At 73.6% G+C, this 43,129-nt stretch carries 33 protein-coding genes and 1 pseudogene (1 of these 34 running past the window's edge); 15 read left to right on the forward strand and 19 right to left on the reverse strand.

The window, feature by feature from the left end; all coding sequences use genetic code 11:
• Nucleotides 1–935, forward strand: partial view of a HAMP domain-containing sensor histidine kinase gene (locus tag RM779_RS02845; protein WP_311615480.1) — the 3' portion only. 112 nt of this gene lie to the left of the window's left edge; 935 of the gene's 1,047 nt are visible here — the last part of the coding sequence; its start codon lies beyond the left edge, outside the window; its stop codon occupies nt 933–935.
• A gap of 320 nt (nt 936–1,255) precedes the next feature.
• Nucleotides 1,256–5,083 (forward strand): multifunctional oxoglutarate decarboxylase/oxoglutarate dehydrogenase thiamine pyrophosphate-binding subunit/dihydrolipoyllysine-residue succinyltransferase subunit, encoded by a 3,828-nt coding sequence (locus RM779_RS02850; protein ID WP_311615396.1) that lies wholly within the window; start codon nt 1,256–1,258, stop codon nt 5,081–5,083.
• 56 nt (nt 5,084–5,139) lie between these two features.
• Here the strand turns inward: RM779_RS02850 and fxsT are convergent, their stop codons facing one another.
• The 8 genes and pseudogenes from fxsT to RM779_RS02890 all read right to left on the reverse strand — a co-directional run bounded on the left by fxsT (nt 5,140) and on the right by RM779_RS02890 (nt 18,441).
• Nucleotides 5,140–8,130: an FxSxx-COOH system tetratricopeptide repeat protein gene (fxsT, locus tag RM779_RS02855; protein ID WP_311615398.1), complete on the reverse strand. Its 2,991-nt coding sequence runs from the start codon at nt 8,128–8,130 to the stop codon at nt 5,140–5,142.
• Nucleotides 8,131–8,253: 123 nt separating this feature from the next.
• A complete protein-coding gene (locus tag RM779_RS02860) occupies nt 8,254–9,612 on the reverse strand; it encodes an aKG-HExxH-type peptide beta-hydroxylase (RefSeq protein WP_311615400.1) in 1,359 nt (452 codons plus the stop codon).
• Nucleotides 9,609–10,778 carry an FxsB family cyclophane-forming radical SAM/SPASM peptide maturase gene (locus tag RM779_RS02865; protein WP_311615402.1) on the reverse strand — a complete coding sequence of 390 codons (1,170 nt, stop codon included), beginning with the start codon at nt 10,776–10,778 and terminating at the stop codon, nt 9,609–9,611. Before RM779_RS02865 ends, RM779_RS02860 begins: the two co-directional genes overlap by 4 nt.
• 149 nt (nt 10,779–10,927) lie before the next feature.
• Entirely contained in the window at nt 10,928–11,101 is a 174-nt protein-coding gene (gene fxsA / locus RM779_RS02870; RefSeq protein WP_253194632.1) for an FxSxx-COOH cyclophane-containing RiPP peptide, read from the reverse strand.
• A 193-nt stretch (nt 11,102–11,294) separates the two neighbouring features.
• A complete protein-coding gene (locus RM779_RS02875; RefSeq protein WP_311615403.1) occupies nt 11,295–14,588 on the reverse strand; it encodes an SAV_2336 N-terminal domain-related protein in 3,294 nt (1,097 codons plus the stop codon).
• Nucleotides 14,589–14,698: 110 nt separating this feature from the next.
• Nucleotides 14,699–15,700, reverse strand: a complete 1,002-nt coding sequence (locus RM779_RS02880; RefSeq protein ID WP_311615482.1) for an AAA family ATPase — start codon at nt 15,698–15,700, stop codon at nt 14,699–14,701.
• Nucleotides 15,701–15,898: 198 nt separating this feature from the next.
• Nucleotides 15,899–18,001, reverse strand: coding sequence for a VMAP-C domain-containing protein (locus RM779_RS02885; RefSeq protein WP_394813201.1), 2,103 nt, complete (start codon nt 17,999–18,001; stop codon nt 15,899–15,901).
• A pseudogene (locus tag RM779_RS02890) lies at nt 17,919–18,441 on the reverse strand (CU044_2847 family protein). The gene RM779_RS02885 and the pseudogene RM779_RS02890 overlap by 83 nt, the downstream one beginning before the upstream one ends.
• Nucleotides 18,442–18,543: 102 nt before the next feature.
• Here RM779_RS02890 and RM779_RS02895 point away from each other — a divergent pair.
• From RM779_RS02895 to RM779_RS02905, 3 genes are all read left to right on the forward strand, one after another.
• Nucleotides 18,544–18,726, forward strand: coding sequence for a DUF6104 family protein (locus tag RM779_RS02895; protein WP_311615405.1), 183 nt, complete (start codon nt 18,544–18,546; stop codon nt 18,724–18,726).
• A 436-nt stretch (nt 18,727–19,162) separates the two neighbouring features.
• The gene (locus RM779_RS02900; RefSeq protein ID WP_311615406.1) at nt 19,163–20,026 is read left to right on the forward strand and encodes a DUF4097 family beta strand repeat-containing protein; all 864 of its coding nucleotides are present in this window, start codon (nt 19,163–19,165) and stop codon (nt 20,024–20,026) included.
• 1 nt (nt 20,027) lies between these two features.
• Nucleotides 20,028–20,924: a PadR family transcriptional regulator gene (locus RM779_RS02905; protein WP_311615484.1), complete on the forward strand. Its 897-nt coding sequence runs from the start codon at nt 20,028–20,030 to the stop codon at nt 20,922–20,924.
• Between the two features lie 285 nt (nt 20,925–21,209).
• On the opposite strand, the gene RM779_RS02910 is transcribed toward RM779_RS02905, so the two are convergent.
• Nucleotides 21,210–21,920 carry a permease prefix domain 1-containing protein gene (locus tag RM779_RS02910; RefSeq protein ID WP_311615407.1) on the reverse strand — a complete coding sequence of 237 codons (711 nt, stop codon included), beginning with the start codon at nt 21,918–21,920 and terminating at the stop codon, nt 21,210–21,212.
• On the reverse strand, nt 21,917–22,258 hold the full coding sequence (locus tag RM779_RS02915; RefSeq protein WP_311615408.1) for a PadR family transcriptional regulator: 342 nt from the start codon (nt 22,256–22,258) through the stop codon (nt 21,917–21,919). The genes RM779_RS02910 and RM779_RS02915 overlap by 4 nt, the downstream gene beginning before the upstream one ends.
• A gap of 96 nt (nt 22,259–22,354) precedes the next feature.
• Between RM779_RS02915 and RM779_RS02920 the strand changes: the two genes are divergently transcribed.
• The 3 genes from RM779_RS02920 to RM779_RS02930 are packed head-to-tail and all read left to right on the forward strand — an operon-like array spanning nt 22,355 to nt 23,756.
• A complete protein-coding gene (locus tag RM779_RS02920; RefSeq protein ID WP_077058994.1) occupies nt 22,355–22,792 on the forward strand; it encodes a DUF2269 family protein in 438 nt (145 codons plus the stop codon).
• Entirely contained in the window at nt 22,789–23,070 is a 282-nt protein-coding gene (locus RM779_RS02925; protein ID WP_394813202.1) for a DUF3817 domain-containing protein, read from the forward strand. Before RM779_RS02920 ends, RM779_RS02925 begins: the two co-directional genes overlap by 4 nt.
• A complete protein-coding gene (locus tag RM779_RS02930) occupies nt 23,067–23,756 on the forward strand; it encodes an HD domain-containing protein (RefSeq protein WP_311615409.1) in 690 nt (229 codons plus the stop codon). Before RM779_RS02925 ends, RM779_RS02930 begins: the two co-directional genes overlap by 4 nt.
• On the opposite strand, the gene RM779_RS02935 is transcribed toward RM779_RS02930, so the two are convergent.
• Complete coding sequence (locus tag RM779_RS02935) at nt 23,746–24,708, reverse strand: zinc-binding dehydrogenase (RefSeq protein WP_311615410.1); 963 nt, start codon at nt 24,706–24,708, stop codon at nt 23,746–23,748. The two genes, RM779_RS02930 and RM779_RS02935, sit on opposite strands and share 11 nt — an antisense overlap.
• Nucleotides 24,709–24,790: 82 nt before the next feature.
• On the opposite strand from RM779_RS02935, the gene RM779_RS02940 reads away from it, so the two are divergent.
• A complete protein-coding gene (locus RM779_RS02940) occupies nt 24,791–25,324 on the forward strand; it encodes a hypothetical protein (protein ID WP_311615411.1) in 534 nt (177 codons plus the stop codon).
• A gap of 135 nt (nt 25,325–25,459) precedes the next feature.
• Here the strand turns inward: RM779_RS02940 and RM779_RS02945 are convergent, their stop codons facing one another.
• The 3 genes from RM779_RS02945 to RM779_RS02955 are packed head-to-tail and all read right to left on the reverse strand — an operon-like array spanning nt 25,460 to nt 28,157.
• The gene (locus RM779_RS02945; RefSeq protein ID WP_311615413.1) at nt 25,460–26,236 is read right to left on the reverse strand and encodes an amino acid ABC transporter ATP-binding protein; all 777 of its coding nucleotides are present in this window, start codon (nt 26,234–26,236) and stop codon (nt 25,460–25,462) included.
• The gene (locus RM779_RS02950; protein WP_311615487.1) at nt 26,233–27,129 is read right to left on the reverse strand and encodes an amino acid ABC transporter permease; all 897 of its coding nucleotides are present in this window, start codon (nt 27,127–27,129) and stop codon (nt 26,233–26,235) included. The genes RM779_RS02945 and RM779_RS02950 overlap by 4 nt, the downstream gene beginning before the upstream one ends.
• Nucleotides 27,130–27,182: 53 nt before the next feature.
• Nucleotides 27,183–28,157, reverse strand: a complete 975-nt coding sequence (locus RM779_RS02955) for an ABC transporter substrate-binding protein (protein ID WP_311615415.1) — start codon at nt 28,155–28,157, stop codon at nt 27,183–27,185.
• Between the two features lie 412 nt (nt 28,158–28,569).
• On the opposite strand from RM779_RS02955, the gene RM779_RS02960 reads away from it, so the two are divergent.
• On the forward strand, nt 28,570–29,766 hold the full coding sequence (locus tag RM779_RS02960) for an NAD(P)-dependent malic enzyme (RefSeq protein ID WP_311615417.1): 1,197 nt from the start codon (nt 28,570–28,572) through the stop codon (nt 29,764–29,766).
• Between the two features lie 72 nt (nt 29,767–29,838).
• Here the strand turns inward: RM779_RS02960 and RM779_RS02965 are convergent, their stop codons facing one another.
• Entirely contained in the window at nt 29,839–30,597 is a 759-nt protein-coding gene (locus RM779_RS02965) for a class I SAM-dependent methyltransferase (protein ID WP_311615419.1), read from the reverse strand.
• Between the two features lie 98 nt (nt 30,598–30,695).
• Between RM779_RS02965 and RM779_RS02970 the strand changes: the two genes are divergently transcribed.
• Nucleotides 30,696–31,316, forward strand: a complete 621-nt coding sequence (locus RM779_RS02970) for a CGNR zinc finger domain-containing protein (RefSeq protein ID WP_311615421.1) — start codon at nt 30,696–30,698, stop codon at nt 31,314–31,316.
• On the opposite strand, the gene sodX is transcribed toward RM779_RS02970, so the two are convergent.
• Nucleotides 31,229–31,615, reverse strand: coding sequence for a nickel-type superoxide dismutase maturation protease (gene sodX / locus RM779_RS02975; protein WP_311615423.1), 387 nt, complete (start codon nt 31,613–31,615; stop codon nt 31,229–31,231). The two genes, RM779_RS02970 and sodX, sit on opposite strands and share 88 nt — an antisense overlap.
• Before the next feature lie 162 nt (nt 31,616–31,777).
• Here sodX and sodN point away from each other — a divergent pair, with 162 nt between their 5' ends.
• The 3 genes from sodN to RM779_RS02990 all read left to right on the forward strand — a co-directional run bounded on the left by sodN (nt 31,778) and on the right by RM779_RS02990 (nt 37,212).
• Nucleotides 31,778–32,173: a superoxide dismutase, Ni gene (gene sodN / locus RM779_RS02980; RefSeq protein WP_311615425.1), complete on the forward strand. Its 396-nt coding sequence runs from the start codon at nt 31,778–31,780 to the stop codon at nt 32,171–32,173.
• Nucleotides 32,174–32,328: 155 nt separating this feature from the next.
• Nucleotides 32,329–32,661, forward strand: a complete 333-nt coding sequence (locus tag RM779_RS02985) for a hypothetical protein (RefSeq protein WP_311615427.1) — start codon at nt 32,329–32,331, stop codon at nt 32,659–32,661.
• 18 nt (nt 32,662–32,679) lie between these two features.
• Entirely contained in the window at nt 32,680–37,212 is a 4,533-nt protein-coding gene (locus RM779_RS02990; RefSeq protein ID WP_311615429.1) for a wHTH domain-containing protein, read from the forward strand.
• A gap of 3 nt (nt 37,213–37,215) precedes the next feature.
• Here RM779_RS02990 and RM779_RS02995 read toward each other — a convergent pair whose 3' ends face one another.
• Nucleotides 37,216–38,583 (reverse strand): cation:proton antiporter, encoded by a 1,368-nt coding sequence (locus tag RM779_RS02995; protein ID WP_311615431.1) that lies wholly within the window; start codon nt 38,581–38,583, stop codon nt 37,216–37,218.
• Between the two features lie 193 nt (nt 38,584–38,776).
• Nucleotides 38,777–40,141, reverse strand: a complete 1,365-nt coding sequence (locus tag RM779_RS03000; RefSeq protein WP_311615433.1) for a cation:proton antiporter domain-containing protein — start codon at nt 40,139–40,141, stop codon at nt 38,777–38,779.
• A 152-nt stretch (nt 40,142–40,293) separates the two neighbouring features.
• Here RM779_RS03000 and RM779_RS03005 point away from each other — a divergent pair, with 152 nt between their 5' ends.
• Entirely contained in the window at nt 40,294–40,560 is a 267-nt protein-coding gene (locus RM779_RS03005) for a hypothetical protein (protein ID WP_311615435.1), read from the forward strand.
• A gap of 6 nt (nt 40,561–40,566) precedes the next feature.
• Here RM779_RS03005 and RM779_RS03010 read toward each other — a convergent pair whose 3' ends face one another.
• Complete coding sequence (locus RM779_RS03010) at nt 40,567–42,855, reverse strand: HelD family protein (RefSeq protein ID WP_311615437.1); 2,289 nt, start codon at nt 42,853–42,855, stop codon at nt 40,567–40,569.
• Nucleotides 42,856–43,129: the final 274 nt, after the last annotated feature.

The raw sequence follows: 43,129 nt of genomic DNA on the forward strand, positions 1-43,129 counted from the left end.
GCTCGGACATCGGACTCCAGGTGATCGCGATCATCGCGATCATCGCCTCGCTGCTGGTCACCCAGTTCGTCGCGCACAGCCTCGCGGCGCCGGTCCTGGAGATGACCTCCGCGGCCCGCGCCATGGCACGCGGCGACTACGGGCGCCGGGTCCGCGTGGCCCGGCGCGACGAGCTGGGCGACCTGGCGCTCGCGTTCAACCGCATGGCCGCCGACCTCCAGGCGGCGGACCGGCACCGCAAGGAGCTGGTCGCCAACGTCTCCCACGAGCTGCGCACCCCGATCGCCGGCCTGCGGGCCGTCCTGGAGAACGTGGTGGACGGCGTCTCCGAGGCCGATCCGAAGACGATGACGACCGCGCTGCGCCAGACCGAGCGGCTCGGACGGCTGGTCGAACAGCTGCTCGACCTCTCCCGCCTTGAGGACGGCGTGGTGCCCCTCCAGCCGCGCGGCTTCCAGGTCGAGCCCTACCTGTCGGCCGTGCTGAACGACGCCACCGTCGCGCTGCGCCGCGGCCACGCCCGCACCGACGTGCGCTTCCGTCTCGACGTGCTGCCCGGGTCGCTGCGCGCGCACGCCGATCCGGAGCGGCTCGACCAGGTCGTCACCAACCTCGTCGACAACGCGGTCAAGCACAGCCCGCGCGGCGGCCAGGTCACCGTGAAGGCGCGGCAGGGGCACTGCCCGGGGGCGCTGGTCCTCGAGGTCCTCGACGAGGGCCCCGGCATCCCGCGGTCGCAGCGGGAGCTGGTCTTCGAGCGCTTCGGCCGGGGCACGACGAACGGTGTCACGCCGCGTGACGGCGGCACCGGTCTCGGGCTCGCCATCGCCCGCTGGGCGGTGGATCTGCACGGCGGAACGATCGGGGTGGCCGAATCCCGGCGGGGCTGCCGTATCCAGCTCACCCTTCCAGGTAACGCACAGGCAAACATTTGACGTAGGGTCGCTCCCGAGACCCCGCGCCGCCGCGGCGCGGGCGGGCCCGAGCGGCCCTGCTCCGTGCTGCCCGCCCGGCCGTCCGTGCCGTCCGCGCAGATGAACGGATGCCCGTGGCCCTTGCGGTCCGTCATTACCATTTCGTTGCGGTTTTGCGCCGAACTTGATCCGTTTCCCGCGGGTTCCCGCCCTGAAACCCCCTTCTGAATGTGGTGTAGGCCACGACTGGCGGGTGAGGACTGCGCCGGACCCCCCGAGGGGCGTAGCCTTGATTTCCGCTGTCCATGACCCTTGCGAAGCGGAAGAGGGCGGTTGCCGCCGTGTCGCCACAGTCCCCGAACACATCGAGTGTCGAAACCGATCAAGGCTCAGGGAAGAACCCTGCTGCCGGTTTCGGTGCCAACGAATGGCTCGTCGACGAGATCTATCAGCAGTACCTCCAGGACCCGAACTCCGTGGACCGTGCCTGGTGGGACTTCTTCGCCGACTACAAGCCGGGCGGCGACGCCTCGGCCGGGACGAAGCCGGGGGCGAACGGCGCGGACGCCGCCCCGGCCGGGACCGCCCAGGCTCCGCCGCAGCCGGCCGCAAAGCCCGCCGCCGCACAGTCGGCCGCGAAGCCCACCGCCGCAAAGCCGGCGGAGACCAGGTCCCAGGCTCCGGACGGGGCCCCGTCCGGAGCCGCTCCCGCGGCCGCGAAGCCGGCCCCGGCCAAGCCGGAGACCAAGCCCGCGGCCAAGCCTGCCGCGAAGCCCGCCGGGAAGCCGGCCGCCAAGCCGGCCGACGGCGGGGCCGGGGCTCCGGAGGGCCCCGAGCTGGTCACGCTGCGCGGCCCGGCCGCGGCCGTCGCCAAGAATATGAACGCCTCCCGTGACCTGCCCACGGCCACCTCGGTCCGCGCGGTCCCGGTGAAGCTGCTGTTCGACAACCGCATCGTCATCAACAACCACCTCAAGCGCGCCCGCGGCGGCAAGGTGTCCTTCACGCACCTCATCGGCTACGCCATGGTGCAGGCGCTGAAGGCGATGCCGGGGATGAACCACTCGTTCGCCGAGAAGGACGGCAAGCCGACGCTGGTCAAGCCGGCCCACGTCAACCTCGGTCTGGCCATCGACCTGGTCAAGGAGAACGGGGACAGGCAGCTGGTCGTCGCCGGCATCAAGAAGGCCGAGACGCTGACCTTCTTCGAGTTCTGGCAGGCCTACGAGGACATCGTCCGCCGCGCCCGCACCGGCAAGCTGACGATGGAGGACTTCTCGGGGGTCACCGCCTCGCTGACCAACCCGGGCGGCATCGGCACGGTGCACTCCGTGCCGCGCCTGATGCCCGGCCAGGGCCTGATCCTGGGCGTCGGCGCCATGGAGTACCCGGCCGAGTTCCAGGGCACCTCGCAGGAGACGCTGAACCGGTTGGGCATCTCCAAGGTCATGACCCTGACCAGCACCTACGACCACCGGGTGATCCAGGGCGCGGCCTCGGGCGAGTTCCTGCGGCTGATGAGCCAGCTCCTGCTCGGGGAGAACGGCTTCTACGACGCCATCTTCGAGGCGCTGCGCATCCCCTACGAGCCGGTGCGCTGGCACCGCGACATCGACGTCAATCACGACGACGAGGTCACCAAGGCCGCCCGCGTCTTCGACCTGATCCACTCCTACCGCGTGCGCGGCCACCTGATGGCCGACACCGACCCGCTGGAGTACCGCCAGCGCAAGCACCCCGACCTGGACATCAAGGAGCACGGGCTCACCCTGTGGGACCTGGAGCGGGAGTTCGCGGTCGGCGGCTTCGCGGGCAAGTCCATGCTGAAGCTCCGGGACATCCTGGGCGTCCTGCGCGACTCGTACTGCCGCACCACCGGCATCGAGTACATGCACATCCAGGACCCGAAGGAGCGGAAGTGGATTCAGGACCGGGTGGAGCGCGCGCACACCCCGCCCGAGCGTGAGGAGCAGCTGCGGATTCTCCGCCGGCTGAACGCGTCGGAGGCGTTCGAGACGTTCCTCCAGACGAAGTACGTGGGGCAGAAGCGCTTCTCGCTCGAAGGCGGCGAAACGGTCATTCCGCTGCTCGACTCGGTGCTGGACGAGGCCGCGGCCGACAAGCTGGACGAGGTCGTCATCGGCATGGCGCACCGCGGCCGGCTCAACGTGCTGGCCAACGTCGTGGGCAAGTCCTACGCCCAGATCTTCCGGGAGTTCGAGGGCAACCTGGACCCGAAGTCGATGCACGGCTCGGGCGACGTGAAGTACCACCTGGGCACCGAGGGCACGTTCACCGGCCTGTCCGGCGAGCAGATCAAGGTGTCCCTCACGGCCAACCCCTCGCACCTGGAGGCCGTCGACCCGATCGTCGAGGGCGTCTCCCGCGCCAAGCAGGACATCATCGGCCGCGGCGGCAAGGACTTCACCGTGCTGCCGATCCTGATCCACGGCGACGCCGCGTTCGCCGGGCAGGGCGTGGTCGCCGAGACGCTCAACATGTCGCAGCTGCGCGGCTACCGCACCGGCGGCACGGTCCACGTCGTCATCAACAACCAGGTGGGGTACACCGCGACGGCCGCGGCGGCCCGTTCCTCCACGTACTGCACCGACGTGGCGCGCATGATCGAGGCGCCGATCTTCCACGTCAACGGCGACGACCCGGAGGCCGTGTGCCGGGTGGCGCGGCTGGCGTTCGAGTACCGGCAGGCGTTCAACAAGGACGTCGTGATCGACCTCGTCTGCTACCGGCGCCGCGGGCACAACGAGACGGACAACCCGTCGTTCACGCAGCCCCTGATGTACGACCTGATCGACAAGAAGCGCTCGGTGCGCAAGCTGTACACCGAGTCGCTGATCGGGCGCGGCGACATCACGCTTGAGGAGGCGGAGCAGGCGCTCCAGGACTTCCAGGGGCAGTTGGAGAAGGTGTTCAAGGAGGTCCGCGAGGCCACCGTGACCCCGGCTCCCGCCGAAGTGACCGCGCCCAAGCCGGAGTTCCCGGTGACGGTGGAGACGGGCGTGAGCGCCGAGGTCGTGAAGCGGATCGCCGAGTCCCAGGTCAACACCCCCGAGCGGATCACCGTGCACCCGCGGCTGCTGCCGCAGCTCCAGCGGCGGGCCGCGATGGTCGAGGAAGGCGCGATCGACTGGGCGATGGGCGAGCTGCTGGCGATCGGTTCCCTGCTGATGGAGGGCACGCCGGTGCGGCTGGCCGGGCAGGACTCCCGGCGCGGCACGTTCGGGCAGCGCCACTCGGTGCTGATCGACCGGAAGACCGGCGAGGACTACACCCCGCTGCTGTACCTGTCGGACGACCAGGCCCGGTTCAACGTGTACGACTCGCTGCTGAGCGAGTTCGCCGCCATGGGCTTCGAGTACGGGTACTCGCTGGCCAGGCCCGAGGCGCTGGTGATGTGGGAGGCGCAGTTCGGCGACTTCGCGAACGGCGCGGCCACCGTCATCGACGAGTTCATCTCCTCGGCCGAGCAGAAGTGGGGCCAGACCTCGGGCGTCACGCTGCTGCTGCCGCACGGTTACGAGGGGCAGGGCCCGGACCACTCCTCGGGCCGCATCGAGCGGTTCCTCCAGCTGTGCGCGCAGAACAACATGACGGTGTCGATGCCGACGACCCCGGCGAACTACTTCCACCTGCTGCGCTGGCAGGTGCACAACCCGCACCACAAGCCGCTGGTGGTCTTCACGCCGAAGTGGATGCTGCGGCTGAAGGCGGCCACGTCCGCGGCGGAGGACTTCACCACCGGCGGCTTCCGCCCGGTCATCGGTGACACCACCGTCGACCCGGGTGGCGTCCGCAGGGTCGCGCTGTGCTCCGGCAAGGTCTACTACGAGCTGGCGGCGGAGCGGGAGAAGCTCGGCAGGAAGGACGTGGCGCTGGTCCGCCTGGAGCGGCTGTACCCGCTGCCCGCCGACGAGATCCAGGCCGAGCTGGCCCGTTACGGGAACGCGGAGTCCTACGTCTGGGCGCAGGAGGAGCCGGCGAACCAGGGCGCGTGGCCCTTCATCGCGCTCAACCTGGCGGAGCAGCTCGGCAGGACAGACCAGCTGCGGCGGGTGTCGCGTTCGGCGTCGTCCTCGCCCGCGGTCGGCTCGGCGAAGCGTCACCAGGCCGAGCAGCAGGCGCTGATGGACGAGGTGTTCGACATCTGAGCCGCCGCGGCCTCAAGGCCGCACCGGCCCGTTCGTGCGTCTCTCGAAGACGACTTCTAGGTGAGCAGCGGCTCGAAGTCCCAGTGGGGCCTGACCCTTGAGCGGGCGCTGACGGTGTGCGCGTGCTGGGAGCCGAGGCCGGAGATGAGGCCGGACAGCGCCTCCTCCTCCACCTTGGCCGCCTCCTCGCGCAGCCGCAGCCCGCGCAGATCGGTGGCCAGCCCCACCTGGGAGGACAGCACGAGCGGGTGCTTGCGGCCGAGGCGCTCCACGCCGCGGCGCACCGTCTCGCGGCTCAGCTCCACGGCGCCCTCCACGTCGCCCTCCAGATTGCGCCCCGCCGCCGTGTTGAGCGCGATGCCGAGGGTCCAGGGGTGGTCGTCGCCGAGCGCGCCGCTCATGTCGGCCAGGCACTCCTCGATCAGCAGCAGCGACTGCTGCCGCTCGCCGGCGGCGCGCAGCACCAGCGCGTGGTTGGTACGGGAGCCGATGGTGAACGGGTGCAGCTCGCCGAGGCCCGTGCGGTACCGCTCCATGGTGCGCTCGCCGAGCGCCCTGGCCAGGTCGAGGTGCCCGTGGGCCCGCTGCACGAAGGAGCAGCAGGTGGCGACGGCCTGGGTGAGCGGCGAGGTGTCGCCGAGGACGCGCTCGGCGCGCTCCAGGAGCGCGGAGAGCTGGGCGTGGGCCGCGGCCCTGTCGCCGGAACGCAGGACGCACATCGCCAGATTCAGCTCGGCGGTGATGGTCTGCGGATTGTCCCGGCCCATGACGAGGCGGTGCGTCTGCACGCTGTTCTCCATGACGGACAGGGCCTCGCCGTAGCGGCCGAGCAGGCGCAGGTCGAGGGCGTAGTCGTGCTCGGAGTTGAGCGAGAGGGTGTGCCGGGGCCGGTGCAGCTCGCGGCGGGCCCTGAGATTGTGCCGGTCGGCGGCCAGGGCCTCGTCGTAGTGCCCGAGCAGGCGCAGGGAGGCCGCGAGATTGTGCCGGGCGTTGAGCGTCCTGGGGTCGTGCTCACCGACCAGCTCCAGATAGGTGTCGTAGACCCGCTGGTTGACGCGCAAGGACTCGTCGTAGCGGCCCTGGCCGCTGAGGTCGGCGCCCAGGCCCTCCTCGGCCCGCAGCACGGTCAGGTCGCGCGGGCTGCGGTGGACGCCGAGGCGCTCGATGACCTGCCGGTCGATGCGCTCCGTCTGCCGGTAGGCGCCGGTGGCGCGCAGCAGCGTGGCCTTCTGGGAGGCGAGGTCCCACACCAGGGGGTCGTCCGGGCCGAAGACCTGCCGCCAGGCGCGCTCCGTGCGCTCCGCGAGCTGGATGCCGGTGCTGTACTCGCCGGCCAGGTAGAGGTAGCTGAGGCAGTGGAAGATCAGCTGGTGCATGTCCGCGTCGCGGCTGGTGAGGGCGCCCGAGGCGTCCAGATGCGGCACGACCTTGGCGAAGCGGGACCAGCGGCGGGTGTCGGAGGGCCGCCCCGGGTTGGCGGCGGACAGGGCGCGGCGCACGGCGCGCGAGAACAGCTCCTGGTCGTCCTTCGACATGCCGTCGCGCACGGTCTGGTGGACCATGCGGTGCACGTGGATGGTGCCGGTGTTCTCCGGGTCGCTCTCCTCGTCCGGCGTGTCCCAGCGGATCACCGAGTACTGGACGAGCTTGCTGATCGCCGCGTTCCACCGGAGGGAGTCGTCCATGAGCCCGGACAGCTGCTCGGGCAGGCTGGCGGCGGGGACGCCGCGGACGAGCTGGACCGGGATGGCGCCGGGCGCGAAGTAGGCGCAGAGCCGCAGCAGCTCGACCGCCTCGGGAACCGTCTCGCGCAGCCGGTTCAGCAGTATGGAGAAGGCGGTGTAGTACGTCATCGGGAAGTCGGCCGCCACCCGCAGCCCCACATCGAGGTCGGAACCGCTGCTCAGCAGCTCGATGTACTCGGCCACGGACATCTGCGAATCGCTGAGCCAGCCCGCCGTCTGGTCCAGGGCGAGCGGCAGGTCGCCAAGCGCGGCGGCGAGGGCGTCGGCGTCGTCGGAGGGGATGCGGGGGGCGCGGCGGCGGATGAACGCGACGGACTCGTCGCGGTCGTAGACCGCGACCTCGTGCAGCGCCGTGTTGTGCTCGGCCCACTCGCGGTTCTGCGAGGTGATGATGACGTGGCCCGGGCCGCTGGGCACCAGGTCGGCGATGGGCCCGGGATCGTCGGCGCCGTCCAGGACGATCAGCCAGCGGCGGTACGGATCGCCGCGGCGCAGGGCGTCGCCCACGGCGCGCAGCCGCTCGCCGTACTCGGGCCCCGTGGTGAGGCCGAGGGCGGGCGCCAGCTCGGCCAGGCGCTGCCGCAGGGTGCCGCGCTGATCGGCCGGGACCCACCAGACCATGTCGTACTCGGAGCCGAAGCGGTAGACGTACTCGGCGGCGATCTGGGTCTTGCCGACGCCGGACATGCCGAGGAGGGTGGCGACGCCGGCGCCCGGCTCGGCGCGCTGGAAGAGGTCGTAGACGTGCTGGAGGGTCTCCTCGCGGCCGGTGAACCTGATATTGCGCCGGGGGACGCCGCCCCACACGTGGGGCTGGTCGTGCGGGTAACGGGGGGAGCCCCGGCCGCCCAGGGTGGCGGTGGAGACGGCGCCGGGGGCGGGCCCCAGCACGTTCATCAGGCGGCGCTCGGCCTCCCTGGCACCGATCCCCCACAGCTCGGTGGTGCCGCCGAAGGCGGCGGCGGCCGTGGGCATGGGCTCGGCGGCCACGGACACGGCGGCGAAGCGGTGGGCGTTGGGGGCGACGACGGAGCGGAGCGCCACATTCCACTCGGCGTCGGTGCGCGGGCCGAGCTTGAAGTACCAGTCGCTGAGCACGACCAGGATGCGGCCCTCGACGAGCAGCAGGTCGCGCAGCGCGACGTCGAGCGGGACCTCGACCGGCGGGTTCCACCGCTGGAAGATGACCTGCCAGCCGAACCGCTCCAGGCGGTCCCCGATCCAGGCGGCCCAGGCCCGGTTGAACCCCGCGAAGCTGACCGTCACCCGCGGGCTGTGCACGCGACTCTCCTCTGCGGCCATCCGACCGTCTCCCTCGTCCTTGCGGACGGACCCCCGTGCTACGGACGGTCCGTCAGATGTCCATGCTGGGAACATACACCTCGGGTACGACAGGTAATCACGCTCGCCTAATCACGCTCGCCCCTACCGCCGGTGCTGGCGCAGCCACACGGTGCGCGCGGTCTCCACGTAGGCCGCGGCGCGCACCAGGTGCCCGGCGGGCGGCGCGGGCGCGCGCAGCCGTTCGTGCCGCTCGGCCATGGCGTCGACGAACACGCGCCCGGCGTCGGTGAGTCTGCGGGTGCCGCGCAGCATCGGCAGGACGGCGCCGACCTGCGTGCGGCAGCGGGCGTGGGCGGCCCACGCCTGGTCGCGGATCTCCGCGTCGTCCAGGGCAACGGCGAGCCGCTGCCAGAAGCCGGCGAGCGCGAGGTGGGCGTACGTGCCGTGCAGGAGGCTGTGGAACGGCCGCGGCTCCGGGCGCCAGGGGGCCCAGTGGCGCGGCTCGTCGTCCACGGTGTGCAGGGGCACCAGCTCGCTGAGCGCGGTGAGTTTGGCGTGCTGGAGTTCGTGGGCGAGCCCGGCCGCGAGATGCGCGGGCCCCGGCGGCGGGCTGGCCATGACGGCGCCGAACGCGGTGGAGCTCGTGCCGCTGGTGTGGGCGCCGTCGTGGGCGTCGGCCGCGGGGCCGAGGGTGGGCACGATGCAGTCGAGCAGGGCCAGTTCGGCGGAGCGCGCGGCGCCGCCGAGGCCGAGCAGCGGCAGCGCGTCGTGCCACAGCTCGCTCCACCGGGCGCGCTCCTCGGGGCGCAGCGCGGCTCGCGCGCCGATGCCGAACGGGCCGGGGTCGAGGTCGTCGAGCAGCACGGGCCGCGGACCGCCGTCGAGGGTGTGCAGCGGCAGCCAGCCGGGGTCCGCGGAGCGCCAGGTGCCGGTGGCGTCGCGGTGGACCTCGGCCGGGGGGCGGCCGGCGGGGTGCAGCACGAGCCGGTCGGACTCGCCACGGAGCTCCGCGGGCGTGCCGTCCGGGGCGGCGCAGTGGAGCGCGCCGAGGGTGGGCAGGGTGATGCGCCCGCCGTGGACGGGCACGCGGGTGGCGAAGCCGATGCCGGAACGGGCCGCCGCCGCGGCGGCGAGCGCGCCCAGGCGCGCGAGGTCGCGGGCCGCGCCCGGGTGCGCGCCGGGGTGGCTGCCGGTTTCGAGCCACTGCACGCACCGTTCCGCCCAGGGGCCGGTGAGGGAGTAGAACAGCACCTGGCGGGCGGCGGCGGGGGCGGCGCGTTCGACGGTTTCGAGCAGCCCGGCGTGGTCACGGGCCGCGCCCGCCGCGCCCGCCACACTCGCCACACCCGTCGCGTCCGTCGCGTCCACGGCGTCGAGGAGGACGCGCAGCAGCAGGAGGCGGCGGGTGTGCTGGCCGGCGGCGAGGCGGGCGATGGTGGCGCTGCCGCCCTCGGTGTGGCCGAGGTCGCGCACTTCGTCCGGCGTCAGTGTGGCGGTCACGGGGTGCCCGCCTCGCGCAGGGCGGCGGCGATGTGCCGGATGAGGCGGCGCAGGTCGGCGCAGTAGACGGAGGGGTTGCGGAAGCCGTGGCCCTCGCGGTAGCGGTGCGCGTAGTGCCCGCCGCCGCAGACGTCGACCACCGGGCAGCGCAGGCAGGTGACGGGGAGCGCGGCGCGCCCGGCCTGGCGGGCGGCGACGCCGGGGTGGGCCAGCGCCTCGTCGAAGGCGTGGCGGTGGACGTCGAGGCCGGTGGCGGCGGCCCCCTCGTAGGCGGTCTTGAGGGAGTCGACCTGCTCGATGCTGCCGTCGGTCTCGATCACGACGGCGGTGAACGGCTGGAGGCCGAGCGCTTCGGTGGCGGCGGGCAGGCCGAGGAGAAGGGCGATGCACTCCTGGAACAGGCGCACGCGCACGGTGCGCCGTTCGGCCTGCCACCAGCGGTCGAAGACGGCGCACAGCCAGTCGCCGTAGGGCGCGGGCGCGGCCGCCGGGGCGGGCAGACCGGCGGGCGGGCGGGTCCAGTTGCCGTGCGGGAGGAGGAAGTCGACGGCGGGCGGGCCGAGCCGGACGAGGGAGTCGTACACCTCGACGGGGTCGGTGTCCAGGTCGATGACGCACAGCACCCCGGACCAGGCGTCGCGGTGCCGCCGCTGCGCGAGCAGCCGGGCGGCGCGGCGCGCGGCGGGCCAGGCGGGGCGCCCGGCGTGGTCGACGCGCTGCCGGTTGTGGTGGTCGTTGCCGCCGTCGAGACTGAGGCCGATGCGGATGCCGTGGGCGGCGAGCGCGGTCAGCCGGTCCTCGGTGAGGAGCACGCCGTTCGTCTGCACGGCGGCGTGCACGGTGCAGCCGGCGGGCACCTGACGGCGCACCTCGCGGACGAACGCGCCGAGGTCGGCCGGGTCGGTGAGGAGCGGTTCGCCGCCGTGCAGGACGAGGGAGAGCGCGCGCAGCCGGTGGGCGGTCGCGTGCTCGCCGATCCGGCGGGCGGTGCGGTGCAGCATGCCCGGTGCGGCGGTCACCGGCTGGCGGCGCCAGCCGGTGTCGGCGGCGAAGTACATGTAGCAGTAGCGGCAGGCCAGGTTGCAGCGGCTGTTGACCTTCACGATGAACTGCTGGAAGGGCGCCGTCGGCGGTCCTTCACCGGCCGTCTGCGCTGTCGCGTGCACGTCCCGCGGGTGTCCCCCTGTTCTGGTCTCGTTCCGCCCCGCGGGGAAGTCTTCCGAAACCGACGCACCATAAACGATATCGGTCAACTTCTGTCCGTTTCACGACGCGTCAGGTCTGAAAGCGACTACTCGCGCCGTCGCAGCACGCCTCACAGATCGACATTGTTGTCGAACTGCGTGAACCCCCACAGGCCCTCGCCCTGCCTGACCACCCGCTCGCGCAGCTCGTCCAGCACCTGACTGAGCACCGGGTGATTCAGGTCGCGCAGCTCCGCCAGGCTCAGACCGAGCAGATCCGGCAGCGGCTCGCGCCCATCGTTCACGGCTCCTCCCCTCCCCAACTCCTCGCCAGCTCTTCTCGCCAGCTCTTCTCGCCAACGCCTCTCGTCGGCACTGCTCGTCGGCACTGCTCGTCGGCACTGCTCGCCAACAAGGGCCGAAGGGAGATTCCCGCCCGCGCCACCGCGAAAACCCCCGGGCCGCCGACGGGCGCGGGGCGGCGGGGGCCGCGGGCGCTCAGTGCTCGCGCCGCAGCGCGTCCAGACGCGCGGTCGTGTCCGCCGCGCCGGACGCCTCCTCATCCGGCAGCCGGCTCCACAGGCTCAGCGCCGAACGGTACGCCTGCCCCGCCGCCAGCGGCTTGCGCGCCGCCTCCAGCACCACGCCCCGCTGGTGCAGCGCCATCGCCGCCAGCCGCGCCGGCTCCCCCGGGTCCGCCGGCCCCGACGTCGCGACGCGCGCCACCGCCGCGGCCCGCCGGTAGGCGTCCGCCGCCTGGTCGAGCCGCTCGGTGCGCCGCGTGTGCCGGTAGGCCCTGCGGTGCGTCTCGCCCAGCTCGAACCACGCCCTGGCCTCGACCAGCGGCGTCTGGGCATCGTGCGCGGCCCGCGTGAACAGATGCTCGGCCTCCCGCAGATCCACCAGGTCGACACCCTCCTGGTAACGGACGATCAGCGCCTGACCCAGCATCAGCAGCCGCCCGGGCAGCCGCGGGTCCCCGGCCGGGGTCTCCATCCGGCAGTCCCGCAGCACTCGCACGGCCCGCGAGATGAACGCGCTCCCGTCCAGCCGCGACGCGCGCCGCAGCAGCACCGCGCCCCACTCCTCGATCAGATCGCCGTACCCGGCCAGATCCCTGGACATGATCCGGCCCGCCTCCTCGAACCTGAGGGCCGCCACCTCCAGGTCTCCCGGGCCGCCGCCCGCGTCGTACCGGCGCACGGCGAGCCGCCCGGCGCGCGTCAGGCACGCCACCACGAGAGCCGGCCGCTCGGACAGCCGCCGCGCCCGGTCGATGACCTCCGCCGCCCGCGGCCAGTCGTGCTCCGTCAGCAGCAGCGCGTCGACGAGGTCGAGCAGCGCCCACGCCCGCGGCACCACCGGCGCGTTCTCCGCCTCCAGCGCCCAGCACCCGCGCCGCAGCGAATCCGCGGCCTGCCCGGCCCACACCCTGGCCCGCTCCGCGTCCGGCGCCGCCACCGCCAGGCGCAGCAGCGCCCGGCCGTGGGCCAGCGGCAGCCCGCTCGGCTCCGGCTCGTCGGCGGGCCAGGCGTCCGCCACGGCCTCCACGATGCCGATGCTCTCCTGGAGCAGCGCCGAGTCCTCGCTCAGCCGCCACTGCTCGGCCAGCACCTCGACCCGCTCCAGGGTGAGGCCGACCGCCACCCCGCGGTCGAGACCCGGCGTCGCGCACACGGCCGCGAACTCCGCGTCGGCGCGCCGCCACAGATCCAGCGCGGCGCCGCTGTCCCCGGCCGCCCGCCGCTCCCCCGCCATCGCGCGCAGCACACGCGCCAGCGCGGCGCGCGCCACCGTCGAACCCGGATGCGTCGCCGCGGTCCGCGCCGCGTCCTGCGCCTCGTTCAGCAGCGCGCCGTCGCGCTGGGTCCGCCACAGCCCGAGCAGCTGCTCGGCCAGCTCGCTCCACAGCTCGGGATCGGTGCCGAGCCCCGCGGCACGCTGACTGCTCGCGGCCTGCCGCAGCAGCCGCACCGCGTCAAGACGGTGCTGCACCTTGCCGTCCGCGGCGAACCGCTCGGCCAGCGCCCTGGCCTGCCCGACGGCCACCGAGGGCTCGGGCACGTGTACGTCGCCCTGCGGCCCCTGCACGAGCAGCGGCGCCTCGGGCAGGAAGCGGCGCAGCACCTTCGCCGCCACCTCGGCGAACGGCCGCGGCAGCCCGGGGCCCTGCTGCTCCTCCGGCGCGGGCGCCGGCTGCTCGTCCTCGCCGGAGAGCTGGGCCAGCGCGAGCGCCGGGAAGTTGGGGCCCGTCCTGCCGAAGCGCTGCTCGACGTACCCCGAGCAGTGCTTGAGCACCAGCAGCGCCTCGTCGTGCCCCAGCTCGCGCAGCAACTCGTCGTGCACGCCGTCGGCGAACTCGTACCAGCGGCCGTCGTCGGCCGCGCCCGGCAGGCGCCGCAGCAGCCCGCTCAGCAGCACCTCCGACAGCTCGGCCGGCCCCGAATCGGGCAGCATGGTGCGCTGGATCAGCTGCATCACCGGCAGGTACAGCGGCGCGGCGGACAGGTACACGGCGAGCTGCCCCGCGCCGGGCGACGCCGTGGAACGGAACCGCGCCACCAGCGCGGCCGAGGTGCGCGGCAGGCCGCCGGGCCGCCTGGGCGGCGCGGGCGGCTGATCGGCGCGCAGCCAGCCGACCGCGCCCTGCACCGCGCCCGCGCCCGGCCCCGACAGCAGCCCGGCCCACGCGCCGAGCGAGGCCGGGGCGGGCGGCAGCACCGGCACCGGCACGGCGCCTGGCGGCTGGGCGGCCGGCTGCCCGGCCCCCGGGGTGAACCGCAGCCTGGCGGAACCCGCGGGCCCCTCCTCCCGCGTCAGCAGCCCCTGCCGCACGGGCAGCCGGGTGCGGGCCCACAGCCGCTGTGGCAGGGGCTGCACGACGGCGACCGGGGCGTAGCGGGTCAGCCGGTGCAGCAGCCGATGCGCCGCGCCGGTGCGCCACAGCGGCCCGGTGCAGTCGCTGACGACGACGGTCAGCCGCCGCCCCGTGGGGTCGGCGAGCTGGCTCGCGGGGTGCAGCGGCGCCTCGGCCGGGTCGAAGCGGCGGCTGATGGCCGGGCTGCCGTCGGGCGAGGCGTGCAGATAGTGCACCTGGATGTCGCGGAACGCGCCGAGCCTGCCGAACACTTCCGCCAGCTCGCCGAACATCCGCTGCCAGACCCGCATCGGCGAGGCCGCGTCCATCAGCAGCTGCAGCTCTGTGTGGCCGCGGGCGCTCTCGCGGAACGCGGGCGTCAGCAGACCGCCGGCCCGCGCCGTGCGGTCGACCGTCTCCCGTTCGTCCAGGTCGCCGGCCGCGGGGCGGCGGGGCGGCCGGGCCGGGGGGCGGTAACGCTGTAACGGCCGCAGCGCACGCTCCAGGTCGAGCAGGCTGGGCAGCGCCCTGGCCTCCGGCACGCCGACGCGCAGCGCGTCCTCCGGCAGCCCGGGGGCGGGCCGCCCCGAGCCGCCCGGGTCGGCGTACAGCCGGACGGTCTCGTCCGCGGCGTGCGGCGCCCGGCCCGGGGACGGGGGCGGCACCGGCTCGTGCCCGCCCGGCGTGGGCCCCGCCTCCGCGCCCCGCGCCGGGCGGGGGGGGGCGGGGGGGGGGGGGGGGGGGCGGGGCGGGGGGTGGGGGGGGGCACGGGCTGGTGCCCGCGGGGGGGGCGCCGGGGGGCCGGGGGGGGCGCGGGGCGGTGGGCTCGCCCCGGACCGGGACCGGCGCCCGCGTCGCGGTGGCCGTCCGGCCGGTCGTCCGCGCCGTCGCCGCGGGCCGCGGGGCCGCAGGGGCGGGAGAACTGGGCGAGCCACAGCGCGTCGGCGAGGCCGGCCCAGTCCGGGTCGAGCCCGGCGCCGCGGAGCGCGCCGATGAGGGTCGCGAGGTCGTCGCGCCGCCCTTCTGCCGGATCGGACATGACGGCCTACCTTGGCCGGTCGAGGCGCTGGATGAGCATGTCGGCCAGCCTGTCGCGGGTCGGGGGCTCGGCGTGGTGGGTGAGGTAGATCGCGTTCAGCAGCTGATCGGTGGCCAGCTGCTCGGTGCGGGACCGTTCGAGGAAGCGGCTGATCAGGTCCTCGCCGACGCGGGTCAGCTCGTCCCCCAGGTGCGCGCGCACGACGGTCGCCAGCCGCTCGTGGTCCGGCTTGCCGATCTCCAGGTGGATGCAGCGGCGCAGCAGGGGCGCGGGGAAGTCCCGTTCCCCGTTGCTGGTGAGGACGACGAAGGGGAACGCGTGGCAGCGGATACGGCCGTCGCGGACGGTGACCTTCGCGCCGTCGTCCGTCAGGACCTCCACCTCGGGCTCGCGCTCGGCGATGCGCTCCAGCTCGGGAATGGAGAACTCGCCCTCCTCCAGCACGTTCAGCAAGTCGTTGGGGAGGTCGATATCGCTCTTGTCCAGCTCGTCGATGAGCAGCACCCGGGGCTTGGCCGTGGGCAGCAGCGCGGTGCCCAGCGGGCCGAGCCGCAGATAGCTGCCGATCCCGCCGGGCACGGTCGCCGCGGGCAGGCCCTCGGCCCGGCTGCTCGCCGCGATCTGCATGTCCTGGAGGCGGGCGATGGCGTCGTAGTGGTACAGGCCGTCGCCCAGGCCGGTGCGGCTGACGATGGGCCAGTGCAGCACGCGGCCGAGCCCCAGCTCGTAGGCCACGGAGTGGGCGAGGGTGCTCTTGCCCGTGCCGGGACTGCCGGTGACGAGCAGCGGGCGCCTCAGGTAGAGGGCCGCGTTTATGATCTCCAGCTCCTCGGCGCTCGGCCGGTGCATCTCGGCCAGGTGCCGGTAGGCGCCGAGGCGGCGGGTGGAGGCGCTGTCCGTGTCGGGCCCGGGCGCGACGAGCGGGCGGCCGTCGAAGTCGCGCCAGGGCGGCGGCTCGGGCAGCGCGCGGATGCCGTCGTGCGGCTCGCCCGCGCCGCGGTAGATCAGCCACTCGTCCGCCGGCCTGCCCTGCTCGTCGGCGGCGGGCGCCGGCCCGCCCGCGGCCGGGTCGCCCTCGGGGCCCGGGAACGTGTCAGTCACTGCCACAGCTTGCTCCTCGTCGCTCGGTCACCGTCCGGGCACGCCGCTGTCGACCGTATCGGGGCGGGCCCGCGCCGCGGGAGGCTTTCACCCGCTTCGGCCTGTTCACAGCGCCTCCAGGGGATCGTCCGTGCCCGGCAGGGGCCCCAAGGGGTCCGCATACAGCAGGGCCAGCCCTCTGGCCCAGCGCGCGTCGGCCATTCCACCGCCGAGGGCGGCGCGCAACTGCCACAGGGCGCCGGGCAGTTTGCCGGCGTGCCCGGCGCCGGTCACCGTGCGATCGACGCCGCGGTGGAAGTCCCCGCAGTCCGGGTCCCGGTCGCTCATCTCGCGTCGCCACAGAATGACGTTGTACCCACTGGCCATCACCCGATGCAGGGCGGCCGGCTCGCCGCCGGTCGCGGGCGTGCGGCACAGCACGGGAACGGTCGCGGGGTCACGGCTGACGAGGGCGGCGGGCGCGGGCAGCGGGCGGGGCGCGCCGTCCGCGCAGTCCAGCACGTCGGAGGCCATACGGCCCACGTGGATCTTGGTCCAGCGGGCCAGCCGCAGCGCGTGCACCTCCTCGCTGTCCTCGGCGTCCGGCACCGGGTCGGTGCAGCGCACGACCACCGGCCGCTGCTCGCCCAGCTGCGGCCCGTCCGGCGCCAGGCGCCACTCCTCGACGGGGAAGCCGAGCAGCGAGTACGGCAGGGCGACCTGGAGCGGCACAGGGCCGTCCGGCTCGTCCCCGCGGCGGAACGCCTCGGCGAGCGCGGCGCACAGCCGCTCCGGCGGCCGGTCGGGGCCGACGGCGCGGTAGTCCTCGTCGATGGACGTCAACTCGCCCGTGGCGCGGGCGGCGCACACGCGCCAGTCGTACCGGCCGCGCTCCCAGCCGTGCGGAGTGATCTCCAGCAGCACGAACGGCTCGGGGCTCGGGCCCGGCTCCGACAGCTCGGCGTCGAGATACCACGCGTCGGCCGGGGCGCCGCCGGCCGCCTGGGGCATGGCGCCGACGACGACACCGGGAGCCAGGGGGCCGGCGGTGGCGCGGCGGGCGTCGCGCTCGCGGATGCGCGCGTCCTGCTCGATGCGGAGGTTGGCGCGGAACCAGCGGGAGAGCCCGGCGTTCGCGGCGGCGGCGCCGGCCCAGTCGCGCAGCCGTCCCTCCACCCCAGGCTCGGCCGGATAGGGGCGGTCGGCGGTGGCGGCGTGCACGGCGTAGCGCAGGATCAGCTCCAGCTCCGCCGGGCCCTGCCGCAGCTCGTACAGCAGCCCCAGGCCATCGCGCCAGCCGCGGGGCGCGGGGAGGGTGCCCTCGTAGGGGCGGCCCCGCAGCGCGGTGATCATCTCGTCGAGCCGCCTGGTGGACACCGGCGGCGGCAGCTGCGCGAGCAGCCCGAGCAGCTCGACGCGCTGCCCTGGGGTCAGCGCGCGGCCCACGGCGGCATGCACGTCGCTCTGCGCGTCGGTCCAGGTCTGCTCGGCCAGGTCGGCGACGTCGAGATAGCGGTCGGCGTGGTGGCGGTCGTGCGCGCCGAGGACCTGCTGATACAGGTCGTCGGGCCCGGGGTCGGGCGGCAGCGGCACGCGGCGCAGCTGAACGATGGAGGTGGCGAGGCCGCCGTCGCGCCCGGCGGAACGCCTCGCCTTGAGGATGCCGATGACCTCACCGCGCGCCAGGTCCACGACGGGGCCGCCGGAGACGCCCTCGGGCACCTCATCCTCCCCGCCCAGCTTCAGCAGCCCCTCGCTGCCCAGCTCGCCGCGGATGGTGCACCGGCCGCTGATGTCCTCGATGCCGTCCTCGGTCTCCAGGCAGCCGAAGAACGCGACCTCGCTGCGCGTGAACACCTTGGCCGTGCGCTCGGACAGCCACACGCAGGCGTGGGGTACGGGGTCGAGGACGCGGACGAGCGCCAGGTCGGGCGCGGGCCACAGGCCACCCGCCGGATTCTCCGCCGGGCGCGCCCACTCGACCCGCCCGCGGACCGGCCGCTCGACTCCTCGGACCGTCAGCCCCACTTCGCGCCGCCCTCCTTCGCCTCTTCCCCCGCGAAGCGCGACATGGGCGCAGGTGAGCACCCAGTTCGGAGCTACGAAGAATCCACTGCCCCACGGCCGGGAAGCCGGCTCGCCCCCGTCATACCCGGTGGGCGCCGCATGGATGCGCACCGTGGCCGCGGCAGCGAGCGGCGCCAGAGTCTCGAAGGGGTCCACATCCATCGGCTGCGCGCCCCCGCCGTCCGCCCATGTCATTCAATCTGCCCCAGCTCCTCCGGCGGTCCCCCCTGCCAGGTGAGCGTGACCGTGATGGCGCCCTTGGCCTCACCGTCGGCCAGGAGGCCGACGACCCGGCCCGCCTTGGCGGTCAACTCGATGCCGAACGTGACGCTGACCTCGTCGGGACGCGCGGCGCGCAGCCCGTCGGCCACGGAGGAGGCGACCCCCGTGATCAGCTCTTGCAGGCTCTCGACCTGGGCGGCGGCCCGGTCGAGCAGCCCGGTGTCGACATAGCCGCTGCCGCTGCCGCTGCCGCCCGCGGTGCCGGTGTCCGCGTAGCCGGACCCCGCGCGGGGCGGGGGCAGCACCTGCTCCACGTCCGAGATGCGGGCCCATACCGGCGTACCGTCCGGCAGGCTGACCCGGGTGACTCCGCTGCTCATCCGACCCCCCGTCGCGCGTTGTGTGCATGCAGGTTAACCGGCAGTACCGACAGCTGCCTATCCTGGCTTTTTCCTTCCCCTTCTGGCGTCCGGGAGCACGTCGTGTACTTCACTGACCGCGGTATCGAGGAGTTGACACAAAGGCGTGGCGAGGAGGAGGTCACGTTCGAGTGGCTGGCGGACCAGCTGAGGGTGTTCGTGGACCTGAACCCGGACTTCGAGGTGCCCGTGGAACGGCTGGCGACGTGGCTGGCCCGGCTGGACGACGAGGACGAGGAGGGGTGAGGGCGCGCGGGCGGCGGTGACCCTAGGCCCTGTCCTGCCGATCTTGCCGGGCCCGCGACTCCCCCAGACTCCGTCCGGGAGGTGCCCCCAGCTACGGCACTCCCCCAGCCTGGCGGCTGGGAGGTGCCCCCACGCTGCGCTACCGAATCGCGCGAATACGGCCAAGCACGAGCTGCGATCCGGTGCCGATGGGGGCACCTCCCAGGCCCCCAAGGGCCTGGGGGAGCACCGCATCTGGGGGCACCTCCCTGGGGGCACCTCCCAGACGAAGTCTGGGGGAGGAGCCTGGGGGAGCCGCGGGCTGATCCGACAAGATCGACAGGACAGGACCTCGTGCGGGTGATGGGCGCTTGACTTCCGCGGTACGCGATATATCGTGTCTGGTGAAGACGCGATATATCTTTGCGTGCTGCGTGTACAGCGGGGAGGTCCCACCATGGCGGGGAAGTCCGAGTGGTCCGTCACCGAGGCGCAGACCCTCACTTTCGGCGACCGGCAGATCGACGAGGTCGAAGTGCGCATCGTCAACGGCGCGGTCAATGTGGTGGGCACCGACGACGCGGCACCGCGCATAGAGATCAGCGAGATCTCCGGCCCGCCGCTGGTCGTGCGTCTCGACGGCGGCCGGCTGACCGTCGCCTACGACGACCTGCCCTGGCACAACTTCCTGAAGTGGCTGGACCGGAAGGGGTGGCGGCGGACCGCGGTCGTCTCGGTGTCCGTGCCCTCGCACAGCCGCCTGTCCGTGGGCGTCGTCGGCGCCTCCGCGGTGATCAGCGGCATCGCCGGGCGCACCGACGTGCGGGGCGTCAGCGGGAGCACGACGCTGGTCGGCCTCAGCGGCCGGATGCGCGCGGACACCGTCTCGGGCGACATCGAGGCGCAGGCCCTCAGCGGCAAGCTGACCTTCAATTCGGTCTCCGGCAATCTCACGGTGATCGACAGCGCCGGCCCTGGCCTCAAGGCCGACTCGGTCAGCGGCGACATGGTGGTGGACCTGGCCGACAGCGACCGCCCCGCCGACATCCGGCTCAACACCGTCTCGGGCGAGGTCGCGGTCCGGCTGCCGCATCCGGCGAGCGCGCGGGTCTCGGCCAGTACGGCGAGCGGCGCGGTCTCCTCGGCCTTCCCCGAGCTGTCGGTCTGCGGCACCTGGGGGGCCAAACAGCTGGCGGGGACGCTCGGTTCCGGCTCCGGAGCCGTGCACTGCTCGACGGTGTCGGGGGCGATAGCGCTGCTGCGCCGCCCACCCGCCGAGTTCGACACCGCCGCCTCCTCCACACTGCGTAAGGATGTCTGAGATGCCCCCCGTCTTCGGCCACGGCCGGCTCCGCCTCTACCTGCTGAAGCTGCTGGCAGAGGCGCCCCGGCACGGCTACGAGGTGATCCGGCTGCTGGAAGAGCGCTTCCAGGGCCTGTACGCGCCCTCCGCGGGGACGGTGTACCCGCGGCTGGCCAAGCTGGCGGCCGAGGGCCTGGTCACGCAGACCGAGGAGGGCGGCCGGAAGATCTACTCGCTCACGGCGGAGGGCGAGCGGGAGCTGACGGCCAGGGACGAGGAGCTGACCCAGCTGGAGCGGGAGATCCGCGAGTCGCTCGCCGCCCTCGCCGCGGACATCAGAGAGGACGTCAGCGGCTCGGCCAGGGATCTGCGCCAGGAGGTCAGGCAGGCCACGGCCGCCGCCCGCACCTCGACCGAGACCGCGGCCGGCCGCGCGGCGTGGGCGGCGCAGGCACGCCGGGCCAAGGAAGAGTCCCGGCGGGCCCGCCAGGAGGCCAGGCAGGCGCAGCAGGCCAGCGAGGCGGCACGGCACCACTTCGAGGAGGCCGCCCGGCGCATCCACGACCGGGTGCAGTCCCATGCGAACGCGGGGGACTGGCCGGGTGCGGTGCGGGAGGGCCTGGAGGGGCTGAGCAGCGAAATAGGCGGCTGGACCAGGTTCGTCGAGCACCCCTCCGCCCCCTGGCCCGGCGGCTGGGACGCCGGGCCGCCGGACGTGGAGGAGGACGGGCCGGGCGCGGAGCCGGTGGACGATCCGGTCCGGGAGCTGGAGCGGCTGCTCGACAAGTTCCGCGACGACGTCCGGGACGCGGCCAGGGACCACGGGGTGTCGCAGACCGACCTCGTGGAGGCCAGGCGCCACCTGTCCACGGCTGCCGCCCACTTGGTCGCGCTGCTCCGCTCGCCGCACGGCTGACGTCGCCGCCGGGCCGCGCGGGGACGCCCCTCCCGCTCCCCCGGCGCCTCGGGCCCGCGGGGGCGTGCCCGAGGCAGGGTCGGCCGCCGGTGCGGCGGCGCTCCCGGGGGCCGCGCCGGTCGCCGCCCGCCACGAGCGGCACGGCGAGCAGCCGGAGTTCGCGCCGGGCCCGGCGCGCGGGGCGTGCGCGGCCGGGACCCGGGGGCCGGGGGCCGGGGGCCGGGCCGTTCGACGGCGAGGTCCCCGGTCCGCCGCCGCCTTCGGCCCACGCACGACCGGGACGGCCTATCCCGGCACCGCGCGGGCGCAGCGGCGGCATGCTCGCGCCGAGGCGGCCACCAGGCCGTGTGAGGTGACCGTGAACGCTCCGGCGAGGGCGAGCAGCGGCCAGGCGGCCGACGCCGCACCGGCCACGGCGAGCGTCAGTGTCGCCAGCGCCATGGCCACGCTCGCGACGGTGCCGGTCCAGGCGACGGCGAGCGGCAGCCGGTCCGGGGTGGGCAGCCGGCGGGCGAGGGCCCCGGTGGCCGCCAGCGTGCCCGCCGCCAGCAGCGCCGCGCCGGCCGCCACGGCGGCCAGCAGGGCGGCCGTGAGCCGGGCGGCGGGCGGGAGTTCCGATCCGACGATCAGGTACCAGCAGGCAATGAGAAACGGGGAGGTGACGGCGACGGCCCCGGCGGTCCGCCGGGTCTGGGCGATGGTCAGCTCACGCTGGCAGGCGGGCGCGAGCTCGTCCACCGCGCCGAACTCACGGACCGCCTCCTCGGCGGCCCGCCGGTACGGCAGCCCGAGCGCGGCGTGTGCCGCCACCGAGTCCGCGAGCCCGTCGCGGATCTCCTGGACCATCCGCGCCTTCACGCGGGGCGGGCCGTGCAGCGCGGCGGAGAGCGCCGCCGCATATTCCTCGACGCGGCCGGTGTCTCCGACGGGGCCGGCGTCTCCGACGCGGCCGGTGTTCTCGTCCGGGCCGGCGGGCCTGTCCGCGGGGGCGCTCATGTCGCGGGCCGCGGGGCGGGGCCGGCGTCCAGCACGGAGCCGATGGCGGTGGTGAACGCGCGCCAGGCGGTGCGCTCCTCCGCGAGGGCGCGCCGCCCGGCGTCGGTCAGCTCGTAGCAGCGGCGGCGGCGTTCGCCGAGGGACTCCCAGGTGCTGCGGAGCAGGCCGAGCCGCTCCAGGCGGTTCAGCGCGGGGTAGATCGTGCCGGTGCGCAACTGGAGCGCGCCGGCGCTGCGGTCCTGGACGGCGGTGATGATCGCGTACCCGTGCAGGGGCCCCGGCTCCAGCACGGCCAGCAACAGCCCGTCGAGATGCCCGCGCACTGCGTCTGCCTTCATAAGTAGGCAGACTACCCAATGAAGCAGTAGCTGTGCTACCTATTGGCAGCCAACACATCACCACCCCGCACCACGTACGAGTTGGAGTGTTCCGCGGTGACCAAGCTGCTGCTGTCCGTGCATGTCCTCGCGGCGATCCTGGTGGTCGGTCCGATCGCCGTCGCCGCCTCGATGTTTCCGCGTCACGCGCAACGATCCGCCCCCGGCGCGGAGTTGCTGCACCGGATATGCCGCGGCTACGCGGTGGTCGGCATCGCGGTCCCGGTCTTCGGCATCGCGACCGGCGCCGCGCTCGGCGTGCTCACCGACGCCTGGCTGATCGCCTCGCTGCTGCTCACCGCGCTGGCCGCCGGCCTGCTCGCGCTGTCCATCCTGCCCGGACAGCAGCGCCTGCTCGCCACGCCGCCCGCCGAGGAGGAGCCGCGGCGCGCCACGGCGGCGCGGCTGACCATGCTCACCGGCATGTTCAACCTGCTGTGGGCCGTGGTCGTCGTGCTGATGATCGTCCGCCCCGGCTCCACGACCAGCGCGTGACGGCCGTGCGCGCGCTGCGCGTCGCGGCGGGTGCCGAGGCCGTGAGCCTGGCCGTGCTGCTGCTCAACCTCGCCACCGTGCACGCCGACGCCGTCTCCGCACTGGCAGGACCCGTGCACGGCACGGCCTACCTGGCGGTGATCGCGACCGCCCGGCCCGTGCCGCCCGCCCGCCGCTGGTCGCTGCTCCCCGGCGTCGGCGGCCTCCTCGCCACCCGTATCGCGACGGCCCACGCCACGGCCGCCGCCCCCGCCGACCCCCGGAGCCCGAGCCGATGATCCCCTACGCCGAACTGCCCTTCCCCCGCACCGATGCGGCGCTGAACGCCCTCCGCTTCGCCGCGGGCATCGAGGCCCCGGCCATCTTCAACCACAGCCTGCGCACCTACCTCTACGGCCGGGCCGCGGGCGAACGGCGCGGCCTGCGCCCCGACCGTGACTACGACGACGAACTGCTGTTCCTCGGCTGCGTGCTGCACGACGCGGGGCTCAGTGACGAGGGCAACGGCGACCAGCGCTTCGACCTGGACGGCGCCGATCTGGCGGCCAACTTCCTGACCGAGATGGGGATGCCGGCCGACCGGGTCGAGGTGGTGTGGGACGCGATCGCCCTGCACCTCTGCTTCGACCTCGCGCAGCGCAAGCGCCCCGAGATCGCGCTGGTTTCGGCGGGCGCCGGGCTCGACCTGGGGGACGACGACCCGCCGGTCCTGCCGCCCGGGTACGCGGACCGCGTGCACACCGCCCTCCCCCGCCTGCACGCGGCAGCGGTGCTGCACGACACGATCGTCGGCCAGGCCCGCGCCAAGCCGCACAAGGCGCCCCCGTTCAGCATGCCCGGCGAGCTGCTGCGGCAGCAGACCGGGCAGCGGTGGCCGACCTGGCGCGAGCTGAACGAGGCGGGCCCGTGGAACGACTACGCGGGCCTCCCGCCGACAACGGACCCTGACACCGTCAGGGATTGAACACGATCTTCCCGAAGACGTCCCCGCCCGCCATCCTGGTGAAGCCCTCGCGGGCCCGCTCCAGCGGCAGCACGCTGTCGATCACCGGCCGCACGCCGGTGGCCGCGCTGAAGGCGAGCAGCGAGGCCAGTTCCTCCTTGCTGCCCATGGTGGAGCCGACGACCTTCAGTTCGAGGAAGAAGATCCGGTTCAGCTCGGCGGACGCGGGCGCCTGGCCGGAGGTCGCACCGGAGATCACCAGGGTGCCGCCGGGCCGCAGCGACTTCACCGAGTGGGACCAGGTGGCCGCGCCGACCGTCTCGATCACCGCGTCGACGCGGTGCGGCAGCCGGGCGCCGGACTCGAACGCCGCCGTGGCGCCCAGTTCCACGGCCCGCTTGCGCTTCGCCTCGTCGCGGCTGGTGACGAACACCCGCAGCCCGGCCGCCGCGCCCAGCGCGATGGCCGCGGTCGCGACGCCGCCGCCGGCGCCCTGCACCAGGACGCTGTCGCCGGGCCGGACGCCGGCGTTCGTGAACAGCATGCGGTAGGCGGTCAGCCAGGCGGTGGGCAGGCAGGCCGCCTCCTCGAAGGACAGCTCCTTCGGCTTCGGGAGCACGTTCCACTTGGGCACGGCGACCCGCTGCGCGAACGTTCCCTGGTACTTCTCGGTCAGAAGCGTGCGCCTTTCGTTCGGGCCAACGCCGTGTCCGGTAGCGCCGATCACGGAGTGGAGCACCACTTCGTTGCCGTCGGCGTCGATACCGGCCGCGTCGCAGCCGAGGGTCATCGGCAGCGCCTCCGCGCCGATCCCGACGCCGCGCAGGGTCCACAGGTCGTGGTGGTTCAGCGAGGCGGCCCTGACCTCGACGACCGTCCAGTCCTGCGGGGCTTCCGGCTCCGGCCGGTTGCCCAGTTCCAGCGCGTTCAGTGGCTGTTCCCGGTCGAAGCGGGCGACATAGGCAGCGAACATGTCCTCACGCTAGCCGCCGCGGGGCTTTCCATTCCAGAACCGCGCGTGACGTGGGACGATGGACGCTCGCGGGGAGGTTGGCATGAGCACGGTGTTTCTGCGGCGACTGAGCAGGTGGCAGGCCGAGACCGAACGGACGGACATCGGCGATTTGTACGCCGACGCGCATCGGGACGCGCCGGGCGTGCGCCCGCTCGAACGGGACGCGTTCCTGCGCCGGTTCGTGGACCACGACGTGCAGCAGACCGGGTTCGACATGGTGGTCGCCGGCGACCCCGCGCTCGTCGGCTGCGCCTACGGCTTCCGCGCGGACCGGGACGGCCGGTGGTGGGACACGTTCACCGCGGTGCCGACCGAGATAGAGGAACTGTCCGCGGCCCGGCAGGTGTTCGTCGTCGCCGCGCTGATGGTCGCCCGCCACAGGCGCCGCGCGCACCTGGCGACCCGCCTGCACAAGGAGCTGCTGTCCCGCAACGCCACCGGCCCGGCCATCGCCCTGCTCCAGCCGGGCAACACCCCCGCGCGGGCGGCGTATCAGTCCTGGGGCTGGAACAAGGCGGGTCAGCTGACCCCGCGCGACGGCGGCGAGGCCCCGCTGGAGGCGTGGGCCAGGTAGTGCGCCAGGCAGTAGACCAGGTAGCGGGCCGGCAGCGGGCCAGGCCGCGGGCCAGGCAGTGAGCCGGATGGCGGCCCGGCGGCCAGGTCCCGCCGGGACCGGGGACAGGCACGGACGGACAGCCGCACGGAACGGCTACAGCACTTTGGACAGGAACGCGCGAGTGCGGGCGTGCTGCGGGTCGTTCAGCACGTCCCGCGGGCGGCCCGACTCGACCACGACGCCGTCGTCCATGAAGACCAGCGAGTCGCCGACCTCCCGGGCGAAGCCCATCTCGTGCGTGACGACGATCATCGTCATGCCGTCCGCCGCCAGCCCTCGCATCACGTCGAGCACCTCGCCGACCAGCTCCGGGTCGAGCGCCGAGGTCGGCTCGTCGAAGAGCATGAGCTTCGGGTCCATGGCCAGCGCGCGGGCGATGGCGACGCGCTGCTGCTGCCCGCCGGAGAGCTGCGCCGGGTAGGTCTCCATGCGGTCGGCGAGGCCGACGCGGCGCAGCAGCTCCTCGGCCCGCTCCCGCGCCGCGGCCTTGCCGATGCCCTTGACCTGGACCGGCGCCTCCATCACGTTCTCGGCGGCGGTCATGTGCGGGAAGAGATTGAAGCGCTGGAACACCATGCCGATGTCCCGCCGCTGTTCGGCGACCTCGCGCTCCCTCATCTCGTAGAGCCGGTCGCCCTTCTGCCGGTAGCCGACCAGGCCGCCGTCCACCCACAGGCGCCCGGCGCTGATCTTCTCCAGGTGGTTGATGCAGCGCAGGAACGTCGACTTGCCCGAGCCGGACGGGCCGACGACGCAACTCACCTCGCCCGCCTCGACCTTCAGGTCGATGCCGCGCAGCACCTCCACGGACCCGAACGCCTTGTGCACGCGCTCGGCCAGCACCATCGGGTGTTCGCGTCCGCCGCTCATACCGTCGTCCCTCCCACCTGGCTCTTGGTGCGGAAGCTCGTCAGCTGTGCCCGCAGCCGTTGCAGCGGCGTGGGCGGCTGGGTGCGCCCGGAACCCTTCGCGTAGTGCCGTTCCAGGTAGTACTGGCCGACGCTGAAGATGGTCGTGAGCAGCAGGTACCAGACCGTCGCCACGACGAACAGCTCCATCACCCGGGTGTTGCGCGATCCGACGATGTCGGCGGCCCAGAAAAGTTCCTCATAGTGGACGACGGACACCAGGGACGATGTCTTCAGCATGTTGATGAACTCGTTGCCCGAGGGCGGGATGATCACGCGCATGGCCTGCGGCAGCACGATGCGGCGCGTGGTCTTGGCACCGTTCATGCCCAGCGCGTGCGCCGCCTCCGTCTGGCCCGGATCGACCGACAGGATGCCGGCGCGGGCGATCTCCGCCATGTAGGCGGCCTCGTTCAGGCCGAGGCCGAGCAGCGCGGCCACGAACGGCGTGATGATGTCGTTCGTCTCGTCCTTGTAGAAGCCGAAGTTCATCGTGTCGAAGATGAACGACAGGTTGTACCAGAGGACAAGCTGCACCAGGACGGGCGTGCCGCGGAAGAACCAGATGTAGCCCCAGGCGACGTTCGACAGGACCGCGTTGTCCGACAGCCGCATGACGGCGAGCAGCAGGCCGAGTACCAGGCCGATCGCCATGGACAGCACGGTGATCCACAGCGTCTTGGCCGCGCCCTCGGTGATCCGGTCGTAGGTCAGGTACTCGCCGACGACGTCCCAGTGGATGTCGGAGTTCACGAACGACCAGGCCAGCCACGCCAGCAGCGCGCACACCGCGACCGCGCCCACCCAGCGGCCGTAGTGGCGCACGGGTATCGCGACGATGGCCTCGGGCGGCATTTGATCGTCGTCGGGCTCTCGGCCCGGCTCCTTGGAGAGATCGGGCACGCCGGTCACCCGTCGGAGCTGCCGGCGTTGATGGTGGCCTCCGCGACGGCGCCGGCCTCGGCGTCCCACTCGGCCAGGATCTCCGCGTACGTCCCGTCGTCGATGATCTCCTGAACGGCGGCCTGGATGGCGTCCCGCAGCTCCGGCTGGTCCTTCGGCACGGCGATCCCGTAGGGCGCGGCGTCGATCTGCTCGCCGACCACCTCGTACTCCTCGCCGCCGCCCGCCTCCGCCGCGTTGTACAGGGCGACCGGGTAGTCGGTGATCACCGCGTCCGCCCGGCCGCTCTGGAGGGCGGTGATCGACTCGGAGTCGACCGAGCTGATGATGTCCTCGATCGGCTCGTCGCAGGCGGCCGCCTGCTCCTCCACGACCGCTTCGTTGGCCGTGCCCTGCTGCGCCGCGACGGCGAGCCCGCACAGGTCGTCGGGGCCCTGGATGCCCTCGGGGTTGCCCGCGGGCACCAGGATGGCGGACCCGGCCTGGAAGTAGTTGACGAAGTCGGTGCCACCCTGGGCGTCGTCGGTGCCGCCCTCCTGGCGCTCCCTGGTGTCCGTCATCGCCGACATGATGATGTCGTACCGGCCGCTGTTCATGCCGAGGATGAGGCCGTCGAACGTGCCGTTCTCGAAGGCGAACTCGACGCCGAGCACCTCGCCGAGCGCCGCGCCGATGGCCGGGTCGATGCCGGAGACCTCTTCGTTCTCGTCGTAGAACTCGATCGGCGGGTACGCGATGTCCGAGCCGACGCGGATCTCCCCGGCGTCACGGATCTCCTGCGGCAGCAGCGCGGCCGCCTCGCCCGTGTCGGCGCCCTTGCCCTCGCCGCCGCCCGAGGACTCCTGGGCGCTCTCGTTGTCGCCCCCCTCGTTCCCCGCGTCATCGGTCTGGTCTCCGCAGGCGCCGAGCAGCAGCGCGCCACTCGCGACGAACGCGCCGACCGCGGCAAGGCGCGGACGGCGGGGGGAACTGGAGATCATGGCGTGATCCTCCTGGGGTGGCGGAAGGTCCGAGAAGCGGCACGCGTCTTCGAGTGTCACGAACTTGTGCGTTTTTCGATGCAGGGCATCCTGCCACCCGAACCAGCGTCCCCGGCCGCCCCGAACGTCAAGATCGGATAACGGACACGGATCACCGGTCACCGGGAGTGATACGCGGCAACTGGTGACTGCCCGAAGTGCGGTCATTCACCGTCCGGTTACCGAACACTGTCGTTGCCGGTGGACTTCATCGGGTAGAACGAATCGTTATCACCCCTCACCCGGGGACCAGGGCGCGTGTGCGACGCGTCCGGCGTCCGCCGCTCACCCAGGCGGACGTGGTGCCCGCCCGCCCCCTGACCTGGGAGCGGCTCCCACCCTCAACCTGTGATGCGAATAAGGGGTCAAATCAGTGGCATCGGAGATCGTCAATCCGAGGAACGAGCTTGCGGACGCGGGGCTCGATCCCGCGTTCGCCCTGCACCGCGGCGGCAAGATGGCGGTCGCCGCCACGGTGCCCGTGCGGAACGCGGACGACCTGTCCCTCGCCTACACGCCCGGCGTCGCGCGGGTGTGCGGCGCGATCGCCCAGCAGCCTGAGCTGGTCCACGAGTACACCTGGAAGTCCCAGGTCGTCGCCGTGGTCACGGACGGCAGCGCCGTGCTCGGCCTCGGCGACATCGGTCCGGAGGCGTCACTTCCGGTGATGGAGGGGAAGGCCATCCTCTTCAAACAGTTCGGCGGCGTGGACGCGGTGCCCGTCGCGCTCGACTGCCGGGACCCGGACGAGATCGTGGAGACCGTGGCGCGGCTCGCGCCCTCGTTCGGCGGAGTGAACCTGGAGGACATCTCGGCGCCGCGCTGCTTCGAGATCGAACGCAAGCTCCAGGAGCGGGTCAACATCCCCGTCTTCCACGACGACCAGCACGGCACGGCCGTCGTCACGCTCGCCGCCCTGCGGAACGCGGCGCGGCTGACCGGCCGCGACCTCGCCGACCTGCGGGTGGTGATCTCCGGCGCCGGGGCGGCCGGCGTCGCCATCGCCAAGATCCTGCTGGGCGCGGGCGTCGGGGACGTGGTGGTCTGCGACCGCAAGGGCATCGTGGCCGCGGACCGCACCGACCTGACCGACGTCAAGCGGGAGCTGGCCGCGCTGACCAACCGCACCGGCCTGACCGGTTCGCTCGCGGCGGCGCTCGACGGGGCGGACGTCTTCGTCGGCGTCAGCGGCGGCACCGTGCCCGAGCCGGCGGTCGCCAAGATGGCGCCGGGCGCGTTCATCTTCGCCATGGCCAACCCGGACCCGGAGATCCACCCCGAGGTCGCGGCCCGCTACGCCGCGGTGGTGGCCACCGGGCGCAGCGACTACCCGAACCAGATCAACAACGTGCTCGCCTTCCCCGGCATCTTCTCCGGCGCGCTGTCGGTCCGGGCCACGCGGATCACGGAGGGCATGAAGCTGGCCGCGGCCGAGGCCCTCGCGGCCGTGGTCGCCGACGACCTCAGCCCCTCCCGGGTCATCCCCTCCCCCTTCGACGAACGCGTCGCCCCGGCCGTCGCCGCGGCGGTCGCGGCGGCCGCGCGCGCCGAGGGCGTGGCCAGGGCGTGAGACCACGGCCCGGCGCGGCCTCCCTTCGGCAGGGAGGCCGCGCCGGGACCGCACCGGTGCCGCGCCGGTGCGTTACCTCAGGGCGATGACCACCGCGTCGGTCAGGGAGCTCCACGCCGTCCTGGCCTCGGCGAAGCCCGCCCCGCGCAGCGTGTCCGTGTGCCACTGGAGGGTGGCGAACTCGCCGTTGCCGTGGTCGCCGTCCCTGGGCCTGCCGAAGATCGCGAACCGCTCGGCCGCCTCCTCGGCCAGCTCGGGCGCCGCGGCGACCGCGTCCCACCAGTCCGCCCAGTCCTGCACGCCGGCCGCCTTCTCGCGCTCCTGCCTCGCCTTCCTGAACGCGCGCTCCGCCGCGTTGATCCGCGGGGTCGAATCGTCCGGCATGTGGTCCGCGTTCAGGAACACCCCGCCCGGCCGCACCAGACCGGCCAGCCGGCCGTACAGCGCACGCAGCGGCTCCTCGCGCAGCCAGTGCAGGGCCGTCGCCGTGAGCACGGCGTCGTAGGAGTCGTACGGCAGCTTCTCGGCCCAGTCGGGCGCGGTGAGGTCCGCGCGGACGAACTCCACCCGCTGCTCCCCCTCGAACGAGCCGCGCGCGATCGCCAGCAGCGCCGGGTCCAGGTCGACGCCGGTGCTGACCGCGCCGGGGAAGCGCGCGAGCAGCCGCCTGCTGATGCTGCCCGTGCCGCAGGCCAGGTCGAGCACGCGCGGCCGGTCGCCGACCAGCGCCTCCACCGCGTCCAGCATGGCCCGGAAGCGCTCCTCACGGTCCGGCAGGTACCACTCCTGCTGCCGGTCCCAACTGTCCTGCCACTGCTGCCAGTCGGTCATGTCCACTCCTCCACGCACACCTGCGGTAAGAGACACCTGCGGCAGGCGGCCCTTACTAGTACGCTGATGACCATAGCTGGCACGCGTAAGGAACACAATTGGAACTGACCTATTACTCGGACTTCGCCGTGCGGCTGATCAACACCGAGGAGCCACTGCGCGGTACGGACGCGCTGACCTCGGTGGACGCCGTGCGCCGCCTGTTCGGCGAGGCCCAGCAGGCCGCCCGGCGGGCCGGCGAGGGCGACGTGACCCGGCTGCGCGGGGTGCGGACCCGGCTGCGCGCCGTCTTCACGGCCGCGGCGGAGGGCGACGAGGTGCGGGCCGTCGACCTCCTCAACGCGCTGCTGCTCGAATACCCGGCCAGCCCGCAGATCTCAGGACACGACTACCTGGACGAGGCCGGCCGCCCCCGCTGGCACCTGCACCTGGCCGAGCACCCGTCCAGCGCCACCGCCGGCTACGCGGCCACCGCCTGCATGGGCCTCGCGTTCCAGCTGACCGACCTCGGCGTGGACCGGCTCGGCATCTGCGGGGCCGAGCCCTGCCGCAACGCCTACCTCGACACGTCGACCAACCGCTCCAAGCGCTACTGCTCGGACCGGTGCGCGACGCGGGCCAACGTGGCCGCCTACCGGGCGCGCAAGCGCCGCGAACGGGCGCTCAGCGGGCGCACCGCCGACGGCAGCCCGGTCAGCGCCGACACCAGCGAGACCTGACCCCGGCGGAGCGGCGCGCGCAGCCGCAGCAGCGCACGCGCCACCAGCAGGCCGTCCGGCACCGCCCCGAACTCGCGGCTGTCGTTCACCACTTCCGGGTTGTCCCCGACCACCCACCAGCCGCCGCGGCGGCGGCCGACCGCGCGCTTGACGATCAGCAGATCGTGCTGGAACGGGTGCCGCAGCACGACCACGTCCCCCGGCCGCACCCGGGACCCGTAACTCAGCAGCAGCTGATCGCCGGGCCGCAGGGTGGGCAGCATCGAGGGGTTGTACACCTCGGCCAGCCCCAGCCTCATCGCGCTCCTCCACTCGTCGGCGGCCATCGTCCGCCCTCGGGCCCAGTCAAGCATTGGACTTTTGGCCTAAGCCGGGGTACCCGGCCCGGGTCGGCCGAGAAAACCCGCCCTGCACGGAGTAATGTCGGCCAGGAGAAGACGATCACGAGGAAGGACAGCTTCATGCTCTCCCGCCTGTTTGCCCCGAAGGTCAAAGTCAGCGCCCACTGCGACCTGCCGTGCGGCGTGTACGACCCGGCCCAGGCCAGGATCGAGGCCGAGTCCGTCAAGGCCATCCAGGAGAAGTACCAGGCCAACGACGACCCGCACTACCGCGCCCGCGCCACGACCATCAAGGAGGAGCGGGCCGAGCTGGCCAAGCACCACGTCTCGGTGCTGTGGAGCGACTACTTCAAGCCGCCGCACTTCGAGAAGTACCCCGAGCTGCACCAGCTGGTGAACGACACCCTGAAGGCCCTGAGCGCCGCGAAGGGCTCCACCGACCCGGCCACGGGCCAGAAGGCTCTGGACTACATCGCCCAGGTCGACAAGATCTTCTGGGAGACCAAGAAGGCCTGACCGACCCCCGGCCCAGCACTCCGCCCCCGGCACACGGCTGCCGGGGGCGGCTGCATGCCGGCCCCACGCCGCGGCGGCCCCGCGCCGCGGCGGCCCCGGGGGTGCGCGGCCCTAGGATGTGCGGCAGCCAGTTCTCAAGTGCACCGGGGGAGCGAGTGATTCAGGACCACGGCCGGGCGGGGGCGGGGGACGGGGAGTCCGCGCAGACCGCGCCGACGCGGTCACCGGCACGGACACCGGCGGAGACGCTGACGTTCGTCGTGGCGGCCGGCGACGACCCGCAGGACCCCGGCGCCGGCGGCGAGATGGGGATTCTCCGCCGCCGCGACGAGAGCGCCACCGCCCTCCGGGACATCCCGGTCGCCGTACCGCGGCGCGACCTCGGGCGCACGGTCCAGGGACTCCAGCAGGTGCTGAGCGAGATCGATCCGCCGGAGGGCGGGAAGCGGCTCCGCGAGGCGCAGGTGTCCTCCGCCCAGAACTTCTGACCCGCCGGGAGCGGCACCGTGCGAACGACACCGCGTACTTCGTTCAAGGCCCTGCTGATCGGCGTGCCCGCCTACCGGGACGAGGCGATCGGCGATCTGCCGTTCGTCGCGGACGACCTCGCCGAGCTGGCGGACGCGCTGCGCGCCACCGGCTACGACGTCGATGTCCACGATGTCGCGGAGACGGACCGCGACAGCCTCGACCAGGCGGTCGAGGACGTGCTCCAGCAGGCCGCCGAGGGGCAGACCGTGCTGATCTACCTCTCCGGCCACGGGGTCAACCACGACGGCATCGACTACCTGGTGCCCCGGGGCGCACGGACCCGCGCGCACGACTTCCGCAGCCGCTGCCTCCCGCTCGACTTCTCCGCGCACGTCTCGCGCAGCCGGGCGGGCGACGTCGTCGTCTTCGTCGATGCCTGCCGCGAGGGCATCACCCTCCAGGAGACGTCCGGTGGCGATGTCGTCGGCTGGTCGCGTATGCGGGTGCGGCGGGTCGGGGACCGGCACTACTGCCATGTCTACGCCTGCTCCCCCGGCGAACGGGCCCGCTACGCCGCGACCGCGGCCGGCTCGTTCAGCCTCTTCTCGCGCGCGCTCAGCGCCGTGGTGGCCGACGAGGAAGGACCCGGCACCCTCGGCAGCCTCAAGGAGGCGCTCCAGGACGGCCTCGACGCGCTCACCGCCGAGCACGGCTTCCCGCGGCAGCGCGTCGGGATCAGGGCGGAGACCGACATCGACGCCTGCCTGGTGATCCCGCGCCTTGAACGGGCCGCCGCCGGGACGCCGGGCGAGCACCCCTGGACGGCGCTGGCCCGCACGCACCCCGTGTGGCAGCAGGTCGACGGCGGCCCCGGCACCGCGGCGCTGCGCGAGGCCGCGGCGGCCTTCGTCACCCGCCTGGCCGAACGCTCCGACGCGGACGCCCGGCTGCTCGCCGCCGACCCGTGGCGCCCCGCCGGTTTCGCGGAACGGATGACCGACCGGGTCGGCTGGCTGCTCACCGAGGTGCTCAACCAGGAGAAGCTGGACCTGTCGCCGGCCGAAGCGGCCCTGCTCACCATCCTGCCGTTCCTGCACGCGGCGCACCGGGACCGGACGGCGGTCCGCTCCCTCGGCGCCGCGCCGGAGGACCTCGGCCGGGCCGGGGAGCCGTCCGAGGAACGGGCCCAGTACGAGCGGTTCTTCGAGGGCCGGCCCCGGCTGGTGCGCCGCTGGCACCGGGCGGACGCGGACGCGGGCGGCATCGCCTGGTGGCTGTTCCACCAGTGGCTGCACCGCCGCCCGTTCGACCGCGACGACCCGGCGCTGCGCGAGCTGACGGCGGGCGAGACGGCCCCGGCCGGGTCCAGCCCGACGGAGTCGGAACGCCGGCTGATCGCCGACGTGCTGAACGCGGAGACGCAGGCCGGTCTGCTGCGGGCGCTGCGCATGTCGCTCAAATCGGCGCCGGACGGCCCGGCCCGCCAGCTCGCCGGGGCCTCCGTCCTCGAACAGGGCGTCAGGGAACGGCTGCTCGCCGCCCTGCTGACGGTGGCGCACCGGCTGGCGATCGATCCGACGAGGCTGCCCGAGGTCGTCGTCGACCACCTCGGCATCTGGTACTCCGTGGATCTCGCCGAGCTGCACCGCACCCTGGAGAACGCCCGGTGGGACTCGCACGGCCGCACGCGGGTGCTCAACGGCGTCTGCACGCACCCCGCCGTCGAACTCGCCCTGCGCCAGCAGGCCGCCGCGCTCGACGAGTTGCTGGGGTCGCTGGACACCCGCGCGGGCAGCGAGCCGCAGTGGAGGCCGTTGCAGGACCTGCCCGCCCACGCGACCGCCGACGGCGTGCGCGCCGCGACCGCGGTGTCGGGGGGACCTGTCTACGAGTCGACCGACCTCAGGTTCCGCCTGGCCGACGACCGCATCCAGGAACTCCTGATGGGCGAACAGCTGTACGGCGATCCGGACCTCGCCATCCGCGAGCTGTACCAGAACGCCCTCGACGCCGCCCGCTACCGCGCGGCCCGCACCGCGTTCCTGCGGCACCGCGGCATCTCCCCCGCCCCGTGGTCGGGCCGCATCACGTTCACCCAGGGCGAGGAGGACGGGCGCGCCTACCTCGAGTGCACGGACAACGGCATCGGCATGGGCGAGCAGGAGCTGTGCGAGGTGTTCTCGCAGGCCGGCATGCGGTTCGCGGACCTGCCCGAATTCCTGGCGGAGCAGGCGGCGTGGCGGGCGGAGGGCATCCATCTGCACGCCAACAGCCGCTTCGGCATCGGGGTGCTGAGCTACTTCATGATCGCGGACGATATCCGGGTCACGACCTGCCGGCTGGACCGGGAGGGCCACCCCGGCGACCGGCTCCAGGTCGATATCGCGGGCCCCGGCGCGCTGTTCCGCATCCGGCGGCTCGGCCGCGGGCACGACGCGGGCACGACGGTGCGCCTGTACCTCCGCTCACCCGAGCGTGCCCCCTCGTGCGTCCGCCTGCTGCGGCGCCTGCTGTGGCTCTCGGAGTTCACCGTCACGGCCACCGACGGGGCCGAGACGCAGCGCTGGCGGCCCGGCGTGCTGTCGCCCGCGGCGCCGCTGGACGAGCACTTCCCCGGTTCCCCGGGGGGCGGCGGAGAGATCAGGACCCTCGCCAGCGCCCGCCCGCAGGTGTGGTGGTGCGGCCGGGGCGGCGGCATCCTGGCCGACGGCCTGTGGGCCGGTGCGCCGCTGTTCGGCGCGGTGGTCAATCTCGAAGGTCCGCACGTTCCCCGGCTGAGCGTGGACCGCAACCAGATGCTGGAGCACGACCGGGGCCACGTCGGCCGCCTGCTGCGGGAGCAGATCCCGGCACTGCTCGCGCCCGGGGCGGGCATCCTCGACCACGAGTGGGCGTCCATCCTGGCGCTTCAGGACCCGCGGCTCGCGGACGAGGTGTTCGCGCGGGCCGTCGCGGCGGGCTTCTCCCCCTGGACGGTCGGCGGGCAGGACGTGGACGCGGCAGCCGTGGGCTGCTTCCAGGGCGATGCCACGCGTTTCTCCCGCGATCAGCCGCTGCTCCAGCGGGTGCTGTTCAGCGTCCCTTTCGAGCACGTCCCGCAGTGGCGCGCCCTGGCGTGGATCAAGGCGGGAGCCTTCCCCGGGGTGACCGTGACCGAGCCGGAGACGGTGGCGCTGGCCCGGCCCAGTGACACCGTGCTGCTCAGCCTGCGGGGGCGCCTGGGCGCCGAGCAACTCCTGGCGGACAGCCGCTGGATCGTGCCGGAATGGCTGCCAGGCGACGCGCCCGTGCCCCTCGGCCACATCCTCAGGGCCGCGCGCGACACCGGCCGCACGCCGGCCGACGTCGCCGACCGCCTCACCCACCTCGGCTACTCCCTCCCCCCGCGCCTCCCGGCCCTGGACGAGATCCGCGACGACGATCTCCCCCTGCTGAGCCGGAGCGCCAACGAGCGACAGCCGTGGCTCACCCCGGCCGAAACGGTGCCCCCGGGCCACCTCATGTTCGTGGCACGGGAGACCGGCCGCACACCCGCCGACATCGCCGACCGCCTCACCCACCTCGGCCACACCCTCCCCGCGGGCCCCCCGCTCCCCGTCACCCCCCACCCCGACGACATCACCCTTCTCAGCCGCAATGCCGACATGCTGGACCCGTGGCTCGACCCGGCCGAACCAGTGCCTGCGGGCCACCTCCTGTACGCGGCACGGGAGACCGGCCGCACACCCGCCGACATCGCCGACCGCCTCACCCACCTCGGCCACACCCTCCCCACGGGCCCCCCGCTCCCCGACACCCCCCACCCCGAGGACGCCACCCTCCTCAGCATCGACCTCGACGCGCAGTCCCCGTGGCTCGACCCGGCCAAGCCCGTGCCGGCCGGCCACGTGCACGCGGCGGCGGACGCGACCGGCCGCACGCCGGAAGACGTGGTCGCGCGCCTCGCCGCGTACGGCTACGCGGTGCCGCCCCGCCAGGCCGGGCCCGACGACCTGCCGCTGCTGAGCGAAGACCTCGACGGGGCCCCGCGCTGGTGGAGCCCCGAACGGCCCGTCCCGCTCGGCCACATCCTGCGGGCCGCCGAGCAGACCCTGCGCACGCCGCAGGAGACCGCGGCGCGCCTCGTCACGCTCGGCCACCGCGTGCCCGCCCCGCAGGTCATGGCCGAGCCGCCGGTCCACGGCGACACCCACCTCCTGAGCGTCAACGCCGACGGCAGGCGTCCCTGGCTCGCGGCCGAGGAGCCGGTCACGCCCGGTCACGTGCTGCGGGCGGCGCAGCAGACGGCCCGCACCCCGGCCGAGGTGGCCGCCCGCCTCGTCGTGCTCGGGCACGCCATCGCCGAGGGCACGGTCCTGCCCGATGAGGTCAGGCCCGACGACGTGCGCGTCCTCAGCGCCGACCTCGACGGGCAGTTCCCGTGGCTGGCAGCCGGGAAGCCGGTGCCGGCGGGTCACATCCTGCGCGCCGCGGCACGGACCGGCCGCACGCCGGCCGAGGTGGCGGGCCGGCTCGCGGAGCTCGGGCTCCCGCTTCCGCCGGGCGTGCGGTTCGGTCCGGCCCGCTGAGCACTACGCGGGGCTCCTGGGCTCGCCGGGGGCCGGAGGGTCGCGTTCCTCCGCGGCACCGCTCAGTTCGAGGACGCGGCGTTCGCGCAGCCCTTCCTCCGCCGTGTGCTCGACGCGGCTCATCGCCAGCCTGAGCAGCGGCGGTGCCATGAGGGAGGTGAGGACCGCGACGAGCACGATGATGCTGTACATCTCGACGGTCAGCAGCCCGAGTCTGACGCCGATCATCGCGATGATCACTTCGATGACGCCCCGCGCGTTCATCCCGGCGCCCAGGGCCAGCGCCTCCCACCGGGTGACGCCGCTGAACAGGCCGCCGAGGAACGCGCCGAGGAACTTGCCCGCGACGGCCACCCCGACCACCGCCAGCGCCCACAGCGCGATATCGGGATCGCCGAGCGCGGTGAGGTCCATCCGCAGCCCCGCCGTGGCGAAGAAGAGCGGGGCGAGCACGGTGACGACCGTCGTATTCAGCGGTTCGAGGGCGCGCATGTCGACGCCCTTGACGGCCCCGATGAGCACGCCGCACAGGAACGCCCCGAAGACCGCTTCGAGTTCGAGGGCCTGCGTGCCCGCGGCCGACAGCACCACCAGCACGACCGCCGTGACCACCGGCATCCCGCGCACCCCGGAGCGCAGAGCCGCGTTCATCACCCACCGGACGACGAACCGGCCCACCGTCAGCACGATCAGCAGGACCAGAGCCAGGTGCGACAGGGAGGTCAGCACGTCGCCGCCGGTCAGCCCGGCGGTGGTGGCCATCGCGGCGACCAGCGAGACGAGTACCCAGCCGACGGCGTCGTCGACGGTCCCGGCCACCAGGATCATCTGCCCGATGTTGCGGTGGATCAGCCGCATGTCCATCAGGGTCCTGGCGATCACCGGGATCGCGCTGACGCACATCGCGACGCCCACGAAGCAGGCGAAGACCGTCTGGTCGGCGCCGTCCGCCCGCAGCCGGTCGGGCAGCAGCAGGCCGATCCAGATGCCGAACGCGAGCGGCAGCACGAGCCCGGCGATGCTCACCCCGGCCGCCCTGGAGCCCTGCCTGCGGACCAGCTTGAGGTCGACGTGCATGCCGGTGAAGCCGACGAGCAGGATCACGCCGAGCTGCCCGAGCGCGTCGAGCAGGTGCATCTGGCCCGGCTCCTGCGGGAACAGCCACGTGCCCACGCCGGGCAGGAGCTGCGCCAGCAGGGAGGGGCCGAGCAGAACGCCGGCCGACAGCTCGCCGACGATGGCCGGCATGCCGAGCCGGACGGCCAGGCGGCCGAGGAGGATCGCCGCGAGCAGCAGTATGCCTATCTGGAGGAGGAGGACGAGGAGTTCGTGGTGTGCGATCGGGGCTACCACGGAGGTGGCCGGCGTCATGGAACGTCCTTTCGCCGCGGAATGGGCGCGCACGGGGGCGGGCGCAGGGAAAGGGAGGGACAACAATGGCCCACGTGCCCAAATCCGGGCACGCAGGCCATTGTTGCCGTCGGCAAAAGCGCCGATCAATCTTTATCAGGTTATATTCACGCAGTTTCCGAGGCGTAAGGGCGCGCGGTATTCACCACCGGTCTCACCGCTTTTCCTCCGGTCGCGTCCTGGCGTCCCGCCCCGCCGGGTGCCGGGGCGGCGGGCGCCGGTCGTCCGGCGGGGGCGCGGGGGCGACGACCCCAGCGCCGGGCGCGCCGGGCGCGCCCGGCGCGTCCTGCGGCGGGCGGGGCAGCAGCGGGCCGGCCATCATCGACGTGAGCAGCGCCATCACGACCATCATCGTGAAGATCTGGTCATCCAGAATGCCCAGCTCCATGCCGACCTTGAGGATCACCAGCTCGGTGAGACCGCGCGTGTTCATCAGCACGGCGACCTGCCGCGTCTCGCTCCAGCTGCACCCGGCGAGCCGCGCCGGAACGCCCGCACCGAGGAACTTCCCCACGCACGCGACGCCGATGATCGCCAGCAGTTCGAGCGCGCCGTCCGCGCCCAGCGCGCCGAGGTCGACGGACAGGCCGGTAACGACGAAGAACACCGGCAGCAGCAGCCCGCCGGTCCTGCGCAACGGCTCCCGCACCTGCCGCGCCAGCACGTCCCGCGGCGTCCGCGGCGTCACCAGACCGAACGCGAACGCTCCGAAGATCGCGTCGATCCCGATCCACGAGGTCGCCCAGCCGCTGAGCAGGAGGCCGGAGAACAGCACGGTCAGCACCGCGGCCCCCGACCGCCCGGGGCCGAGCGCCCCGGCCAGCCACCGGGCGAGCAACGGCCGTACGACGAAGGCGAGCAGCCCCATGAACGCCGCGAGGCACGCCAGCATCGACAGGTAGCCGCTCGGTCCGCTCGCGGTGACGACCGCCGTCACCACGGCGAGCAGCGCCCAGGCCAGCGCGTCGGCGACCGCGGCGCACGCCATGACCAACGCGCCCACCGGCGTGGACTGGAGCCCGTTCTCCACCAGGATGCGCGCCAGCACGGGGAAGGCCGTGATCGCCAGCGCGGTGCCGAGGAACAGCAGGAACGACAGCCGCGGCACCGTTGCGCCGTCCACCTCGCTGTGCCGCGAGTACAGCACGGCGGCCAGGCCGAGGCCCAGGGCGAACGGGACCGCCATCGACCCCAGGGAGACGGCGACGACCGTGCCGCGGCGTCTGCGCAGCGAGCCGCCCTCCATCTCCCAGCCGACCAGGAACATGAAGATCAGCAGGCCGACTTCGGCGATGGCGAGCAGCTGCTCGCGCGCCGCCTCGGGGAAGAGCAGCTGCGGCAGATCGCCCGGCAGCAGGCCCAGCACGCTGGGGCCGAGCACGATGCCCGCCGTGATCTCCGCGATGACGACGGGCTGGCGCAGCCTGCGCATCTGCCTGGCGAGGAGCGAGCCGACGATGAGCACGAGGGCGACATCGGCCATGACGATGGCGACCGGGAAATCGGATGAGTGCGTCAACACGTGTTCCGCCTATCGGACAGGGACAGGTGAACTGATCAACGCCGGTTCGCCCATGGCCGTCACGATCGCTACTTGACGAACAGCCAAGGATCGATAGATAGCTTCTCCTGACCCCTCATTACCGTCGGATGAGAAAGGAGGGCCACCCGATGACCGAACATGCTTCAGCCGGGAAACGCCCTACCGGGCTGCGCCACTGGCTGCTCCGCGGGCTGACCACGCTCGGGGTCATGGCCACCGGGTACGCCCCGCGCGAGTGGTGGGACGAGCCGGGCGACGCGTGGTGGGAGCGGGGCGACATCGAGCAACTGCCGTCCTGGCCGGCGGAGCCCACGGCGCCCGAACCCGAACCCGCCCCCGCCCCCGAACCCGACCCCAGGCATGCGTTCATCCCCGTCTGGCACCCGGAGCGCTGAGCCGCCTCATCCCGCCGCGGCGGCCGGCGGGCGCAGCAGCGCCAGCGGCTCGGGCGGGGTGCGGCCGGTGTGCAGGACGCCCAGCCGCTGGGTGGCGCGGGTGAGCGCCACGTACAGGTCGTTGAGCCCGCGCGGCGACGCGGCGGCGATGCCGTCGGGGTCGGCGACCAGGACGGAGTCGAACTCAAGGCCCTTCGCGCGGCCGACGTCCAGCACGTCCACCCGGTCCGCCAGCCCGGCCGCCGCGGCCCCCGCGGCGAGGGCGGGCACCAGCGCCGCGGGCGCCAGGACGGCGACCCGGCCCTCGGGCGAGCCCGCGCACTCGCGCGCGGCCCGGCGCACGGCCGCCGCGACCAGCTCCTCCCGCGGCACGGCGAGCCGCCACGGCTCGGCCGGGGTGTCGCGCACCGCGCGCGGCGGTCTGGCCGCGGGGTCGATGCGGTGCAGCACCGCGGCGGCGACGGCCGCGATCCGGGCGGGGAGGCGGTAGTTCACGGTCAGCTCGGCCCGCCGGAACCGGCTGCCGACGTGCGGCCCGAGCACGTCCGCCCAGGAGCCGCGGGACCCGCCGGGCGCGCCGGTCTGCGCGATATCGCCGACCACGGTCATGGAACGGGCCGGGCAGCGGCGCATCAGCACCCGCCAGGCCATCGCGGACAGCTCCTGCGCCTCGTCGACGACCACGTGCCCGAACGCCCAGGTGCGGTCGGCGGCGGCGCGCTCCGCGGCGTCGCGCGTGTCCCGTTCCGCCTGCCGCTCGGCCAGCCGTTCCGCGTCGATCAGGTCGAAGGCGGCGAGCTGTTCTGCCTCCTCGCCGTCGTCGAAGTCGGTCGTGCGCGAGCCGTAGGCGATGTCCAGCGCCTCCCCGGCCAGCGCGAGCCGCTCCGCACGCTCCGCTGCCGCCTCCTCCTCGGCCGCGCGCAGCACGGCCGGATCGTCCCCGAGCAGCTCCGCGGCCTCGTCGAGGAGCGGCACGTCGGCCACCGACCAGCCGAGGCGGTCCAGGGGGCGCAGCAGCCCCGCGCGTTCCTCCGCGGTGAGGCCGGGCGCCGCGGCGGCCAGCCGTTCCGGCGAGACGTACAGCTCCCGCAGCAGCCGCTGCGGCGTGAGCCGCGGCCACAGCGCGTCGAGCGCGGCCGACACCTCGGGGGACGCGGCCAGGTCCGCCGCGATGATCTCCAGGTCCTCCGCGGTCAGCAGACTGCTGCCGTCCAGCACGTCCTGGCCGAACTGCGCGGCCACGCCGCGGGCCAGCGCGGCCAGGGCCAGCTCTCGGAAGACGGCCGCCGCCTGGTTGTGCGGCAGTCCGCTCTCCCTGGCCACCCGGCGCGCCTCGGCGCAGTCGCCCGGGTCCAGGCGCGCGGTGCCCTCGTCGTAGACGATGTCGAACGGGGCGTCCGGCACCTCCTGCCGGTCGCGCACGGCGGCGGCCAGCACGTCGGCCATCGCCGCCCGCCCCTTCACCTCGGCCGCCGCGGGCGCCTCCGGGCGCCGGGCGCGCACGCCGGGGTACAGCTCCCCGACCGTGGCGAGCAGCACCCCGCTCTCGCCCAGCGAGGGCAGGACGTCGCCGATGTAGCGCAGGAACGTGGTGTTCGGGCCGACGATCAGCACGCCGCTCCTGGCGAGCCGTTCGCGCTGCGTGTAGAGCAGGTACGCGGCGCGGTGCAGCGCCACCGCCGTCTTCCCCGTGCCGGGTCCGCCCTGGACGACGAGGACCCCGGTGTGGGGGGAGCGGATGATGTCGTCCTGCTCCTTCTGGATCGTGGCGACGATGTCGCTCATGCGGCCGGTCCTGGCCGCGTCGACCGCGGCCAGCAGCGCCGCGTCCCCGGCGGGCTCCGCGAGCCCGTCGAACTCCTCGTCCAGCACGCCGGTCACGCGCCGGCCGCTGGTCCTGATGTGCCGGCGCCGCCGCACGCCCTCGGTGGAGCGGGCGGTGGCGGCGTAGAACGGCCGGGCCGCCGGGGCGCGCCAGTCGATGAGCAGCGGCTCGAAGTCGGCGCTGCCGTCGAGGATGCCCATGCGCCCGACGTAGCGCCGTTCGTCGTCGTCCATGTCGAGCCGGCCGAAGCACAGCCCGTTCTCCACGGCGTCGAGCCGGGCCGCGCGCCGGGCCAGTTCGTCCGCGGCGACGTCCCGTTCCGCCAGGCCCTGGTGACCGAGCCCGGTGGCCGCGAGCACCCCTTCGAGCCGCGCGCCGGCCTCGGCGCGCAACTCGTCCAGACGCCCGTAGAGCCTGGTCAGATACGCCTGTTCGCCGGTCAGGTCACCGGCCCGCCCGCCTGTTGACACGCAACTCCTCTATTCGCTAAGATGTATTCTGCGAGCAGACTTTTATCTTCAGATACAACGCCTGCCAAATCCAGCAATCTAGCGCGGTCTTCACCTCGTCGCAAACAGCGACGGGGTTTTTCTGTGCGCGCCGCGTGGGCGCCCCGCCTAGGTCCTGTCCTGTCGATCTTGTCGGATCAGCCCGCGGCTCCCCCAGACTCCGTCCGGGAGGTGCCCCCAGATGCGGTGCATCGCAAGGCACCGGATCGCAGCTCATACTTGGCCGTATTCGCGC

This window comes from Streptomyces johnsoniae, assembly GCF_031845565.1.
Taxonomy (GTDB): Bacteria; Actinomycetota; Actinomycetes; order Streptomycetales; family Streptomycetaceae; genus Streptomyces; species Streptomyces johnsoniae.

Bases quoted from the DNA above. Each gene is read 5' to 3' on its own strand.
- RM779_RS02965 (WP_311615419.1), bottom strand. From the start codon at position 30,597: ATGACCGACTGGCAGCAGTGGCAGGACAGTTGGGACCGGCAGCAGGAG.
- RM779_RS02930 (WP_311615409.1), top strand. From the start codon at position 23,067: ATGATCCCCTACGCCGAACTGCCCTTCCCCCGCACCGATGCGGCGCTG.
- RM779_RS02955 (WP_311615415.1), bottom strand. From the start codon at position 28,157: ATGATCTCCAGTTCCCCCCGCCGTCCGCGCCTTGCCGCGGTCGGCGCG.
- RM779_RS02915 (WP_311615408.1), bottom strand. From the start codon at position 22,258: ATGAAGGCAGACGCAGTGCGCGGGCATCTCGACGGGCTGTTGCTGGCC.
- RM779_RS02905 (WP_311615484.1), top strand. From the start codon at position 20,028: ATGCCCCCCGTCTTCGGCCACGGCCGGCTCCGCCTCTACCTGCTGAAG.
- sodN (WP_311615425.1), top strand. From the start codon at position 31,778: ATGCTCTCCCGCCTGTTTGCCCCGAAGGTCAAAGTCAGCGCCCACTGC.
- RM779_RS02900 (WP_311615406.1), top strand. From the start codon at position 19,163: ATGGCGGGGAAGTCCGAGTGGTCCGTCACCGAGGCGCAGACCCTCACT.
- RM779_RS02945 (WP_311615413.1), bottom strand. From the start codon at position 26,236: ATGAGCGGCGGACGCGAACACCCGATGGTGCTGGCCGAGCGCGTGCAC.
- RM779_RS03005 (WP_311615435.1), top strand. From the start codon at position 40,294: ATGACCGAACATGCTTCAGCCGGGAAACGCCCTACCGGGCTGCGCCAC.
- sodX (WP_311615423.1), bottom strand. From the start codon at position 31,615: ATGAGGCTGGGGCTGGCCGAGGTGTACAACCCCTCGATGCTGCCCACC.
- RM779_RS02940 (WP_311615411.1), top strand. From the start codon at position 24,791: ATGAGCACGGTGTTTCTGCGGCGACTGAGCAGGTGGCAGGCCGAGACC.
- RM779_RS02910 (WP_311615407.1), bottom strand. From the start codon at position 21,920: ATGAGCGCCCCCGCGGACAGGCCCGCCGGCCCGGACGAGAACACCGGC.
- RM779_RS02995 (WP_311615431.1), bottom strand. From the start codon at position 38,583: ATGACGCCGGCCACCTCCGTGGTAGCCCCGATCGCACACCACGAACTC.
- RM779_RS02950 (WP_311615487.1), bottom strand. From the start codon at position 27,129: ATGCCGCCCGAGGCCATCGTCGCGATACCCGTGCGCCACTACGGCCGC.
- RM779_RS02935 (WP_311615410.1), bottom strand. From the start codon at position 24,708: ATGTTCGCTGCCTATGTCGCCCGCTTCGACCGGGAACAGCCACTGAAC.
- RM779_RS02885 (WP_394813201.1), bottom strand. From the start codon at position 18,001: ATGGATGTGGACCCCTTCGAGACTCTGGCGCCGCTCGCTGCCGCGGCC.
- fxsT (WP_311615398.1), bottom strand. From the start codon at position 8,130: ATGGCCGCAGAGGAGAGTCGCGTGCACAGCCCGCGGGTGACGGTCAGC.